Raw genomic sequence first — 53,876 nt, forward strand, 5'->3', positions numbered from 1 at the left:
GCACACCGAACCAGCCCACGTACAGGCGGTTGTTGGTGGAGGTGACCCACTCGCAGAACTGGTTCCACGCAGAAGCGCCTTGGCGCTGCTGAATAGTGGTTGTCATGAGAACGGTTGGAGAGGGGCTCGTCGAACCTGGGCCCGAAGGCTTGGTCGGTGAGCAGTAGGTAGATGCGGGGCGGAATTCCGCTCGCTCATGCAAACGTAACACCCATTCACAGTTGCCGGTGACCGCGGGCCCGCCTTGGGACCACAGCAGGCCTGATGGCACCGATCAGCCCTGCTGATCACGGCCAGGGTCTGGGCAAGGGGCTGCAACAAGCAACGCCTCAAGGGCAGCCACCGCCGTGGCGAGGCCGTTCTCGGCAGCCAGCTGATCGCGCAGCTGCTCTGCCCTGAGGCGGTAGCTGGGGATCTCGGCCATGGTTCGCAGGCACTCCGCCAGGGCTGGGGCCTTGAGCGTGCTGTGGTGATGGGTGCCCGGACTGACCCCGAGCTGCTCCAGAGTTCGGCCCCAGGCCGGCTGGTCGGCGAAGAACGCCACCACCGTGGAGGGAATCCCGCTGCGCAGGGTTGCGGCCGTGGTGCCCGCTCCGCCGTGATGCACGGCGCCCCGCAGGCGGGGAAACAGCCAGTCGTGGGGGCACTCCTCCAGCACATACACCGTGGAGGGAAGGTCGCCAGAGGGCACCACCCGGCCCCAGCCAGGCGAGAGAATCAGACGCTGTCCTGCGAGGCGGGCGGCCTCGACGAGCACCGCGGCCAGCCCCACGGGATCGCGAGGAATCATGCTGCCGAAACCAGCATAAAAAGGAGACGGGCCGGCTTCGAGAAAGCGCTGCAGATCCGGCGGCGGGCTGTAGCTCTCCGCTGGCGACCTGGGGTTGAAGCAATAGCCCGTGACCAGGGCATGGTCGGGCCAATCCGCCGGCCGCTCCAGCACGTGGCGGCTGAACAGATGGAGAATCGGCGGCGTGGTCAACAGGGGCGGGGGATCGCGGCGCGCTGCGGCACCGCTCCAGGGCAACCGCGGCAGACCCAACTGCTGGCTGCGGAAGGCCTGGATGAGCCGGGATTCCTGGCGCCACTTGAGCAGGCGGAAGGCCAGGTAGCTGAGGCGGTTTAAACGGCGCTGCACCCTGCCGGGGGCCGGCTGGCCAGCAGGGAACTTCAGGAAGGGGAAGGCCGCGGTGGCCACCACCGGGATCGGGCTGAGCACGGCAAAACGACAGCCCTCCGCTTCTGCCAGGTGATAGGCCCACAACGCCAGGGGCGGCACCAGCAGCAGATCACAGCCCCGGATGGCCTCGCGGGCCGTGGTAAGCCACTGCAACAGCAGGGCATCGGTCACCAGCCGCACTGGCTTGCCCTGCAGGAGCTCCAATCCGGTGGGGGAGCCCAACAAATCGCGGAAATCACCGGGCAGGGGATCAAACGCAATCGCGGCATTCCTGGCCGCGTCTGCGAAATTGGGGCTGCCGATCAGCTTCACGGTATGGCCCCGGCGCTGGAGCTCCAGCAGCAAGGCCAGGTAGGGCTCCAGATCGCCGCGCGACCCCACACTGATCAGCTGGATCAAAGCCATGGGCGCGGCGTCAAGGTCTTGGTGCCAGGCGCGACCCTAGGGGCCAGCGTCAGCCGCAAGGGGCGGCGTAGGGGCCGAACACCGCGGCGCACGCGGCACCGCAGCGCGCTCCCAGGGCAATGGCGTCCGCAGGGGGCCAACCCGCCGCCAAGCCCGCCGTCACTCCGGCCGCAAAGCTGTCGCCGCAGCCATAGCTGTCCAGCGGCGGTGCGGCCAGGGGAACGGCGGCAAAACGACCACCGGGCTGGCTCCACCCCCCGGCCGCCCCCTCGGTGGCGATCCGCAGCAGGGGTGGGTGACGCAGGGCGCCATCCGGCACCTCTTCAGCTGGATCAAGGGCGCTACCGATCAGGGCATCACAGGTCACGCCGCTGGCCTCGAGCACGGGCAGGCGCAGCCGCGGCGTTGCCGTGAGCACCCGCGCCCGCCGGCAACGGACCAGGGCCTCCGCATCAGCGGCGGTCACAAACACGCCATCGCAACGGGCCAGGTCATCCCAGGGCAAGGGATCCCCGGCGGCCGGCGCCAAGCGCTCGCCGATCACGGTGATCGTGCGCTCGCCAGCGGCATCCACCACGCTCACCCCCCGGCGGGTGGGGGCATCCCGCCACACCACCTGCAGATCGAGACCGAGGGCGCTCAGCCGCTCGGCGGCCTGCTGGCCAATGCGGTCCGAGCCCAGGGCTGTGTAGAGCCGCACGGGGCGGCCGGTGAGACGGGCCAGCTGCACCGCCGCTACGGCGGCCGCACCGGCCGGTTCCTCCCGGAAGGCGCTGGCGTGGCTGATGGTGCCAGCGGCTGGGAGCTGCTCGAGCGCCAGAAAACTCACCCACTCCACATGGCCGACAACGGCCAGCTCCAGGGCGGTGAAGGCCGGGTGGGGATCCAGGGCGGCAGCCATCGCAGCAGTCCAACGGCCCCAGCATGGAACCGGAGCCCAGACGAGACTCAAACCCCCAGCGACGCCACCACCATGCCTGCAGCGGACGCACCAGCCATGCCACCGGGCTGGACCTCGATGCTGCTGCCGGTGCGGGCCGGTCGCTGTCGCCTCTGGGCTGGGCACCAACGCCCTGCCAGCCCAGCGGATGGCCTGCCCCTGGTGGTGTGCCACGGCGGCCCCGGGGTTCCCAGCGACTATTTATTCCCCCTCAGCGCGCGACTGCCACGCCCGGTGCTGTTCTTCGACCAACTGGGCTGTGGGCGCAGTGACCGGCCCAGCCCCGAGGTTGAGGAGTACTCCATCGCCACCTCGGTGCGCGACCTGGTGGAGGTGGTGGAGGCCTTGGTGGCCAAGGGGCTGATCCCGATGCGGCAGGGCCTTCCGGCCTATCACCTCTACGGCCAGTCCTTCGGCGGCATCCTGGCCTTTGAGGCCGTCAGCTCCAACGCTGGCCTGCCGCTGCCCCGCTCGCTCACCCTCTCCAATGTGCCGAGCTCGGTGCCGGTGTTGCTGGAGGAGGTGGCAGCCCTGCTGGCCCAGCTCGATGGCGACGCCGCCCGCTTTGAGGCAGCCCACGGCTGCAGGGCGACGCCACGCCCCCCGGAGCTGGTGGCGGCCTACGCCCCAGGGCACCCCGGCAGCCATTGGCGCGGTGTGGACGTGATTGCGGATTGGTGCGCCACGGAAGCGAACCTGGACTCCCTCACCCTGCCGGTGTTGCGGCTGGCGGCCGAACACGACTTCGTCACCCCCCGCGCGATGGAGGGTTGGCAGCAGCTGGCCCAGCAACGGCTGGAGGTGATCCCCGGGGCGGCTCACCATGCCCTGCTGGAGAGGCCCGAGCTGTACGGGGCCTGCCTGGAGCGCTTCCTGCAGGAGCACGACAGCACTCAGTGAGGCTCAGGGCTTGGCGGCGGAATCGGCCTGGATCGGGTGACAGATCCCGATCACGCCCAGCACTTGACCGTCCTGACCGAGCCAGGGTGTTTTCAGCGTCTCGACATACACCCGCTTCCCATCGGGGTAAACCAGCCATTCCTTGTTTCGGGTGGCTTTGCCCCCGGCCAGCATGGCTTTGTCATAGGCCTGGAAGGATTTGGCCATCTCTTCCGGGAAGAGATCCAGGTCGGTTTTGCCGATCAGTTGGGCGAGCGGCTTGCCCAGCAGGGCCGCCCAGGCGGTGTTGCCGCCGCGGTACACGCCCTGCGTGTCTTTGAAAAAGATGATGTCTGGGATGGAATTCAGCGCCGTGGTGACGGTGTCAACCGGGCCCATGGGCTGAGCGACGGCGGGCAACCCGGAGGTGGTGCTGGCCAGGGCTGCGGCGGCGACCGCAAGGAGGGTGCGTTTCATGGGATGGATCCTGGCAGTGCTGGGGGCTTCGGCCCCCAATCAAAACCAAGGTTCAGCCATAGGACACGAGCTCCTGGGAATCCAGCGCCACCACATCGGCAATGGCGGGGTAATGGAACAGGCCCCGGCTGTTGAGCACCTCCAGCAGGCTCTGCAGGCAGCCCTGGCCACTGGCCGTGGGCAACACAAACGAACAGATGGTCCTCAGGCTGAGGTGGGCATCGCTGGGGCAGGTGGAGAAGGCCACATGTTCCGCCAGACCCACATCAAAGAGGTCATCGCCAACGAACAGGGTTTGGTCGGGGCCGATGCCGGTATCGCGGAAAATCTGCTCGGCGGCCTTCCGTTTGCAGAGTTCGCCACTGGCCAGGCGCGAACTGTAAAAAGGAATCTTGCGGTGTTCGGCCATGCGCGCATTGACCACCCGATCACCCGAAAGGAACACCACCTGGATCCCGCTGGCCTTGAGTTCCTTGATGGCTGAGAAATCGCGGTCACAGAATTCCTTCCCCATCACGGAGCCATCGATGCCGTAGAGCTTTTTGCCGTTGGTGAGGACCCCATCGATGTCGAGGATCGCAAGACGAATCGGTTGGCTGCCCATGCGTGGTCGGAACGGGGGTGGCAGTTCAGTAGACCAGGCTTTTGGTCTCTGGGCTGCTGATCATGTTGGGGTCACCAACCCTGCCTAGCGTTGGGGCCCGGTCGGGAACGCACGATGGCAGCTTTCATCGACAGCCCTGCTGAGCAGGGAGGCGCCGAACGCCGGGTGCTGGCCCGGCTGGAGCCGGCAGCCGAGCTGTTCGTCCTGGCAGCGCGGGCCGATGGCTTCAGCGCCCGCGCCGAGGTGATCGATTTCAACAGCACGGGCCTGCGCCTGCTGTTCCGTCCGGCCATCGATCTCAACCCGGGCATGACGATCGGCATCTGCCCCGCCAGCGGCGCAGACTCCCCTCCCGGCCCTGGCGATGCCGCCGAGGTGAGGTGGTGCCATCACAAGTATCACTTCACGGTGGCGGGGGTGCGGGCCTGCGGAGCGCCCTTCGCCCTGGATCTGAAACCAGCTCTCCCGGCTCACCAGGGGCGCTGAAGCAGCCATCCGCTCCACCACCCAGAGCCTCAGGCAATCCCGGCGTCCTGGCCGCCCAGACGTTGCCGCAGGGTGTGGATCAGTGCCGGCACGCTTGTGGCCGGTTCGTACCCCACGCTGCCGCCCTGCTCGGCCGGTGTGAGCGGTTCAATGGCGGCAAGCTGCCGCTCGAGCACCTCCAGGCCGGCATCGGAGGGATCGCTCCCCGCCTGCTGCCGCAGGCGAATCCGCTCACGGAGCAGCTCCAGAGGAGCCGTGCAGGCCACGGTCACCACGGGCACGCCCCACTGGCGGGCCAGAGCATGAAAGGGACGGCGGTCGGCCCGTCTGAGGCCCGTGGCGTCGATCAGCACGGGGAAACCACCGGCCGCAGCGGCCGTGGCCAAGGCCGGCAGACGGACCTGGAACAGCTGATCTGACACCTCGCGGCTGTAGGGATCGCCGCTGAGCCGGAACGTCGCCGGCTCCCCCCAGAGGCCAAACAACCGCTTGCGCTCCACATCAGCGCGCAGGCGGATCGCGCCCAGCGCCTCAGCCAGCTGGGCACTCAGCCACGACTTGCCACTGCCGGAAACCCCGTGCATCAGGATCAGCCCAGGCGAGCGGCGATCACTCCAGCTGGCAGCCAGGGACAGGTAGCGATCCCGCTCTTGGCGGTCCCCCTCCTGCTGGCTTTGGCGGGCACGCAGCTCGGCCACCTTGGCGCGAACCAGGGCGCGGTAGACGCTGTACCAGCGCCAGGTGCACAGACCTTCAAAGTCACCGTTGGTCTCCAGCCAGCGGTTGAGCAGCCTGATGGCCAGGGGGCCACAGCCCGCGCCGACCAGATCCATCACCAGAAAGGCGAGCTCACTGATCCCATCAATCCAGCGGAGGGATGGGTTGAACTCCAGGCAATCGAAGACGCGGATCCGGCCGTTCTCCAGCAGCATGTTGCCGAGGTGGAGGTCGCCATGGCCCTCCCGGATCCGGCCCTGCTCGAGGCGTTGACGGAAGGTGGGCTCCAGTTGCTGAAAGGTCTGATCCACCCAACGGCACAGCGCATCCACCGGCTGGGCGATGTCCGGCGCCTCACGCAGAACGGCGAGGTTGTGGTCGAGCGGACTGCGAACAGCGGTGGGGGTGCCGAACGCACCGCCGGCAGGGGCCACGGCCGCCCCACGCTGGAACCCGGAGAGCTCATCGGCCAGGGCATCGATCATCGCTGGCGTCAGGCCGCCGCGCTGCACCACCGCGCTGAGCAGCTGGTCCTGGTCGAACTGACGCATGCGCAGCGCCACATCAATCCCAGGGCCAGCACCGCAGAAGGAGGCCTGCGACGGCGGGCCATGCACGGGCTGGAGATCGAGATACAGCTCGGGGAAGAGGCGCCGGTTCAGGCGCAGCTCCTCCTCGCTGTCCTGCTGGCGTAGGGCCTGGGTGGAGAAATCGAGGAAGCCGAAGTTGACGGGCTTCTTGATCTTGTAGGCGTAGGGGCCGGTGAGAATGACCCAGGCGCTGTGGGTTTGCAGCACCTGAATCATCCCGGTGGGATGGGGGTAGGCCTGCGGCCGCAAGAGGGCCGCGATCATCGGATCGAGGCCGTTCGGCTCCGGGCTGATCGACTGCGGGCTCGTGGTGTCCATGCCTGGCCTCGGCCTACGGGGCTGAGAATCGGATGACACCCCCGCAGAGGCTGATCTTCAGCGGGTGGATTGCTGCACCAATGCGCGGAACAGCTCGTTCAATCACCCAGCACGCGATCAGCCGCCAATCGTTACCCCTCGTGGCCAAGCCTGCCCGCTTCAACGCGCCGGCTTGTTGGGCAAGCCACCATTGCAGTAGTTCGCCGCGATGGCCGTTCGGTCATCACCCTGGATGCTAGGGCTGTTGCGCTGCAACCAAGCCAACCCAGCGTCGTAGCAGGCGTTCCACCGGGTGGCCTGGCCGGCAATGGGTCCCAGGGACCAGGCGATGGACACGGAGCTGGCGGTGGCCAGCAAGGCCAACACCGGGAACAGGTGGGCATTGATCATCTCCCGGACGCTGAGCTTGCGACCGTCGTGATCAGCCATGGGAGAGCCTGAGGAAAGCCTGTTCATTCTGGGCTTGCTTGGCCCGATTGGTCACGCTGGCAGCTGTAGTGCTCCACATTGCCGCGCAACTGGGCGAAATCTGGGTGCTCTGGATCGCGTGCCTGCCACCACCAGCGGCCATCGGAGTAACTGGGCACGCCGGCGTTGTTGGTGCGCGGAAGTTGCAGGTTCCATTGGCGCCACCGCAACACCAGGAACGCACCAGGCACGGTGTCGGCGGTGCTGTTGGGGATGTCCGCCGCATCCACCGCCCCGTTGAAGGCGATGGCTTCCAGCGGGTCGCCCTCACAGAGAAAACGCTGCCCCGCACTGCTGCTGGCGTCAGCGCAGGGTGCCTTCAGCAGCAGCACCAGGCCCAAGGCCACCACAACCAGCGCTCTGAGCACGTTCCCTTCTCCTGGCGCAGGCCGCCACAAGGCACTCTGGCAGTGGGGCGTCTGTCTGATCCCCCTGACAGCGGCCCCCACAACCCGCCGGCCTCGACAACGTTGCAGCGGAGCGCACTGCAGCAACCCTGAGCGCCCCCAGGATTTCCATGACAACCGAACACCCAGGCCCCAGGTCGCTCGCCCAGGACACAGACCTGGTCGCAGGCGAGCAGCCATCGATGCAACCCGAGCAGGACTACCGGCTGTTGCAGGCCACCTACCGCCAATCCGCGGAATACGCCGCCATGGTGCAGCGCTATCCACTGCTGCGCAGCTGGATCACCGCTTGTGAGTCTGCTGAGCTGGTGGGCGATCCAGCGGCGCGTGGTGGCGCCGAGGAAGCGGCCTAGGGCACCTGGGGGAACCCTTTGCCTTGGCTTGGTCGAGGCCTGCCAACGCCCATCACCACCAACCCGAATTAATCCTCAAATAGCGCTCTAGCGAGCCGGGCGAACCCCAATAACTGGGGCAAAAGCTAAGTGGCTATGCCCCAGAAACCTAAAACGGCGGGATCAACCTTATTTCCCAGCGAAAGGCAGGGAGGAGTGATGCAACACAATGCGAATTTGTCCGTCCGGCTCCAAGACGAATGCCCAGGTTTTGTCAACCGTGGTCACCTTACCGCTGGCGTCGGTGAGATCAACATTACCCATCGTGATGGCTAAATTGCCATGCAACTGAATCACCTCATTGCGGATCGCGCATTTCTGCCATGGCTTGATGGCGAAGCCCTTGTCATTGGGATAGCTTGAATTTCCACCGACAAAATAGGCCAGTGCACCTGCCTTAGTAGCCCTGAAGGTCTGTGGATTTTGAGTCAGCGTGGGCTTGAAGGCCACAGCCCCATACTGGTAGCCATAGGCTTGATCAAGAACCTTATTGGCCGTCATCTCAGCGGCCGCAAAACCCCCTTTCTTATAAGCCTGACTGATCGCCAACAAGCCATTACACCAGCCTTGTTGAGTGTTCAATACTTGCTGCTCCGTGATATTTGTATTCATCCGCACTGGCAAGCTATCAGCCATGGCGACGCCTGGGGACGCAACGAGTAAAGGCACGACTAGGGCGCTACAGGCCGTGGCCAGACGATGGTTCATGGAGCCGCGCTGAGTTGAAGAACGGCTGACTGTAGTCAGCTTGGCGGCCGATTGGGTTGACATAACAACTCGCTGTCAACGAAAGAAGGCCTATTACCTCATAAAGCCATGGTCTCCGGTGGCACTTCCCAACCTGCGGAGTTGTCATGTCCAAATGCCATCCATGAACTCTGATGGGCGTCTCATCCCTTAAAGCAACTAGCTGTTGCGCGACACCTCAGCACTGCGGCTCGGTCAGCCGTCTTGGGGCTATGGCCGTGCTGGAGCCCGCCAAGGTGTTGCTGCAGGCCCATCCCAGCCAGCCTGGGGCCGTCGATGGCCAGAACGCCCTGGCCTCGCTAGCTGTGCAGCAGAGCCACCCCGTTCTCCATGACCCACCCGGCACAGACGACCTTCCTGGCCGCCCTGCATGCAGACCGGACCGTGCAACAGGCCCTCACCCAGCCTGGGGTGCTCGATCTTGCCGTGCGGATTGCGCAAGCCGCAGGGTATGAGGTGTGCCGAGGGGATCTGATGGCCCCACCCCCAGGGCAAGCCCTCCAAAGCCTGGAGGAAAGGCCCGCGGCTGAAGGGCAGGAGATCGATTTCGATGGCGACGGCGTGCCCGATGCCGTCATGGAAGGGGGGCGTTGGATTTTGCTCGATTCGGAGGATTGAGGTTCTGTGCTTTCCCTGAGGGGGCCCTATCAGGGCTCCCCACGAGCCAGGCCGGCCGCTCAGGGCTTGGGCACGTTGGGGCAGGGGTTGGGGCCAAACATGCCGCTCAGCTTCTGGGTGCCCATCGCATAGATCTGCTGGGCCTGGGCAGGATTGCCCTGGGCGCCCTGGAGCTTGCCAGCGAACTCCTGGCAGGCCTGGGCCTGCTGGGGATTGGCGGGCTTGGCAGCCGCCGCAGGTGCAGGTGCCGTCACGGGACTGACGGCCGCCGCAGGAGCAGGAGCAGGTGCCGCGGCGACGGGGGCGGGGATGTCGCCGCAGGGGTTTTCACCGAAGGTTTCGACCAGCTTCAGCACGCCCTGCTGGTACACCAGTTGGGCTTGCTGGGGGTTGCTGCTGGCGGCCTGGAGCTTGCCGGCGAAGTCCTGGCAGGCCTTGCGTTCCTGGGCGCGGCGCAGGATCGGGCCGGCCTGGGCCTCGAGCGGGGCCAGGGGGGCGAACCCAGCGGCCAGGAGCAGCAGAACAGGAAGGGTGCGGAGGGTGATCATCGCCAGGGGTGGGCTGCCAGGCCTTGAGGCTGCCACAGTTCGCGGATGCATGCCCATGAGAATTCGCCATGCCAGCCCCAACCGTTCTCGTGACCGGAGCCTCCAGCGGCATTGGGGCGGCGACAGCGCGCCTGTTGCTGGAACGGGGCTGGCGCGTGTTGGCGGCGGCGCGCCGGCTGGAGGCGATGGAGCCGCTGGCTGCCCTAGGCGCCGAGGTGATGGCACTGGATGTCAGTGATGAGCAGTCGCGCCGCCAGCTGGCTGATCAGGTGAGCGCCAAGGTGGGTGCCCTCGACGCCCTGGTCAACAATGCCGGCTACGGGGACGTCGGACCGGTTGAGACGTTGCCCCTGGAGCGAGCCCGGGCGATGTTCGACGTCAACGTGTTTGGGCTGATGGGGCTCACCCAGCAGTTGCTCCCGGCCATGCGGGAGCGGGGTAGCGGTCGCATCGTCAACATCTCCTCGATTGCCGGTCGCTGGGTGTCACCTGGGGCTGGCTGGTACGGGGCCAGCAAGTTTGCGCTGGAAGCCCTCAGCGATGCCTTGCGACTCGAGCTCAAGGCCTTTGGTGTGCGCGTGGTGGTGGTGGAGCCGGGTGTGATCGCCACCGACTTTCCCCACGTGGCTTCCGCCTCGATGGAGCAATCGTTCTCGTGCCGCACCTACAGCACGATGATGCGAGCCGTCTCCAAAAGCTGGGAGTCGGTCTTCCGCAGTGCCTCACCACCGCTGGAGGTGGCACGCACCATCGAACGGGCCCTCACCGCCCCCAATCCCCAGGCCCGCTACCGCAGCGGCCACCAATCGGCTTCCGTGATCGCCAGCCAGCTCCTGCCCACGCGGGTTTGGGACACGCTCGTTCGCATGCAGATGACCTGAGCTTTGACGGCCTGGTCCGGTGAACAGGTCGGGCAGAGCACGCAGCTTGGCGTCAGCGGTGATCAGCGGAATCGCCGTGCAGAAACCGATCGCTACGCGACAGGAGGGCAATCTCCGGGGTGATCGGCAGGGCGTTCCGGGAGGGGCGATTGCTGGATGGTGCTCTCTGAGCCGCAAGGCCTGCTGCGGATCGCCATCGCCGATCTGGAGACTGCACCGGCCTCCAGCGATCCGGCGGCCGCCAGGTCACTGGGCGTCCCAGGGTGCCTGCCTGGCGAACAAATCACAGAGCCCCTCGTTGGTCTGTTCGGGACGGTCCAGCAGATCGATCAGGGCCTGGGCCTGGGAGCCCGAGACCATGAACAGGCGCTGATCAAGGAGCGTTTGCTCGGCAGCGAGACAGGCACTGTCGAGGATGAAGTCGGTGAGCGACTTGTGGGTCGCCTCGGCGGCACGGCGCAGCACGGCTTCCTGTTCCGGCGTGGCGCGCAGGCCGAGCCGGGCTGAGCGCGCAGGAGGCGAAGCACCGATGGCAGCCATGGCCGACCGTCTCCCACTTGAAGTACTGGAAAGTGTTAGTACAAACGACGCACGTGAGGGTGTCCCGTCAGGCTTGGCTGTGGGCATGACGGAGGGCATGGCAGAAGGGCTTATCCCCTACAAGTGCCACCCGCCGTCACACCCCGCCGGATCCTGCGCATCGCGTGGCGGGCAAGGTTCACCTTCAACGGCATCACCCGCTGCTAGCGGGGCAGCTACGCCCTGGTGGGCGGCGTAGCCCAGGGCTTCTGCGCGGCAGTGGAGCTGCTCACCGCTGAAACGCCCTCAGGAAACCGAGGCACAAGCTGGATCTCCACATCGCAGCCGAGCACATCGGCATAGCGGCGAAGCGTGGAGAGTGCAGGCAGGTGCTTGCGAGATCCCTCGAGCCGACTGATGGCGCTGCGCGTGGTGCCCATCCGCAGGGCCACCTCCTCCTGGGTGAGACCGGCCCGCTTGCGGGCCCCAAGGAGCTGCTTGAGCAGACGGAATTCCACAGCAGCCTCCTGCCGCGCTTCGCTGTAGCCCGGCACCGGATCAAGCCTGGCGCGTTCGGCATCGCGATCGCGGATGAGCGGTTGATAGGGGATGTCAGCCATGGCGTTTGACGTTCCTGAGGCGTTCCCGAGCGATGAGGAGTTCGCGCGTGGGTGTTTTCTGGGTCTTCTTCACGAAGGCATGGAGCACGGTGATCACCCGACCAGAGCAGAAGCAGTAGAAGGCCCGAGCAATGCCGGAGCGGGCCCTTGGCCTGATCTCGAACAGGCCGCCACCCATGGCCTTGGAGTGTGGAGCCCCGAGCTGGGGTCCGTGGTCTTCCAGCAGGTCGAGCAGCTCGTCGCAGCGCGCCAGCAGATCCACGGGCCAGGACTCGATGTCTTCGCGAACCCGAGGGCTGTAGTACTCAACCCGAAACAACCGTTCCATGTTAGCGCGCGTGCTAACACCTCGTGGTGCTTGCACCTTCGGAGTGAAGCGGCGGATCGGCTTGGTCTGGCGGTTGCGAGAGCGGCATGACAGCAAGGCGTCTCCTCTACAAGTGCCACCCCCGTCTCACCCCGCCAGCATCCCCCCATGCCCCCGCCCCCCTCCGCCACCTACCAGCGCCTGCGCAGGTCGTGGCCCGCCGGATCCTGGGGGAAGACGTGACCCAGATCGACGTCTACCGGAGCGCGTGAAACGAAAGGTGGGCAAGGTGCTCACCGGCAACGGCATCACCCGCTGCGAGCGGGGCACTGACGCCCTGGTGGGCGGCGACGAGCTGGGCGACGCCGAGCGCGACCAGCTGCTGGAGCTCTGCCGCCAGCGCCTCGATGCCTTCCGCGAGCAGCGTGGCGAGGAGGTGTTTGCCCACCGCAGCCTCATCCGCGCCAGGGGCCGCTGCAAGTGCTGCGGCGCTCACAAGCAACAGAGGGCCCCTGAAGTGGATCAGATCGTGCCAAACACCACGGCGGTTCCGACGACCTCAGCAACCTGCAGGCCCTCTGCTTCGACTTCAACGCCGGCAAGCGCGACACCGATTCCACCGACTTCCGTGGTCTGGGGGCCAGCTACGCCCGGCGCGAGGCGGGCTGTGTGTTCTGCACGCTGGCGGGCAGCGGCCGGGTGCGGCTGGAGAACGAGCTGGCGCTGTGCATCGCCGATGCCAATCCGGTGACGCCGGGCCACAGCCTGGTGATCCCGCGGCGTCATGTGGCCGATAGGCTGGCGCTGCTCCAGCCGGAGTGGAACGGTGTGGTGGAGCAGCTGAAGCATCGGCGAGAGCAGCTCAGCGCCAAGGACGCCCCGATAAGCGGCTGGAATGTGGGACTGAACTCAGGTGAGGCGGCGGTGCAGACGGTGTTTCATGCGCACTGGCATCTGATTCCCCGGCGGGTGGGGGATTGCGCGGAGCCGCGGGGTGGGGTGCGGGGGGGGGGGGATCAGTGAGAAACAAAGGTATAGAAGGCTACCTCTAACGCCGCCCTTGAGTGGCAGGCAAAGAGTATATGGAACCAGAAGTGAATCATGGTGGCCTGTCCACACCAGGGGCTTGTTCAAAGGTGACGCATCTCCACAGGCAGCATTTGCTGACCTACACAGCCTCAATCGACGAATCGCTCTCTTTTGCAGTCTTCAGCTGAGGAGGCCCCATTCCACCAACTGACATAAGATTTGACGGCCTCGCTGTAAGAACGTATTGCTTGCCTCCGCCAAGACCCTTGATGCTTGAAGAGTAAGAATAGGGCGGCATCATCTTTCCTGACGGCGTGGGAGTCGAGTCGCTTAAATCAAACTGTTGAACCTGCCAATGGTTACCGGCACCATCTGTTTGCTAAATTCCTCTGAGTGAGACGTCACCTTTCATTTACCAAAGTTTTGTCCCTAATGCATCACCATGCCGTGGCCGACCGCCAAAGACTGGCCGGTAAGAGCGCTTGTAGGATAGGAGGCGAAGAACACAGCTGCTTCTGCCACTTCCTCCACTGTGGTGAAGCAGTTGTCAACGGTGTCAGCTAGAAATAACCTTTTTATGACCTCATCCTCTGAGATACCGAGGGCTTTGGCCTGCTCGGGAATTTGTTTCTCCAATAATTGGGTGCGGATAAAGCCAGGCTCGATGATGTTGCAGCGGATGCCGTGGTCAACGCCCTCCCGTGCTGTGGCCTGACAGAGGCCCACCAAGCCGTGCTTGGCCGTGATATAGGGGGCCTTGAGCTTGGCGGATGTGATGCTGTACAAGGAACCAATGTAGATTATATTCCCCCCTTTTCGGTATTCTCCATACTGCGCAGTGCGGCTCGCGTAGTTAAAAATGCCCCGTCAAGGTGAACGGCCATCATACGTTGCCAATCCGCCAGCGCCGGGTTACGCAGCGCCTCAATGTGTTGCACTCCAGCATTGCTCACCAGGAGGTCAACGCTTCCCCACTGCTGGTCACATTGGGCAAAGGCTTGATCCACCTGCGCCTCATCACTGACATCCATAGCGACCGCCATGGCCGATCCGCCTGCCTTGCAGATCTGAGTAGCTGCGGCCTGGCCTGCATCAAGATGGCGGTTGGCAATGCAAACCCGGGCGCCGTCGCGCGCAAATGCTTGGGCTATGCCGAAACCCAGACCCTGGTCTCCACCGGTGATCAGAGCCACCCGCTGTTGCAGCCGCATGCTGTTGCCTGAGAATTAAGTTTTCATTATGCCAGCCCTCTTGCCACCGATCACTGCTGTCGTGATTGTCCACGAGTTCAGTCCGTTGCTGGCATGGCGTTGATGGACCATCTCAATCGTTACAGGGGCAGTGGTACTGGAGCGATGGCCTCGCTGCGCAAGGCAGTGTTGAACTTGCTGCGCCTGGCTCGATTTCAGTCGATTCGATCCGGCATGAAAGCGGTGATGCACGACATCAAGACGCTGTTGGCGATGGCAAGTCGGCAGCCAACATCATGCACGACCTGAAACTTTTAACCAGGCATTCTAACGCTCAGCATCAGCTGCGGAGAGAAGCGCCGACAGCTGGATGCTGTTGTTAGCCCGCAATCTCACAGGGCGGCTCTTGCTCCCTTGCGATCACTGTGTCGTACAAACCGTAGTGCGTGAGACCCAAGTGGCTGTCTATTCCGGTGTAGCGGAGCGACGCGTCTTCGTACCTTCGGAACGCGAATACTGCTTGGTTCATCTGTTCAGTATTGAACACTCTGAGACGAACGAGTAGATGGAAGTCTTTGACTGTCAGGCCAGTAACTGCGAGGAACAGGTCTGGCTCGAGCTTGGTGATCACGTCTTGTAGCGTGTTTTCACGGAAGTCGGTTAGATACATGAAAGCGGGAATCCGCGTCGCAAACTTGATTAGCTTCTCCTGCACGAGCTTGCGCTTGGACTTGTATTCCTTTTCCTCTTCAGTGAGCTGCTTCTTTTGTTTATCGGTCAACTCCTTGTCCTTGGCCTTATTCTTGAGTTCTTTGACCTTCTCGCTCTTGTTGATGATGGTCTCAATGATGTTGTCACCAAGTGTGCGCCAGCCCTCGATGCGCTCGACGGCCTCCATCGCCTCTGGGTTGTTCAAGATGCGGCGCAAGGTGTCATTGTCTACGTTTACCAGAAGCGCACTTTCCCACTTGCGGGCCAGCAGAGTTGCAGACGTGCCCGCCATAGCGATGTCAAGAATGCCGCCCGCGTCTATCTGCGTCATGTTCGCTCCGTCATAGGCCAGCACCGGCAGGAACGAAATCAGCTCCTTCACCGCGTTCTCGGGATTCGGCTCATTCGGCGACAGGCCAATGCCGTATTCGGAGAGCTGGCGCAGTGCGCGAGTGGGTGCGAAGTCGAACACGAAACAGACGGGTTTAAGAATCTCCTCTTCGTTCGGGTTGTCGCCGTTGGGATTCTTGATGGACCACGGCGACTGGACGCGGAAGGCGGATTGGAAGTAGGTCTCAGGTGACTTGAGATTGCGCAGCATCAGAATGGACGTCCACTGCGGCACGGTGACACCTGTTGTTAGCTTCCCGCAGGTGAGGGTGATGGTCTTTGTTTCGAACCCGCTCCCGATGGCTCTTCGCACGGGGGGCAGGGCCTCCAAACCTATGCCCGCAGAAGCACCAGCGGCGATGACCACCTTGTAGTCGCACCAGAATATGTTCTGCCGCTCAGCTAGCAGATTCGCCATCGCGTGGCAGGCGGCCACGTTGGGAAGAAACCAAAACGAATGCTGGAGGTAAGGCAGCAAGCGAACATCCGAATACGGAAACGGTGGACGTGTGCCCGTCTTTAGGTGCTCGACCGCCTTGGGCGCGTACCCCCCGCGGACGATATCCAGCCATCTCTGGACATCGTTTTTGTGCTTGAAACGCGCCTCGACACCCATGCCCGTCGCATCGAAGAACGCATTGAGGTCAAACTCGTCGAACTCCCCAGTACTTGCGACCGCCAACAGTTCATCTGGCATCTGGTAGGTCAGCAGGCGCATCTGTGGTAGCGCACCGTAGGGGTTCCACTGTCCGGGGCTCTTGAGGGCGAACTCCTCCTTGGCGCGTTGCTCATCGGTGTACGTCCAGTTGAATATCTGCTCTTCGATGAATTCGCCCGTGGCAAGCGCCCTGAAAGGGGTGCCGGACAGGTAGAGGTAGGCCTTGGTTGTGATAGGGAGGAACTCTGTTTCCTTCTCCGAGAGGACGGAAAGGTCTTCGTTCACCGCTTCCAGCCCGACTGCGTACTCCAGCTTGGCCTCCTTTTTGGAAACGACAGTTTCCTCTCCCTCGAATAGCTCCTTGGCAGTCTCTCGCCATGCTCCAAAGTGGTACTCGTCGAAGACCACGAGGTCCCACTTCACCTTGTGGAGCCATTCATTCTTGGGCTTGATGTTCCCCGCCGCATCGCGGCCGAGCAAGTCCTGAAAGGATCCGAAATACACCACCGGGTCCCAAGTGCTGATCTTTCTGGGATCGCCATCGGAGTTTCGGGACAGGTATTGCCAACCGTCGAAGTCAATGTGATTTTCGAGGTCAGTTTGCCACGCATCCTCGACGGCGGGCTTAAAGGTCACAACGAGGACACGTTTTCCTCCGAGCTTCTTGGCGAGCTGATAGGTGGTAAACGTCTTGCCGAAGCGCATCTTTGCGTTCCATAAGAAGCGCGGGACGGCGTGTATATCTTCCTTCCATATCGAATGGAAGTAGTCGTGCGTCTTCTCCACAGCCTCGACCTGCTCCCGACGCATGGCGAACGTCTCGTGATGCGTGCCTTTGAACCGTTGGCCGGTGCGCAGCTCGGTCAGTACGGTCTTCACATCGTTGACTGAGCAGCGCACCCACTCCAGTTCCGCGCTATCGAAGCCCTTCTTGATAAGTGCTGCGCGCACCTCGTGGTCAGTGAATGTTGTTCCGTCGTCGCGCTCGGCGGACTCATCCAGCACGATGGTGTAGTTCTTGATGTTGGCTGTCTTGAGCTGTTCGGCGACGCGCTGCTTCACTTCGCGCGTTGTCTGGCCGATCTTGAGCAAGCCCGCGTGCGCCTTGTCGTCAATCGCATAAGCGTAGATACGCGGACGCGCCTCTGGCTTTGGCGCCAGGATTTCTTCGATGGTTTTACTCATCGCCGTTCTCCCCATGACCACCTGCCTCGTCGCTGAGCCGTTCAGCAATCAGAGACTCAATGAACGTAATTTGCCTCAGTGTGATTCCATACCGCTCAAACAAATCCTTATCGGTCCACACCCGATTCATCGGCAGTTGCGGGACGAAACGGTAAGAGTCACGGGTAATGTTCTGGGTGATCTTTCGCAATGAGACGAGGAATCGAACGAATCGTGTTCGCATATACGCAGCGAGATTTTTCGCTTCGACCTCGGAATTACAAACGCCAATCACGAGATATGTTTCAGTGCAAGCGGAACCCGGAGCTGCGACAACTGGTTCACCGAGAATCGTTACGTCATCTCTTCCGCTAGTGCCATGAGCTTTGACCAAAAGAACTTTCCACTGATCAATCCAATCAATGTTACTGGTGATTGCGGAGCGTTCCATGAACGATGTCTGCTGATTACCATAAACCAGAACAGGCTCTTTAAGACCTTGTTTCGTCGGCTTACCGCGTTGGTTTGTTAACCCGAACGGCTTCCTAGCTGATACTCGATCGGCAACGCTTGGTTCACTCTCGTTTTGAATTCTGAATCCAGTCACTTTGTCGAGTATACGCACCGCTTCGTTGCGCCGAATCAGAACATCGTAAGCATTGAGACTTCGCACTGCGGGTTCGCCGATGACATCATTTCCAATCATTGTCACGACTTCACAGCCACCTTCGTGATCTCTCCCCCAAAGCCAGTAGGAAACACCTCCACGAATTTTTACCCCTGGGAACACATCGTAAAGCTGTGGAAAATCGACGAGCTTAACGAATCGGCCATCTCGAAGCATTCGATCTCTAAAATCATCCAATCCTTTGCCGCCTGAGAACCACCGCGACGGGGTAATCATCGAGACATAACGCGGCTCAAGTGAAAGTGCCGCTTCTACAAACTTATTGTAAATTGGCGTGGCTGATGCCCCGCCACCTCCACCGCCATCGCCAAGTTGATACGGTGGATTTCCAATGATGACATCGAATTGCATATTGCCTCCGAAGATCTCGGCAAGCCGAGTCTTGATGTTGGTGGTGTGAATGAACGCGTAGGCGTGAGTTTCTAGGCCTGCCGCCCGATCGTAAACGGATTTGACCGCGCCGCAAAACTTGCACTTGTCGCTCTCCCAAGTGTGTCTGAGGCGCTGGAACCAGATGTTCCCATCGTCGCTGGCAAAGCCGTTGGCAATCGAGTGTTCGCCTTGTGCATGCTTGGAGCAATAGACGCTGCGCCGCGCGAGCAAGCTGGTGATTTGCGTGATGCCAATGCCAAACACCTGCTGGGTGAGGATGTGGTTCACGCGCTTCTCCAGATTCGGAATCTCCGTTTCTAGTCCCTGAGTAAGGCGGCTGGTGATTTCGCGCAGGAACACGCCGGATTTCGTGCAGGGGTCAAGGAACCTCGCCGTTTTGTCGGCCCAGATATTTGCACCTTTGTGGTTTGCCGCCCACGCCTCGGCCAGCGTGTCGAGCATGCGGTTGGCTAACTCCGGCGGCGTGAACACCTCATCGTTGGAGAGGTTCGCGATGCACGTCAGCACATCCGGGTTGCGTCCGCGCAGGGAGAAGTTTGCTTGTTCAATCATACGGTGGCCTCCGGTGCAAGGTCAGCCAGTTCACCCACGGTCATCGGCGGATAGATCTTAGCCGGTGTGAATATCTCGTGCTTGCCGAGTTGCGCAAAGAGTGAGTCTTCGGCGCTGAATGACGAAGAAAGCGCCAGGGTCTCTAGCCGGAAGTCACGCCGTTGGAACTTGCCCTTACCCAGGTAGCCCCACTCGGCAAAGGTGATTGCCCTGCCATCGTAGGTGCGCATCTTCAGCGCATCGCCGTGGACAAGGTTTTGCGACAGCACGTAGGAAGCAGCCTGATAGAGATCCTCCGACTCTCCGACCTTGAGGTAGTCGGCGAGGATGTCCAGCATGTTCGCGCGGCACTCGGCGATGTTGTCCTCCAAGAGCTCAATGCCGTAGGTGCACATCACAGCAAGGAGTGCGTAGTGCCGCCTCTCAAAGGCGGACTTCCCGAACTTGAGCTCGACGGCAGCGAGCTTCCGCTGCAGGATGCGGACAAGGAAGTTCCCGCTCCCGCACGCCGGCTCCAGGAAGCGGGCGTCAATGCGCTCCGTCTCGCCCTTTACAAGGTCAAGCATCGCCTCGACCAACCACTTCGGGGTGAAGACCTCCCCGTGGTCGGCGACGCGTTGCTTGGACTTGATGTTGTTCATGCTCTGGTTCACTTGCGGTGATGCTTCCTCTCAGTCACTGTGCTGCTAACGCTGGCCATCACCTGCCCGCAGAGGGCTGGAGCTGAAGCACACTAGTAGGTGCAGGGATTCTGGGGTGGCGGGTAAGGTGCATGGCCGTGTTATAGGCCTCATGCCATAAAGAGGATAAGTTACATCCGCGAAAGAAGTTCCTGCTTCTTGGCAGTGAACTCCGCTTCTGACAAGATTCCGCTGTCGCGCAGTTCTGAGAGCTTTTTGATTTGATCTAGAATATCGCTGCCCCCTTGGGAAGTGGTCGCTGGAGCCTCGATCTGAAGAGGCGCGGATGTGGAAGACATCTTTTCGCGCACTAACGCGACGAGGCGATCTGGATCACCCTGACTTATCCACTTCATCTCAGATTCGTTACCAGACATCTTGATAACAATCCTCTTGCCCATAAAACCCTTTGATACCTCAATTGCAGTTATCTTTTCCAGTGGGAATGTTTCCAGGTTGAATCCAGAGAGTCGCTTGCCGAACTGAATGACTCGCTTCGAGGTGGCTACCAAGACTCCGTTCTTAACAGTCTTACTGCCTAATGATTTTGTATCATATGCACCGTAGCAAGAAACAAGAACGTCTTCTCCTTGATCCAAATGAGACTTAAGGGCCTCCAGATTTGCTTGGTAGCCTGCCATGAGCGCACTCCTAGATAATGCCTGCCTGTTTAGGGTAACCAAAGTATGCCGGTCGCAGCAAGAAAGCCCTTGATGCGTCTAACTCTTTATTGGAAGGTTCCGTGAACCAGGGCTATTGCCCCCGGACTTTCCATGAACCGTGCCGGGGTGCTATCCGGTTGGCAGGGCGAATCCAGTGCTGGCAAGGATTCGAGGCTTTGTCTGCCTATCCCTAGCTCAGGTTCACGGGTCCGTGAACCACCTGTTCAATTTGCTACAAAAGGTCTGCAGGGCTCCGCACGCCGAGGGGGCCACGGTTGAGCACATGGGTATAGATCATGGTGGTGCTCACATCCTTATGGCCTAGGAGCTCCTGGATTGTGCGGATGTCCTGCCCCCGTTCCAGCAGGTGAGTCGCAAAGGAGTGACGGAAGGTGTGGCAACTGGCGGCCTTGCTCAGCCCTGCTTCCATCACGGCACGCTTCACAGCCTTCTGCACCACGCTTGGATCCAGATGATGACGGCCTTGGGCGCCAGTTTCCCTGTCGCGCCAGCGATTCAGCTGCGGAAACACCCATTGCCAGCCCCATTCCTGGCTGGCGCTTGGGTATTTGCGGGCCAGTGCGTAGGGCATCGCCACACTCCCCCACCCAGCAGCCAGATCGCTCTGGTGCAGATTTCGCACTCTCAGCAGATGCTCCTGCAGTGCCGGCGCCAGGCTCTGGGGCAGCAGGGTCAGTCGGTCTTTGCCTCCCTTTCCATCGCGCACGGTAAGTTCCCGCCGCGTGAAATCCAGATCCTTGACCCGTAGCCGCAGGGCCTCCAACCGCTTCGCGGAAGCCGTTGGCTACAGGCGCAGGCCACTGCCATAGAGGAGCCCCACCACCAGCGCTGGCTCGCCCTCCAGCCGCTGCCGCACAGCGAGCACCTCTGCCTCGCTGAGCACTACCGGCAGCCGCTGCCGCGTGCGGGCCCGCACCACCCCATCGGTCTCAAGCTCCCGCTCCAGCAGATCCCGGTAGAGGAACAGCAACGCTGCCAGGGCCTGGTTTTGCGTGGAGGCGCTCACTTGCTCGTCTACAGCCAGGTGACTGAGAAACGCATTCACCTCGGCGCTGCCCATCTCCCGTGGGTGGCGCATGCGATGAAAGCGGAGAAATCTCCGCAGCCACTGTTCGTAGGTCTTCACCGTGCGGCGGGCGTAGTGGCGGGTTTGAAGCAGTTCGCGATAGCGCTGGATCAGCCCTGGGGGCTTGGCCTCTGCAGACATGGCGCATCTCTGGCTTATCCAATACAGAGTTCCCAGCCCAGGCCAGCGCAGCAGAGCGAGCTCCGGGCGTTCGTATCAGGCTTTGTGACTGCTACACCTGAATCAGCGCCCTGCTTCGCACCCGTACCATGGCCCCGCAGGAGCTACCTCCCGGCCTCTACGACTACCCCCTCAGTGAAGCGATCCATGAGGCCCTCGCCTGCACGCCAGAAAGCCTGCACCAGCTCCAACCGCTTGACCCCGCCGATGCCCCCAGTTCGTCTTAGTTCTGAGCACAAGGCCTGATGGAGCTCACCGCTGTGCTCAGCCCCGCTCAGGGGCGCTGTCAGTCGAAGGGATACTCGTAAACAAGGGTGAGGCCAAGGCGCTCAGCGGTGGCCCGGTCGCGGGCGATGTTGGCCTCACACTGCAGCCGGTAGGCCTCCTGCGCTTTGGTTTCACCCACTACTGGCGGACCCGATTCGCTCAGCGCGCGGGTGTGAATGCGGCGCTGCTCCTCCATCGAGATCCGCGCGTGGTCGTCTGGCATCGGTTCACTCCAGCTCCCCTGCAGCCACCTTGGCGCGGATGCGGCGCAGCAGCACGCGGGCGCCTTCTGATTCGTCGCTCGGGCCACCGGCGCTGTGCCGTTCCACGCGGGCCGCGAAGAACAGGGCGCAGCGCAGTTCGGTGAGGGTGGTGGCGCTGTTGTCGTTGTAGAGGGCCGCGCAGTGTTCAAAGCTCCCCGCCACGTCGTAGCCATTCATGGTGTGGGCGAACATTTCCCATTTCCGCAGATCGCCATCGGGATCGGGAATGCGCGCGAGCTGCAGTTGACGGTTGGTCAGTTCCTTCATCGATTCAGTCCTCTTGGGTGTTGTTGGTGCCATCCCACACATTCAGGCTGCTGCGCAGCACGTCGTGGCGCAGCCGTTTGCGGCTGAGGTTGCGGTCGCTGGCGAGCAACTGGCGTTGTTCGGCCAGGCGCTGGCGCTCGTGGCTGATGCTGCTGCTCTGGGGCATGGCCGCCAGTTCAAGATCGATCGACTCCAGGCTGGCGAAGGCGGCGCCCTCGTCACCACGATCGAGGGCCGCAATGACGCTGCGGCGGTCGCGGCTGGCCTGCAGCAGGGCCAGCTGTTCGGCTGCCTCCAGATCCACGTCCAGCTCCCGAAGTTCAGCAGCGCTCAGCACCGGCAAGATCAACTGCCGGCGCAGCTCCTGGCGCCGCTCGACGCCCGGGCTGTCCCACGCCAGGCGGATGCCGGTGATCGGTTGGTTGGGCGTCCAGGCGGGGAGCTGCAGGCGCAGGCCCACCTGCAGGGTCTGGCCCTGACGCAGGTTGGGCAGCTGCAGATTGCCGGCGCTGGTGACGGTGAGGTCGTTGATCACGTCAACCAACTCGGCGCCGTGCTGGGGGCGGATACCGATGCTGACCCGGCGTCCACTCGTAGTCGCCAGGCCCTGCAGCTCGCTGGCGTAGAGGTCGGCCAGTTGGTCGGGGCTTTCGATCTGGGCCAGGGTGCCATCACCAGCGGCGGCGATGGCGCCCATCAGGTCTTCATCGAAGCCAGCACCCAGGCCAAAGGCGCTGGTGCTGATGCCGCGCTGGTTGAGGCCGGCCACCTTCTCGGCAATGGCGGATGCGTCCGATAGGCCTTCGTTGGCCTGGCCATCGGAGAGCAGCAGCACCCGGTTGAGAGCCGCACCATCGAGGTGTTCCGCCACCTGCAGGGCGCCGGCCAGCCAGCCATCAAACAGGGCAGTGGTGCCGCCGGCCTCGATCGTGTTGATCGCCTGCAGGAATGGCAACGCGGAGTCAACCCGCCTAGAGGGAACAACAACCCGCACCTCGTCATCGAAGGTGACGATGGCGAGCCGGTCGCGGCTGGTGAGTTCAGCGGCCAGGCTGCGCGCTGCCTTGCGGGCATGGCTGATCTTCTCGCCGGCCATGGAGCCGGAGCGATCGATCACCAGCGCCAGGTTCAGCGGCGGCCGCTGCGGCGTTTGCAGCTCAGCCGGCGGCTGGGGTGGCTCGATGCTGATCAGCAGATCGAGCGTGGTGGGCGCATCGCCCGCAACAGCGGGCCGCAGCGGACGGATGGTGATCGTGGGTTGCATGGTGTCTAGGGGGTAGGGATTCAGGAGAGGTCGTCGAGGTGGTCGCGGAGGCGATCGAGCAGGCGCTGCAGCCAGGCCTCACGGCGACTGCCAGGTGGTGGCAGAGAGGCGCTGTCGCTCAGATGCAGCTCCACGCCGGGGGCCAGGGCGAGGCGATGCCAGCGGCTGGAGCTGCGGCCACCGCTGCGCGGCGACAGGCGCCGGCTGGGCTCCTCGAACGGGGCCGACTGGCAGATCGGAGCACCCAGCACCTCCAGCAGATCCAGATCCGGAGGGCTTTGGAGGGGTGGCGCGCTTTGCAGCTCCTGGAGGTAGTCGAGGGCGGCATTGGTGGCCGGCGGCTCCTCCAGCTGGGCGAGCTGGCGCTCCAGCTCGCTGTTGCCGGCGGCCAGCAGCGGAGCAATGGCCGTGAGGCTCAGGCCGCGCCTGGCCAGGGTGCGCACCAGCAGCAGCTGCAGCAGCTGACGCTGCCCGTAGACCGCGCGGCGGCCGTCCTTGCCCGGGCGATCAATCAGCCCCTCGGTGGCATACAGACGCACGGTGCGCGGTGTGACCTCCTCACCAAGGCGCTCGCCGGCAAGGGCCAGCAGCTCCTCCAGCCCGTAGACCGGAGAAGGAACAGGAGCAGCAGCGGGGAGGTCAGCCATCCCGCAAACGTATACGGTTGCAGTGCAGCTGTCAACATGTTGGCGAGTTGCTGCTGCCCAGGCCATGCTGAGCAAGCTGTCTAGATCTGCTCTGTAGACCCTGTCCCGTCTGCTGCTGCTGGGAATCGGCGTGGCGCTGGGCGTGGCGCTCTGGCCCCTGGTGCTGCCGCTGCTGGCCCTGCTGGTGCTGGCTGCAGTGCTCTCCAGGGCTGGCGCTAAGGGGCAACCACGCCCCCCAGCCCCCCAGGCACCGGCCGTCAGCCCGCATCCCATTGGCCCTGTGCTGGATCCTCAGGTGCGGGCCCAGGCACTGGCGCAGGTGGAGCGGATCAACACCGAGGTGCAGCGCGAGCGGCTGGAGCGCGCGTTTGACCAGCGCTGATTACGTTGAAGCCCCAGCTGGGAACCGATGCCCATCACCCCCCGCTATGGCGACGCGCTGGCCTGGGCCGATGCACTGCATCGCGACCAGCGGCGAAAGGGCAAGGCCGTGCCCTACATCTCCCACCTGATCGCGGTCAGTGGCCTGGTGTGGGAAGACGGCGGCACGGAGGATCAGGCGATTGCCGGCCTGCTGCACGACGCCATCGAAGACGCCGGCCAGAGCCACAGCTCCATTGCCGAACGCTTTGGCGTGGTGGTGGCCGACATCGTGCGCGACTGCACCGACACCAGCGAAGAGACCCCGGCAGGCGAGAAGGAGCCCTGGCTGCTGCGCAAGACCCGTTACCTCGAAGCCCTGGCGCACAAGCCCGAGACCTCCCTGCTGGTAACAGCGGCCGACAAGGCCCACAACGCCCGCGACATGGTGCTGGATGCCCGCCGCGATCCGGCGATGTGGAACAAATTCAATGCCGGGCTGGAGGGCTCAGCCTGGTACCTGCTGCGCATGCACCAGCAGCTCAGCCATCGCCTGCCCCAGAGCCGCTCCACCGAACTGCTGGGGGAAGCGGTGCGCGAAATCCTGGCCAGTGCACCCTTCCAACAACTTGTGCCCGAGGGCATGGCTGCGGCCGTGTGGGCAGCCAGCTACGCCGAGCGGCAGGTGGGTGGCAGCACAAGCTGAGTTGCACGCAGGGGCTAGTGCGGGGCTCGCGCATCGGCGCCAGCACGGTGGCGATCGTGGATCGGCACCACCGTTATGGGGTTGCCCCATCCACCAGCCCCTGCACCATCACCAAGGCATCCACATAGCCCAACTGGCTGTGGCGAAACGCCCCCGGCAGGGTGCCCACCACCGCAAAGCCATTACGCAGCCAGCAGCGGATGCCGGCGGTGTTGGTGCTCACCACCAAGTTGAACTGCATCGCCCGAAACCCCAGCCGCCGGGCCTCCTGCAGCGAGTGCTGGCAGAGACGGCTGCCGATGCCCTGGCCGCGGCAGTGCTCCGCCACCACCGTGCCGGCATTGGCCACATGGGCCCCCAGGGCCAGGGAGTTGGGTCTGAGGTAGTAGGTGCCCACCACGGCCCCCGCCCCTTCCACGGCCACCATCACCGCCTGGCTCTGCTCCACCCACGCCGCCAGGGCTTCTGACTCGCTGATCCCTGGGTCGTGGGGAAAGGTTTCACCGGCGCGGAACACCGGCTCCAGCAACGCCCACACCGCGGGCCAGTCGGCCGGCTCGTAGGGGCGGATCTGCAGGGGGGATGACACGTGGACCAACGCTCCGGGCTTTGCTTCTCTGCGGGCGCTCAACTGGAAAGCGCCGCCACCCCTGCCAGCAGGGCACCGAGGCCCGCCGCCGCACCGATCACCTGGAGCACGCTCCAGCGCAGCCGCAGCTGGGCAAACAACGCGGCCGCCACCACCAGTGCCGCCCAGGGATTGAAGGCGCCGGCGGGCCAGAGCACCGGGCCGGCGAAGAACAGCGCCAGGCTGGCGATCACCCCAACCACCACCGCCGTGATGGCGCTCAGTGGCGCGCCGAAACGCAGATCCCCGCGGCTCGCCTCCACCAGGGGTGCCCCGGCCAGGATGAAGCCGAAAGACGGCAGGAAGGTGAACCACACCGTGACGGCCACCGCCGCAAGGGCCAGGGGCCAGGGGCTCAAGCCAGCGGCGAGCGACTGGTTCCAGCCGCCCATGAAGCCCACGAACGCCACCACCATGATCAACGGCCCCGGGGTGGTCTCCCCCAGGGCCAGGCCGTCGAGCATCTGCGGAGCCGAGAGCCAGCCAAAGTGCTCCACCGCGCCCTGGGCCACGTAGGGCAGCACGGCATAGGCCCCGCCAAAGCTGAGCAGCGCCACCCGCGTGAAGAAGCGGGCCATCAACGCCAGGGTGCCGCCCCAACCGCCGGCGATCGCCAGGGCGGCGAGGGGCAGCAGCAGGGCCAGGGCCCAGATCAACAGGGTGAGGGCCAGGCGGCGGCGGCAGAAGCGGGCGTGCTCGGGAGTGTCGGTGTGGTCGTCGTGGAGCGCATCCGGCCGATCCCCATCTGGGTTGGCCGCCGCGGATCCATGGGCATCACCACGGCGCAACAGGGCCGGTCGCCAGCGGGCGACCAGCAGGCCGATCACGCCCGCCGCAATCACCACGAGCGGATAGGGCAGATCCAGCAGGGCCAGGGCCAGGAAACCGGCAATAGCCAGGCCCACCAGCAGCGGCGTGTGCAAGGTGCGGCGGCCGATGCGCCAGGCGGCCATCAGCACGATGGCCAGCACCGCCGGTTTGAGCACGGCGAACACCGAGGCCAGCAGCGGCAGCTGCCCCCAGAGCGCGTAGACGCTGGCCAGGGCCGTGAGCACGAATACCGAGGGGATCACGAACAGTCCACCGGCGATCAGCCCGCCGGGCACGCCGTGCATCAGCCAGCCCAGATAGGTGGCCAGCTGCATGGCCTCGGGCCCCGGCAGCAGCATGCAGTAGTTGAGGGCGTGCAGGTAGCGCCGTTCCGAGAGCCAGCGGCGCCGATCCACCAGCTCGCGATGCAGCAGGGCGATCTGCCCGGCCGGCCCCCCGAAGCTCACCCAGCCCAACTGAAACCAGAAGCGGGAGGCCTCAGCGAGGCTCACGGCGCGGGGCGTGGCAGACGAAACCGTTGGCGTCATGGATTGGTTTGGCAGAGCAGCTCACCGTTGCTCCACAGCATCGAGCATCCGGGGGCGATGGCCTGCCAATGCTCATCGGTGGTGAGTGGCTCGGTGCTGAGGATCGTCACCACATCCTTGGCGGTGGTGACCCTGGAGAAATCCACCTGGACCGGCGGATCCACCAGGGTGGCGGTGCGAAAGGGGGCCCGGCGCGTGAGCCAGTGCAGGCCAGTGGTGGCGGTGGCGAACAGCCACTGGCCGTTGCTGATCAGGGCGTTGAACGTGCCGCGCTGGGCCAAGTCTGTGGCGCAGCGGTGCAGCAGAGCGGCCAGCGCTTCCGGGTCCGTGGCGTCCACGCCGGCTGCATCGAGCTGATCGAGGATCCAGCAGAAGGCCGCTTCGCTGTCGGTGTCGCCGAAAGGCCGGTAGGGATCGCCATGGGGAATGGCTCCGGCGAGATTGCCGTTGTGGGCAAACACCCAGGTCTGTCCCTGCCAGCTGCGCGCAAAGGGATGGCAGTTCTCCAGCGCCACCTGCCCCTGGGTGGCCTTGCGGATGTGGGCGATCGACACCAGCGCCCGGGGAGAGCGGTCCGCCAGCTGATCCGCCAACAGCGAGAAGGCGGCCGGGGCGTCCTCCCGGATCAGGTTGAGCCCCGAGCCATCAGGGGTGAAGCTGGCCAACCCCCAGCCATCGGCATGCTCCCCACTCGCACCACCGCGGCGACTGAGGCCGCGGAAGGAGAAGGCCATGTCGGTGGGGGTGTTGGCGTTGAGGGCCAGCAGTTCACACATCGGCTTCAGCGCGACTTGGCAAAGAGGCGATCCCAGAGGCCGCCGTTGTCGAAGAAGGTCTTGTTCACGGCCTCCCAGCCACCGAAATCTTTCACGGAGAAGAACTGCTTCACCGGCGCAAAGCGGCTTTTCACCTGCGCCCACACCGTGGGATTGGTGGGCCGGAAGCCCTCCTCGGCGAAGACCTGCTGGGCCTCCTCGGAAAACAGATAGGCCGCCAGGGCCTCAGCGGCCTTACGGGTGCCCTTGCGATCCACCACCTGGTCGACCACGGCGACGGGCCCCTCGATGCGGATGTTGAGCTCCGGCACCACAAACGGCGCCTTGAGATCACCGGTGCGGGTGGCCAGGATCGCTTCGTTCTCGTAGTTCAGCAGCACGTCACCCTGGTCGCGCTTGAGGAACACATCCGAGGCCTCACGGGCGTCCTTGGGGAGGTTCTCGACGTTCCGGTAGACGCTCGTCACATAAGCCTCCGCCGCCTGCTGGCTGCCGCCGGTCTGGCTGATCGATCCCCAGAGGCCGAGGAAGTTCCAGCGGGCGCCACCGGAAGTCTTGGGATTGGCCGTCACCACCGTGACCCCGGGCTTGACCAGATCGTTCCAGCTGCGGATTCCCTTGGGATTGCCAGGCCGGGTCAGGAAGGCCACAGCGGAGTTGGTGATGATGCTGCCGCTGGGCAGCTCCTGCTCCCAGCCGGGCTGGATCAAACCGGCCTGCTGCAGCTTCAGCACATCAGCCGAAAGCGCCAGGGTGGCCACATCGGCCTCCAGCCCGTCGATGATCGCCCGCGTCTGCGTGCCCGATCCGCCATAGCTGGTGCGGATCTTGAGGTCCTGGCCCGTTTTGGCTTTCCAGTCGGCCGCGAACCGGGGCAGGATCCGGTCGTAGGCGCCTTTGGTGACGGCGTAGCTGACGACGAGCAATTCCTGCTGCTTGCTGGCCTCGCCAGTGGCAGATGGGGCCTTGGACGATTCGCAGGCCACCAGCAACAACGAGCCTCCAAGCGCAAGCAGCAAGGGGGCAACCAGAGGACGGGGGAGGACGGACCGAAAAATTGTCACCTAAGCCGATCGACAACTGTTAAATAATGATACCACGGTTACCCGGTCGACTTAACGACTGACTGGTGATCAAGCAAAAGCCCCGGCGACGAGCCGGGGCTTGATCGGGGCACTGCGCCAGCTGGCTCAGCGGCTCTTGGCGAAGATCTGATCCCAGATGCCGCCCTTGCCGAAGAACTTGCGATCCACGCCGGGCCAGCCGCCGAAATCGCCCACCTTGAAGAAGCTCACGTTCTGGAATTTGCCCTTCGCGTAGGCCTTGCCCTCCGGGGTGGTGGGGCGAAAGCCGTTGTCGGCAAAAACCTTCTGTGCGGCTGGCGAATAGAGGAAGCGCACGAAGGCTTCCGCCACCTTGCGGGTGCCGCGACGGTCCACCACCTTGTCCACGACGGTCACGGGTTGCTCGGTCAGCACGTTGGGGCTGAACAGCTTGTAGGGCGTGGTCCACTCCCCCTTGCGCCTGGCCAGGATCGCCTCGGTTTCCCAGTTCAACAGCACATCGCCCTGGCGACGCTTGACGAAGGCATCAGTGGCTTCACGGGCATCTTTGGGCAGCACATCAGCGTTCTTGTAGACGCCCGTGATGAAGCTGCGCGCCTGGGCCTCGCTGCCACCCGTGCGGGTGATGGCCCCCCAGAGGGCCAGGAAGTTCCAGCGGGCGCCACCGGAGGTTTTGGGGTTGGCCAACACCACATCCACGTTTTTGTTGTCGAGATCCTTCCAGCTGCTGATCTTCTTGGGGTTACCAGGCCGCACAAACACCGCCACGGTTGAGTTGATCGGCGTGGAGTTGCAAGGGTTCTCCCGCTCCCAACCGGACTGAATCAGGCCGGCCTGCTGAATCTTGTTGACATCAGCGGCCATGGCCAGACTGACCACATCCGCCTCCAGCCCGTCGATCACCGCGCGCGTCTGGGAACCTGAGCCGCCGTAGCTGCCCTGGAAGGTGACCGTCTGGCCGGTCCTCTTCTTCCAGTCGGCCGCGAAGAGCTTGAAGATCTGGTCGTAGGCGGTTTTGGTGACCGCATAGGAAACCACCGTCAGGCTCTGGGGCTTGGCCGGCTGCTGGGCCCGCACGATCGGCGCGCCCAGCGTTGCGGCGGCGGTTGCAGCCAGGGGCAGGGCGGATAGCGCGGCGAGCACCACGGACCGACGGGGCACTGGGCGGAACAGAGAGGTAGTTACCACGGTTCTTCGATCGGGAACCACAGGAAAGTAACCGCCGCCCTCAGCTCTGCGGTGTGCCTCAAGCCACACCCCTGGACGCCAATTTCCTATCCACTTACCGTTCTTTCCCTGTCAGAATGCCCGCAGCCTTGCGGGAGAAACGGTGGCATTCAGCGCCAAAACGGAATACGGCCTGGTCGCCCTCCTCGATCTCGCCACGGCCTATCCCAGCGGCGCATTGGTTCAAACCGGCGAAATCTGCCGGCGGCACGCAATTCCGGAGCGGTATCTGGAGCAGATGCTCACGGCCTTACGCAAAGGGGGCTTTCTGAAGAGCATCCGCGGTCCCCGCGGAGGCTTTCAGCTTTTCCGCTCTCCTGAGCAGATCACCGTGGCCGACGTCGAAGCCTGCCTGGAGGGGGAGACGAGCGAAGAGCGCAAGGGCGATCGGCAGGACGCCGAGTTCCAGGCCCTTGGCGTCCTCAGCCGCCGCCTTGAGGAAGCCCGTTGCACGATTCTCCGGCAGACCACGCTGGCCCACCTGCTTCAAGAACGAGACCGCCTGCGGCAGCCTTCACCCATGTTCTACATCTGAGACGCAGGCGCCTCAAAGCGTGTGCCCGAAAATACCGGTACCCCTATCGGGAATAGCGCATACTGTCGTTCAGTTGCTCGCCCGTCATGGCCTGTTCTCTGCGAATGCCTCGTTTGCTCCTCTCCGCCCCGATCGATGACCCGCCACGCAACCAGCCGACGCCATGACCATTGCTCTTGTGAAACGCCCCTTGCGCCTGACGCTGCACCCCCAGGACGTTCTCCCCGAGGGGATGAGCTGGAGGCTGCATGAGGGCTACGTGCGCTCTTCCACCTGGGATCCGGAAGGCGAGGCCATCACCCTCGGGCTCTGGGGACCTGGCGATGTCATCAGTTCTGAAGAGCCGATGCTGCAGCCCCTGGAGCTGCAATGCCTCACCACAGTCCTGGTGGAGCACGTTGAGCTGAGCTCGGATGAGCAGGACTGGCATCTGCGCCGCGAGCGTCAGATGCTGGCCGAGCTGCATGCCATCCAACGGATCCGCTCCGGCGAACGGCGGATGCTGGCCCTGCTCCATTGGATCGGCCGCACCTTCGGGCAGGTCAACAGTCATGGCTGCCGACTGTCGCTCAGCGAACTCAACCTCACCCATCGCAACCTGGCGGATCTCTGCGGTCTGACCCGGGTCACGGTGACCAAGATCTTGAGTCGCTTTCGTCAGGAGGGACAACTCGTCGTCGTTGGCGAGAACGATCTCCTGCTACCGAAGCTGCCATGACGCTCCAGACCCCTCCCTGGTGCCTGCACTGGAGCAGCGATGGAGAGCTCATGGATCCAGATCGGCAGGATCTGCTGACGCAGATGCTGCGAGGCCAGGACTCCGCGGGTTCACAGCCGACCCTGATCCCTGCTCAGATCACAAAGTCCGGCACAAAGGTGCGCGATTCACGGCTGGTGACGTGCAGGGCATCGCCGGCCTGAAGGTCGTGGTAATCCATGCGCTCCCGGGGAAGTTGGGCCACCACCTCTTCCCCGCCTTCGAGGATGAGTTCAGCTTGGATGTCGCGGCCTAGGTGCGTGAGACGCCGTAACACCGCTGGCACGCTGCCCTCCTGGGGCTCGCGGTGCAACTCCAGGTCATGGGGCCTGATGAACACCTCCCCCCGCTGGTTCCGATGGGGAGCCAGGTGGATATGGGACGGCAACACGTTCACCGCCCCGACGAAACGCATGACAAAGGGGCTGGCCGGTTGGTCGTAGATCTCGGCGGGGGTACCGATCTGCTCAACGCGCCCCTGGTTCATCACCACGATCTTGTCGGCCACTTCCATGGCCTCCTCCTGGTCGTGGGTGACGATCACGGTGGTGACGTGCATCTCGTCGTGGAGATTGCGCAGCCAGGCCCGCAATTCCTTGCGCACTTTGGCGTCGAGAGCGCTGAAGGGCTCATCGAGCAGCAGCACCCGGGGCTGAACGGCCAGGGCCCTTGCCAGGGCCACGCGCTGACGCTGGCCACCGGAGAGCTGGGAGGGGTAGCGGTTGCCAAACCCCTGGAGCTGCACCAACTCCAGCAGTTCATCCACCCGCCGCCGGATCGCCTCGTGCTTCCAGCCCCGCAGCTCCAGGCCGAAGCCCACGTTCTGACGCACGCTGCGGTGCTTGAACAGGGCGAAGTGCTGAAAGACAAAGCCCACCTGACGCTCCTGCACCGATCGGGTGGTGGCCTCCTCGCCGGTAATCCAGACCCGGCCGGCATCGGCCTCCTCCAGGCCGGCGATCAGCCGCAGCAAGGTGCTCTTGCCGGAGCCCGAGGGCCCAAGCAGCGCCACCAACGAGCCGGACTCGACATCGAGGCTGACGTTGTCGACCGCCCGAAAGGAGCCGAACTCCTTGCAGACGCCGGAGACCCGGATGCCCATGACCACCACACCAGCAGCAACGACAACACCCTAACCCATACTCCTTTTCCCTACCGGCATACCGTTGAATAAACCGCGACTGGGTGATACGGTCCGATCAGTTCGCGGCACGGCAGCCATGGCGCAAGCAGTCCCGCCCCGCCAACGGGGGCTCTCCTGGTCGTGGCGCATCACCTGGCTCTACCTCACCCTGGTGCTGTTCGTACCTCTGGGAGCCCTGGCCCTCAAGGCCTCTGCCGTGGGACCGGTCCAGTTCTGGGAGTTGGCCACCACCCCGGAGGCCCTGGCCACCTACCGCATCAGCTTCGGGCTCTCGATGCTGGCGGCCCTGGTGAATGGTCTGTTCGGGGTGGTCGTCGCGTGGGCACTGGTGCGCTGCCAGTTCCCTGGGCGCCGACTGCTGGACTCCCTGATCGACCTGCCCTTCGCCCTGCCCACCGCTGTGGCCGGGTTGGCGCTGGCTGCGATCTACAGCACCAATGGTTGGCTCGGGGCGCCGCTTCAGGCGCTGTTCGGACTGAAGGTGTCGTTCACCTGGCTGGGGGTAGCCATCGCCATGGTGTTCATCTCCCTGCCCTTTGTGGTGCGCAGCGTCGAGCCGGTGTTAGAGGCCCTGGAGCGCGACCAGGAGGAAGCCGCCTGGTGCCTAGGGGCGAGCCCGGTTCAGACCCTGACCAAGGTGGTGTTGCCCCAACTGATGCCCGCGATCCTTTCAGGCATGGCCCAGGGCTACAGCCGCGCTGTGGGCGAATACGGCTCCGTGGTGATGATCTCCTCCAACGTGCCCTTCAAAGACCTGATCACCCCAACCCTGATCATCCAGAAGCTGGAGGAATACGACTTCGCCTCCGCCACGGTGATCGGCATGGTGATGCTGCTGTTCTCCCTGCTGAGCCTGTTGGTGATCAACGGCCTGCAGGTGTGGGGTCGCCACTGGGAAGCCAATCCAGCCCAAAGCATCTAAGCGAAACGCGCTCGTGGTTCCACGTCCCCTTCCCTGACCTGCCATGCCTCCACGCCTTCAATCGCTGCGTCAACGCTTTCCTCAGCCCTCGGCTGCGCTGATCATCCCGGTGATTGCGTGCCTGTATGTGGGGGTGATCATCCTGCTGCCGGCCCTGGAGGTGGTGGCCGGCGCCTTCGCCAAGGGGGTCGGCCCCCTGATGGAGAACCTGGGCTCGGAAGAGCTGCGTTCGGCGGTGTTGCTCACCCTGCGCTGCACGCTGATCGCCGTTCCCGCCAACACAATCTTTGGACTGGCAGCGGCAACCGCCATCGCCCGGCGTCAGTTCCCGGGCAAGGCCCTGTTGCTCAGCGTGATCGATCTGCCCTTTTCGATCTCACCGGTGGTGGTGGGGCTGATGCTGGTGCTGCTGTACAGCCCCACCAACGGATTGCTGGGCGGCATCGTGAGCAGCCTGGGCTGGAAGATCATCTTCTCCTGGCCGGGCATGGCCCTCGCCACGATCATCGTCACCTTCCCCTTCATGGCCCGGGAAGTGATTCCCCTACTGGAGGAGGAGGGCTGGGATCAGGAGGAGGCCGCCCGCACGCTCGGTGCCAGCAATTGGCAGGTGTTCTGGAAGGTCACCCTGCCCTCGGTGCGCTGGGCCGTGGTGTACGGCCTGATCCTCACCACCGCACGGGCTCTGGGTGAATTCGGCGCCGTGGCCGTGGTGAGCGGCAACATCGCCGGCCAAACCCAAACGCTGCCCCTGTTTGTGGAGGATGCCTACAAGCAGTACGACACCGAACTGGCCTACGGCGCGGCATTGGTGCTCGGTGGCGTGGGCCTGGTGTCGCTGCTGCTGAAACTGGTGGTGGAGCAGCTGTTGGGTGGAGTGAAGGAGAACAGGCCAATCAACTGAGACGAGCAGCAGGGGGGGGACGGCTGCCAACCCCTAGGGCGATGGGCTGCGGAGCCAAGGCCCCCGCCTCCACCAGCGGGCCCGCACATGGGGAAAGCCGAACGCCAGCACTGCTGCCGAGGCGGTGATGCCGAGGACGTAATGGCCGTCGACATTGGGGATCAGCAATGGCAGCAGGCCCGCCGCGAGCAGGGGCGGCAGCGCCAGTCGCAGCCGCTGCATCAGCAGCAGGTTGAGCCCCAGGCTCACCGCCATCGCCACGGCGATGTGGGGCTTCAGCAGCTCGGTGACGAGCAGCCCCACCCCAGCGGCGATGCCGCAGGCCAGCGGCAGTTGCCAGGCCCGCCCCAGCCAGGGGCAGTGATCTGGCTCGGCGAAGCGCTCATGGGAGATCACGATCAGCGGCGGGAGCAGCAGCATCCGCCACCCCGTGAGCTGCACCAGCCCCACCATCAGGAGCAGGTAGATCCACCAGGGCCTCTGCCAGCCCGGGGGGGCGGCACCCTCCGCGGCAACCTGGGCCCCTGCTTCAGCCGACGCTCCCTGCCAGCGACGCACAACGGCCAGCAGGGCAGTCAGACCAATCAGCCCGAGGGCAATCTGCCCGGGGTAGGCCCAGCTGTGGATGCCCAGGATCACCGGCAGGGCAGCAGCCGAAAGCGCCGGCACCAGGCTGCTGCGCAGCAGGCTGAGCAACAGCCGGGTCGCCAGCACCGCCAACAGCAGCGCCAGGCTTTCGATGGGCACGTGGTTGTGGATCCACAGCCCGCACACCGCCGCCGCTGTGGGCACCCCGATCAGCTGCCAGGGCGATGCGGCCCAGCGGCTGTTGGGCCGGCTCAGCACAATCACGGCCAGGGGGCCCAGCTCCGGAAAGAGCAAAAAGCCCCAGCCCGGCAGGGTTGACAGGCCTCCAAGCAGGCTGCAATAGCCGACGGCCAGCATCCGGCCGCGCCAGACCTGGGCCGATTCAGCCGCCGTGGCCTGGGGAGAAGTGCTGGATGGGGGCAGCGGCGTGGAAGCAGCCACCGCCAATTCTGGATCCCGGCGACGGGCATGGCCAGCCCGGGCGCCCAACCCCTGGCCTCAGGCAGCTGCCGAGCGGCGCTGTTGCGTCGCGACGAACGCAGCCCCACCAGCCGCCACCACCAGACCACCGCTGACGGCCAGGAACACCAGGGTCTGCAGCAGCAGGAGACCAATCCCAATGGCCGATCCGGTCGCGATCTGCACCCTGGACTTGATCAGCAGGGTGAGCAGCAACAGCACCGTGGCTTTCAGGGCAAGCACCTTGGCCGCGCCGAACGGGCAGAAGGGATTCAGAAGCACGGGCTGACCTTGGAGGCTCTCCATGCTGGCAGGCTGGGGCGATGCCGTGGACGCCCTACGCCGATTTGATCTTCACCGCGGTGAGCACCACCAGCCTGTTGCTGGTGGTGTGGCTGGTGCTGCGGCCCAGGCCCTGAGCGCAGGGAGCCCATCACGACGGCAGCAGCCGGCGCGCGCCCAGCACGGTGAACACCGACACCGCCGCCGTGGCGCCAAGGTCTCCGCCGATGCCGGCCAGGCGGGGCTCAAAGCTCAGGCTGAACAGGGCAAACAGCAGGCCCATGGCGATCAGCATGGCCTGGGGGTGCCGGCCCAAGCGCTCGTGCGCCGTCATCCCCACAAAGCTGCTGCCCAGCCACACCACGGCGAGCGGTTGGGGCGTGATGCCGAGCGGGGCGGCCAGCAGCGGCAGCAGCAGCCCCACCAGAAGTGATGGCAAGGCGGAGCCCTGAATGGGCCCCAGGGCGCAGCGCTCACTGAGCCAGTGCGTCAGCAACGGGGAGGCCACCGCCGCGATCACCACCCCCAGCCGTTCCGCTGCCGAGTAGGCATGCAGCGGTGCGCCTGCCCCCAGGGCTCCGAAGGTCCAGGCCAGGCCACAGATGCCGAAGACGCTCAGGAAGGCGGTGGTGCCGAGTTTGCCGCCGATGCCGCCCCAGCTGTTGCTCAGCAGGGTGAGCACGGCGCCGGCCAGGGCACCGGCCAGCACCAACCAGCCGGGATGGTGCAAGACAAGCTTCGACGTCATCCCCGCAAAGGCTCCGCAATAGAGCGGTGCTGCAAGGGACATCGCGCCGCTCCGTCGCTCCAGCAGGGCCCCCAGGCAACCCACCAGGGCCGTGGCCGAAACCATGGTCATGAGCTCTGCCCGGCTGAGGGCCTGCACGGCAGTGGCGCCCAACGCCCCCAGCACGATTGGCAGGACTGCGGGCCAACGGTGCGGGCCGTGGTCGGCATGCTGCCGAAAACCAACCACCGTCAGAACCCCGAGCAGGATGAAGGCCACCACCTCTGGTCCTGATGCCCCTATCACAAAGGCATCGAGGTAGAAGATGGCGAGCACAGCCGCCATCAGGAGTGCCAGGGGACGGGGCATCGGACTGGGTTGAAGACCATTCATCCTGGACAGGCTGGTCAGGGTAAAGCCGACGATTGGGCGGATCGATCCCAGATCCTCAGCATTACATGGTTGGCATCGCCGGAAACAAAGACGGACTGACGACCGGTATCGCGATCATAGAGATGACGTCTCACTGCACCACTATTGGCGCCGTAGATGTGAATGCTGATCGAGGTGCGACCACGCCAAGCATTAGGAACAGCGGTGAATACCACCCGCTGAGAGCGTTCCCCCCTCAGCCATGATGCGCGCCCCATCGTCATCCTCCTGGTCAATCAACGGCATCCATGCCTGAAGGAAGTGGCGCAATCTGGGCGCGTTCCGCATCGCCCGTTCTCCTCCTTCCTGCGGATGTGACGGGACGCTCAAGATATGCAGGCTGGGGATGGGCCGCCAAGGCACTGGCCTTGGGGATGGGATGAGGCAGAGAGGTTCTGCTGCCCTGATGCCCTATGCCGCAGCTTTTTTGTAGTTCCGCAGCAACGACGAATTCACGATCACCGAGAGCGAACTGAGCGCCATCGCCGCACCGGCAATCATCGGGTTGAGCCAGCCGAGGGCGGCGATTGGCACGCCCAGGCTGTTGTAGATGAACGCCCAGAACAGGTTCTGGCGAATCTTGCGCATCGTGGCTCGGGAGAGGCCAATGGCCGTCACCACATCGCGCAGGTCGTTGCCCAGCAGCAGCAGGTCGCCAGCCTCCTTGGCCACGTCGGAGCCGGTGCCGATGGCGATGCCGATGTCGGCGGTGGCCAGGGCCGGGGCATCGTTCACGCCATCGCCCACCATCGCCACCACCTGGCCGGCCTGCTGCAAGGCCCGGATGGTGCTGGCCTTGTCGGCAGGGCGCACCTCGGCGATCACCTCGGTGATGCCCACCTGGGCGGCGATGGCCTGGGCCGTGGTGCGGTTGTCGCCGCTGAGCATCACCACCCGGATCCGGCGACGCTGCAGCAGCTCAACGGCCCGCCGGGCTTCGGGCCGCACCGTGTCGGCTACCGCCAGCAGGCCGAGCACCTCGCCGCCCTGGCCGATCAGTGTCACCGTGTTGCCGGCGGCTTCCAGCTGCTGCAGGGGGCGCTGCACGGCATCGCTGAGCTGCGGCACAAACCGGCCCGCCAGGCTGCGATTGCCCAGCCACAGGCTCTGGCCAGCCACAACGGCCTGCACCCCCTCGCCCACCTGGGCCTCGAACTGGGTGGCGGGCAGCAACTCCAGCCCCTGCTCCGCCGCGGCGTTCAGCACAGCTGCCGCCAGGGGATGCTCGGAGCCGTGCTCCAACGAAGCGGCCCGCTGCAACAGCTGCTCCGGGGTGGCGGAGCCCAGGGGCACAACCTGGGTGACGGTCGGCCTGCCGCGGGTGAGGGTGCCGGTCTTGTCGAACACCACGGTGGTGAGCCGCTCCACGCGTTCGAGCACCTCGCCGCTGCGGATCAGGATGCCCAGCTCGGCGCCCTTGCCGACGCCCACCATCAGCGCCGCCGGGGTGGCAATGCCCAGGGCACAGGGACAGGAAATCACCAGCACGGCGATGAAGGCCAGCAGCCCCTGGCTGAAGCTGCCGGCCAAGGTCCACAGCGCCAAGGCCGCAACGGCCACACCCACCACCGCTGGCACGAACCAAGCCGTCACCTGATCGGCCAGCCGCTGCACCGGGGCCGAGCTGGCTTGAGCTTGCTCCACGATGCGGATGATCTGGGCCAGGGCGGTGTCGGCACCCACCCGGGTGGCCGTGAAGCGCAGCACACCGGCTCCGTTGAGCGTGCCGCCGATCAGCTCGGAGCCCACCTGTTTGGCCACCGGTAGGGATTCACCGGTGATCAGCGCCTCATCCACCGCCGATTGCCCCTCCAGCACAACCCCATCGGCCGGCACCGTTTCGCCGGGTCGCACCAGCAGCAACTCGCCTTGCAGCACCGTCTCGGCCGGCACGACCATCTCCTGGCCTTCACGGATCACCGTGGCCTGGGCAGGTTGGAGATCCAGCAGCCGGCGCACGGCTGCGGAGGAGCGCTGCTTGATGATCTCTTCCATGTATTTGCCCATCAACACGAAGGCGATCACCACCGCCGACACCTCGAAGTAGACGCCCCGCTCATCGATGCCAACCGGCAGGAGTTGGGGTGCAAACACGACAACCACGCTGTAGAGGTAGGCCACCGAGGTGCCCAGCGCGATCAACACATCCATGTTCAGGGCCCGGCGCCTCAGGGCTGCCCAAGCACCGGTGTAAAAGCCCCAGCCGCCGATCAGCTGCACAGGGGTGGCGAGCAGAAACAGCCACACCCCCCAGGTGAGCCAGGGCAACTGGGGCACGGGCGCCCAGCTCAGCAGGCTGACCCCAGCGGCCAGGGCGATGAAGGCCGCAGCCCGCAGGATCGCCAGAGCCAGAACTCCCGTGAGGGCAATCCCGACGCGGCGGCGCATCCGGCGCATCTCGTGTTCGGGCGCCAGGAAGGTCTGGCGGCAGCCCTGGCTGCAGAAGTAGTAGGTGCGGCTGCCCCGCTGGGCCGAGAGCGCGGTGGCCGTGGGCACCACCATGCCGCAGATCGGATCCTTGGCCATGGGGCCTGATGGCGCCGCTGCAGCGTGCATGGCAATGGGGTCGCTGATCGTCACTCTGCTGAGCCCAACACGAGATGGCTGTAGGTAGAAGCCCCACTCCTGCCCGGCAGGGCCCCGCAAGAGGCTGACGCCCGTACTAATTCGGTCGAAGGCGCGCCTGGCGGAGCACGGCCGAAGGGCGCTCACCAAAGAGGCGCGTGAAATCACGGGTAAAGGAAGCGGCATTCACAAAACCCAGACCCAGGGCCACCGAACCAACGGAATCACCGTGCGCGGGATGCTGGAGACGCTCACGGGCTTTCTGCATCCGGCAGCGCTTCACCCATTGCACCTGGGCTGCAGCCCAGGTGGGCGCGAAAAGCCAACTGAAGACTGCGGCGCGAATAACCCGACTGCCGTTCCAGATCACTCAGCGCCAAGGGTTGATCGGCATGGGCTTCAATCCAGGTGGCAAGAGTTTTCACCCAAGCGGAGCCAGTCTCCCCCAAGGAAAACCGGCTTGAACAGTCATCGCCTGCATGCAGCCCTGGGATCAGCAGCAACACCCAAAGGCGCAAAATCTGATCATCAATCCGGGAGTGGTGCAGAACATCAGCCCCTGCAGAAATCAAAAGATCAAGATTTTGATACGTCGAGTAGAGAACCTTGGCAAGGCGTTGATTGCGAACTCCCTGCACTGGGATCAACTGTGGTGACGAGAGCATCGCCTTGATCATCACGCTGCTTTCATGGACACCTGCCATCGACAGTGCGGTTTGCAGAAGGGCATCGGGATCAACAAATGTCACCACACCAGCCGTCACCGTGTTCTCAATCTGCAGCGGACCGGGAGGCACATACAACAGGGATTCGTGGGTCCAACTGTCCAACCAATGGCGCTCCACACGCCAACGCGTCAGGCCCCGATAGGGCATCACCAGATGGGCGAGCCCAGAGCCCGTGCTTTCGAGTTGAATCGCACTTCCGTGGGTGCTCAGAATCCGCATGCAGCCGAGGGGGAGCATGGCCATGCGATTGACGAATTGGCCCTGACGCGCCCTGGGCTCACAGACATGGCTCGGCGTCCACGCGTTGAGTTGGTCAGCCCAGGATTGCGGGCAATCAAACGCGTGACTCAGGCCTGGCTGGCCCAGCAGGGGCATGCGCACAGGCAAACCGCCATGCATCAGGGCACAGGAGTGGGTGTCGGCAGCTTGTAGGCGCCGCTGAGCACCGAAGGACCCGGCCGATAAATGCGCATAATCAGATTCCAACCCGGCGCCACATCCAGCCGATTGGGTCGCTGACCGCAGGCCTGCTCAGAGCCAAACGCCACCGTAAAGGTGCCATTGGGGTTGAGCACCACGTTGCTGGAATTGACCACAGCATTGGCATGCTTCATGTAGCCATCCTCGCCGTAGAGGGTGATCGACCAGAAGGCCTTGTTCTCCGGCACCGTATAGGTGGCGATGTGGCAAAGGCGGGGATTAAACGCACCGGCAGTGCTCAGATAGGTGGCATCGGTCTCCGGATTCAGGCCCCAAGCGGCGGCCGCCGCCAGATGGCGCGTGCGTTCATTCACCGTTCCGCGGGGCCCCATCATTCCCTTGTAACTGGAATAGGCCTTGGCTTCCCGCTCATAGCGTTGGGTGAGGGCTTGGAGGGAAACCTGATCCCAACGCTGCGGCGGCAGGGGGTCGGCACTGGCCGCCTTCACCACCACCGAATCCTGGAGGCGATTCACCTCAGCAATCTCCGCGGGATCCTTGGGATTGAACAGCTGGGTGCGCACCACCACCGCCAGATACTTGGTGTCCTTCGGCAGGGAATAGGTGCCGGGCTCATAGAGCACGGCCGGTGCGTAGTGATCATTGTCAACCAGCAGCACCGACATGAAGCGCCCCTTGGGGTGCGGCGGGATCGTGACCGTGGCGCCCTTGGAGGTATCCACAATCGAGGCGGAATACAGCGTGTCGAGATTCATGCGCACCACCGTCTGCTGATCCAGCGGTGTGGGCTTGCGGATCACAAACCAGCGGTTCACCCCGCCAGCCTGGCGGGCGATGTTGTGGAAGGTGCGATCGGTCTCCGCACGGATGTAGGTCTGGGGCGTCACCACCTCGCCACGTGGCGATGGAGCCTGGGCTTGGGCTGGCTGGGCCGGAAGGGGCTCGGGCTGGAGCGAGGGCGGCTTCCACTGCCCCTGGAGTGCCGCCGCTTTCGGCCCGTACAGGCGCAGGAACAAAGCAAAGGGCCCATCAGGTGCGGGCAGCCAGTTCGACTCCAGGGCCTTGGAGGGGGCCTGGTGTTGCACCAGCAGGCTGAGGCCGCCATCGGGATCCCGTTTCAGCCCCGGCAGCATCGGCGAATTGATCAGGTAGCGGTTCAGCGGATTGGCATACAGCAAACTCTCTGGCAAGCGATACAGCGTCAGCGACCAGAACGAATTCACCGGTGGTAGCCCCCCCGGTGCAAAGCGCAGGCGGTAGGCATGGCGGCGGCCATCGAGCTTGCTGCCATCCGCATCCACGAAATAGGCCGGATAGAGGGCCTCCTCGCGGCTGTTGCCATAAATGCCCAGCACGGCGCCGGTCATCCGGTTGAGGCTGTTGTTGTCCAGAAACTCACGCGTGCCGAACAGATCACCGGAGGTCACCTCCCCCTTGTCGATGCGCACCTTGAGCGCGGCGAAATCCCTCCAGGCGTCGGCCATGCCCGCTTCCAGTGCGGCGCGACTCTGGGGGGAGAGCTTGCTGGGGTCAAAGGGCTGGCCTGGTGCGATGCCAATGCGAGCGAACGACTCGCGCAGCTTCTGGTCTGCTGGATGGGTGGGGGCATAGGGCAGCAGAGCATTCATCACCGCGAAAAAACGCAGTGAAGTTTTCTGCTCCTCAGGGGTGAGTGGCTTCTCCAGTCGAAGGGCCGGCACCGTGGGCGGGGCGGGACGACCGAGGAACGCCGAAAGGGGTTGCACCTTGTATTGGGCCTGGATCGCCTGCACCGCCTTGAGGTCTGCGGCGTTGAACAGCTGCGTGCGATAGAGGGCCAAGGCCAGATCCGTTTCGGAGCGAATCACCTTCGTGATTCCCGGGGGCGTGCTGCCCTTCCAGTTGGGGCCCGCAATCAGGAAGGAGCCACCGGCGTTACCGGTGGTCCGGCTACCGAGATAGGCGAAGTTGTGGGTGTAGAGGTCGATCAGCTGAATGCTCCAGTAGCGCTTCTGCTCGATCGGGGGCACCGTGAACACGATTGGTTCCTGGCGCAAATCCAGGCCCACAAACGAATAGGGCGTGTCGGAGTTGGGGGTCTGCACGGCCCTGTCGGCCGGTGTGTAGACGCGCGGAACGTTGAGGAGCTGGTTGTAGGGCGCCTTGTAGTCGGGATTGGTGGGATCGACGAAATAGGCGTATTGGATGCGGTAGTTGTCCACCATCGGGAAGCCATACACGTAGGCATCCCGAGCGATCTGGCGAATTTCAGCAGGCGATAGGGCCTGCTGGGAGATCACCGCCGATTCAGCTAACGCAGGCGCGGCCGGCATCACCCCGGAGACGGCCAACAGAACAGGCAGACCGGCGCGCCACATCGGAAATCAGGTGGATGGGTCTTCCGATTGTGACCATGGCGACAGAGCGAGGCCATCCGACCATGCCAAATGCGCAGCGAAGCCGGGGGTGGGTGCGCAATTGGCAAAACACTCGAGCCACCACCACGGGTCTGAGGGCCCCTGTCCAGCTCATCGGAGCTGAGATGGCTGCCCCCCGCAGCAACACCCTGGGCGACTGTCACTGTGGCTGACGGCCGTTAAGCGGAGAAGGGTAGGGAAGGGGCCGAAGCTACGGATGCAAAATAGTTGGGCATGGGATGCGTTAAATCCGGCCCGATCTGGATGCCCGTCAACACCATGATTATTCGTGCCTTGCTCGTCTATTTCACGTATTGCGGAAATGACTTCAAAGTTGAATTCCCGACAGGCAGTGGCCAGATGATGAATCTCTATGAGGTTGCCGAGCAACTCGCGCACCGATTGGTGTCGATCTTCACGCGCAATGCAGAGGGCCTCAGGCCGGTCTTCGGCAGTCAGCAGACCTTTCAGCACGACCCCCATTGGAAGGATCATCTGCTGTTCTATGAATATTTCCACGGTGACAACGGCGCTGGCATTGGCGCCAGCCACCAGACCGGCTGGAGTGGCCTGGTGGCGAATCTGATCCACTTTTTCGCCGCCAACACCCAGGAGAGTCGTCTGGCCCAGGGCGCGACGGGGAACATGCCCCAAGCACACACCAGCGTGCGCTGAGTCCGATGCTTTCAGCCCGTTGAGCCCTCACCCCACCCGAGCCCTGGCGGTGCCCTTCCTTGGGATTCTGGCCAGCCTGCAACTGATCGACCCGAGCGTGGCCAACAACGCCCTGGTGAAGGCCGGCCAATCCCTGGCGATGCAGGGCCCCACGTTGGCCCTGGCAGCCAGCATCTCCACCCTGGCTCAGGCGGCCACCGTTCTCTTGATGGGCTTTCTCGGAGATCGCCTGGAGCGCCGGCAGGTGTTGATGGGCGCCTTGCTCTTGGCCATCGCCGGGGATGGCATCGCCCTGGCGGCACCCCATGCGGGCTTGTTTCTCTTGGGTCGTGCCCTGGCCGGCATCGCCGTGGGCGGTGTGCTCGTGCTGTCGTTTGCAGCCGTGGGCGCCGTGAGCCGTGCCGACCAGCTCGGCAAGGCGTTGGGCGTGTGGCACCTCTGGACCATTGCTGGCTTTATCGCCGGCTCACTCCTGGGCGGCCTGTTGGCCAACAGCAGCTGGCGCCTGGGTCTGGGCCTGGTGCCCTTACTGGCGCTGCTGTGTCTGGCGTTGCTGCCGCTGCTGGTGCCGCCGATGCCCGCCGACACCAAGCTCAGGCCCGATTGGCCAGGGTTGATCAGCATCGCGGCAGCGATGGTGCTCTTTCTCAGCGGTGTCTGTCACGCCATCCAGGGGCTCAGCTCGCCGCAGTTTCTGGTGCCCAGCCTGTCTGGGGTGGTGCTGTTCGGCGTGCATCTGCTGATCGAGCGTCACCGTCAGGAGCCGATCTTCCCGGTTGCGCTCTACCGGCGTGGTTGCTTCGCGGCGGCGATCGTGAGCGGCATCGCCGGCAACGTCGCCTGGGCCGTGGTGCAGTTGCAAACGAGCAATTTCTGGCAGCTGGTTCAGCACTTCAGCACCGCGCAAGTAGCCATGGCCCAGCTCCCCCTGCTCGTCAGTTCTGCCGTGGCCGCTGTGCCGGCCGGCTGGCTGATGCGTCCCGGTCGCCGCACCACCCAGCTGATGGCTGGTGGCATCCTGGTGCTCGTGCTCGGCCTGCTGTGGTTTGCCGCCATCCGCGCCGACAGCGCCTACAGCGCCCTGGTGATGCCGATGGTGCTGGTGGGCAGTGGCCTGGCCTTCATGATCGTGCCCCAGGCGACGTTGTTCGTCCAGGAAGCTCCGCCGGGCTCGCTCGGCCCCGTTACGGCCTTTCGCACCACCACCGGTCAGTTTGGCTTCGCCTTGGGTTTCGCCGCCAGCGCCGCGATGGTGAATGGCTTTGGTGCCGCCAACCTGCATCAACAGGTGCTGAAGCTGGGCGGCACAACCGTTTGGAGTTCGGAACTCGAAGCCAAGGTGCGGGCGGCCCTGGGCAGCGGCAGGCTGAGCCACGCCACAGGATTGCCGGCGCAGGCCATCCAGCTGATGAGCGACACCTACGCCAGTGGCCTGGCGGGCACCATGCTTGTTGCAGCCTTGCTGGTGGGATTGCTCGGCGCCATCAGCCTGCTGCTGCTGGTGATTGGCCACCGGCAAGAGGGTGTGGAACAGGGGACGCGGGCCTAGGTCGCCGCAACTCGCTCCAAACAGCCGTGAAAGCTTTGGTGAGAACTGCCTGAGACCTTGCCCAATTTTGCTGACAGCAACGGCTTGGGTGATTCAGGTTGGGGGTTCGTGAGACGTCCATCGCGATGACACCCTCGTCCCTGGGACCCGAGCGCACCCGCTCTGTTGTGGCCTACAAGCTGGCCGGTTTGCTTCGCGCTGCCGAGGCCGATCAAGGTCGTCATGGAGCCGAGGCCTGGCGGCGCAAGTTGGAGCCCCTGGTTGCCGCTCTGGCGGCAACCCGCCCGGGTTGATCCAGCCGATAGCCGCCGTGGAGGCGATAGTTGAAGTCGTTGAACGCCACCCAGGTTTGTTGAGGACATGGCATGCCCCAACTGCGGAAGTTGGTCGGTGAAGGCGGATCGCAGCCTGGCCGGGAGGCTGGTGTGCGGGCGTTGCGCTCAGCCACTGGGGGGTGCTCAGGCGCCTAGGCGGAGGCGCACCCGATCGCACCGGCAAAGGGTCTCCTTGGGGATCGGGCTGGTGATGTTGGTGGCGTTCTCGGCGCTGCTGGCGTTCTGGGATCTGCAGCGGGCCCGGTTCGCTGCACCGCCCGGTGGGCTGGCGCCGCAAGCGCAGCCCAAAAGTCCGGGATTCTTCTAATCCGTGCCCTGCGCCTGAACCGCGATACACCCTTGCATCGGATCGATGTTGCGGAAGGGGCAGGGGAAAAGGGATCCCCCGATCAGTTCTCCCCGCTGCCGCCCTCTCCCGTTCTCTCCCCCTGAGGTCCGGAGCCCATCGCGGCGCCAAGGGCACGGCACGACGCGATTGGATCAACCCCCGGAGCAAGACCCAAGGCCTTGCGCAACGCATCGAGCTGAGCCACGGACTGGAGATCGATCGTGCTGGCCACCTGCTCGCAGGCCAGCTTTTTCAGGGCCTGGGGATCTGGACGACCACACCCGGCGAGCAATCCCAGAGCGATGCAAACTCCAACGGTCGCAACTCGGATCATCGGCATCGAGACGAAAGCCTGGTCAAGGTAGGGACAACGGTCCACTGGTGCTGGTTGAGCGGGTGCCCACATCCCCTGTCAGAGGCCAACTTTCACCTTGACTGGTGCCTGGGGATCCATATCCACCTGGATCGGTTTGGTCTCATCCACCTGAACCTGGATCGGCTGGGCATTGCGAACCTGCACCTCCAGTGGCGCTCTGTTGGTCACGCTCAGATTGATCGGAGCATGCTCGACCACTTTCACTGCCAGGCTGCGGCTGGGTTCAATCTGAACCGGCCTTGGCATGTTCAGCTCCCCCTTCACCTTGCCGCCGAGTTGCAGCGGCTCCGTAAAGCTGTGCTCCAACTTCACTTGGATTGGGTGTTGGCTGAGGCGCACCAAGCCGGCCAGTGCCATACCGCCGAGCGCTAGGGCGGTGACCGGCCAGCGCAGCTTCAACCAGTGGGGAGTCATGCAGCAGGGAAGATCAACCCCCATTCAATGGCGCAGACCGAGAAATGCCTACGCCGAGGGCATCTCTGCTCCGGGTTCATGGCCTTGGCTCATGGCTCCCACAAAGGAGGCATGGTCGGCCTCGGCCAGATCCGCATGGTGCACGGCCTGCTGCAAAAGACCCTGGGCAAAGTGCTTCGGGTCATCGATGTGGGCGGCCATGGCACGGCGGTCGCCGCCTCTGGCGTGGGCCTTGGCCAGGGTCCAGCCGCAGAGCCAGCCGTAATCCTTGAGGCCATCGCCATCCAACTGGGCCACATCCACCGAGGCCTTCCAATCGCGGAAATGGCGGATATAGATGTGATCACCTGCGGGGTTGGTGGTCCAACCCAGAAAGGCATCACTGGCGGTTTGCAGCAACCGCTGCCCCTCCACCACCCGCTGCCCTTGATGCTTCGGTGCAGGCAGATTCACAAAGGGAGCCAGCACGGAGGGTTCGGCCTGCTTGCCCTGCAGCACCAGGATGTCGTCTGGATGCGGGCCCACGAACAGGGTGATGCCACAGCGGGTGCCAATGGAGCCCACGCCCACCGCCTTGAGGGCGGAATCGGTGAACTGATACTGCCCCAGCAGGTGCTGCATGGCGGAAGAGATCGAGCCCATGTAGCTGCGCAGCATGGTCAGCGACCAGTCCTGCCAGTCCATGCCGGCCAGCCAGGTTGGCTCGAGCTCGTCAAAGCGCCAGATCAGCGGCGGCTGATGGCGAAAACGCAGCGCACCCCTGCCATCGGCTTCACAGAGTTTGCGCACCGCCTGGCGACTGTCCCTGTGCAGGGCGACCTCTGTCACCTGGCTCAGGTGGGTGCGGAAGTTGGCGCTGGCGCGTTCGTCGATCAACCGTTCCAGCGGCAGCCGTGCCACCCACATCGGCATCAGGGCCATGGCGGCAAACTCCGCCATCGCCTCGCCATAGGCACGCACCGTGCGGCGGCAGATCCGGCTCTGCTGCTTCTCGCTCAGCCCCAGGCTGCGGGCTGCCAACACAAAACTGGCGGCCAACCGCAGCACATCCCACTCGAAGGGCCCGGGATGGGTTTCATCGAAGTCGTTGATGCCGAACAGCAGTTGCCGCTCAGGGGAGCCATAGAAGCCAAAGTTGAGCAGATGGGCATCGCCGCAAAGCTGCACCATCAAGCCCGAGTGGGGCTCGCGGCCAAGGTCGGCCGCCATCACGATGGCGGCGCCGCGGAAAAAGGCAAACGGGCTCTCGGCCATGCGCCGCTGGCGTTCAGGCAACAGCCAGGGCAGGCGGTTGGCCTCCTGTTGTCTCAGCAGCTCCAGCGGATCCAGGCGTGGACCTGAGTTCATCGCTGGGCTCTCCGCGCCAGGCCTGCCGTCAGATTGGCAATGGCACACCGACCAGGCAATGAAGACCCTGCGCACTTGCGGGCATCCACGGCGGCGGCCTGGCTGGGGGGGGGGAGGCGTGAGCCGTTTCCCTTGCCCGACTGCCCAGCTGCGCTGCTATGGGTTGGGCTCGTCGCCGCAGCCACTGCAATGCGCCAGGTTCTCGAGCAGCTTGAACTCCGCACCAGCGGCCAGGGCTTTACCCGGCTGAACGAATCGCTCAACACGTGGATTGCTGACGCCGCCATCCAGTTGGGCGTGCTGCACCTCACCTGCCTGCACACCAGCGCCAGCCTCACCATCAACGAAAACGCCGACCCACGGGTGCTGAAGGACCTGGCGATGTGGATGGATGCAGTCGTTCCTCAGGATGGCCTCGGCCCCCTCGATGGGCAGGGCCAGCGCACGCGTTACCTCCACGACGATGAGGGCGACGACGACATGCCGGCCCACATCCGTACCGCACTGACGGCGCAGACCATGACCCTGAGCGTCAAAAGCGGTCGCCTGCTCCTGGGGACATGGCAGGGGATTTACCTGTGGGAACACCGAGCCATGCCGCAACGCCGGCGGATTGCCTGCCATTTGGTTGGGGAGTAGCCCAGTTGGTCTTTAGTGAAGGGCGGAGGTGCAGGGACTGACTGGGTGGCGACTCCTCTGGAGCCACGAACGCTGCGCCAGCTCCTCAGCTGCCAATCTTGCGATCCAACCACTGGGTGAGCACATAGACCCCGATGAACATCGGCAGATAGGCGATCCACATGTTCGGGAGGTCAAGCTCTGCGTTGTTGATCAACACCAACCCGCCATAGCTGACCGCGCCATAGATCAAGGCCCTGCGCAGTGGTCCGGTGATCTTGTTCAAGTGGAGTGGGCAAGGTGCCTTAACTCAGGCTAGGCATGCCAGCAGGGCATCGATACCAGCCTGGGCCACGATCAGATCCTGCTCGGCGGTGCCGGAGCCGACGCCGATAGCCCCCACCAGGCAGCCACTCACCATGATCGGTAGCCCGCCGCGGAGGTTGGTGAAGCGGCCCTGGGTGGCCGCGACCAGTCCTGCCGCCAGCGGCTCGGCCAATTCGCCGCTGGGCTTGGCGGATGAGGCGGCCGTGACGGCCTTCTGGGTGGCGGACCACTGGCTGAGCACCTTGGCGCCATCCATGCGCAGGAAGGCGAGCAGATGGCCGCCGCGATCGACGATGGCGATGCACTGGGGAACGCCGATCTCCTGGGCTTTGGCCGTGGCTGCCTGCAGCACGATCAGCGCCCCTTCGCTGCTCAGTTCGAGACGGTTCTGCAGAACGGCCATGGCCGATGGACCCATCGGGGATAACTCCCATGATCCCGTTGCTGTCAGGCTCCGCCAAGGCGGCCGGCCAGCGCTTGCGCAATTGATGCTGCCGCAGGATCATGGCTGTGGCCCCCTTTCTTGGATGCTGCTGATCCATGGGGATGGCCTCTGTTCCAGCCTCACCGCCGGGTGGTTGCCGTGGCTGACGTGCTGCTGGCCCTCGGGCTGATTGCCTTGCTGGGCAGCCTGCTGCGCTATTGGCTCCCCGACTTCGATGTGGAAGCTGCCCGCCGCAGCATCGGCGTGCTGGTGCTGAATGTGTTCCTGCCGGCCCTGGTGTTTCGGGTGATCTGCAGCGTGCCGAGTGGCCCGGAAATGGTGCAGATCCCTCTGGTCATGGGGATCGCTGTGGTCTGCTGCCTGGGGCTGGCCCTCCTGCTCTTTCGACCCCTGGCGATGCCTGCTGAGGAGAAGGGGGCGCTGGTTCTGGCCAGTGCCTTTGGCAATGTCACCTATCTGGGGCTGCCGGTGCTGCAGGGTCTGTTCCCAGGGCTTGCGCTGCAGGTGGCCAAGGTGGCGATCCTCAGCGAGGTGACCACCACGCCCCTCAATCTCAGCGTGGGGGTGGCGCTGGGCGAGAGCTTCAGGGGCACGGTGAGTCGCGGCGTCTGGCGTCAGGCCCTGCGCGCGGTGGTCACGATGCCGGCGCTCTGGGCCATCGTGCTGGCCCTTGTCTGGACCGGTAGCGGCATACCAGTGCCGGGGTTTCTGATGGAGGCCACCCGGATACTTGGCAACACGGTGACCGGGTTGATGATGTTGTCGCTGGGGATGGGCCTGCGTTATCGCAGCCTGCACCGGCCTTGGCCGTTGCTGCTGGCCAGCACCATCAAATTGCTGGTTTCGCCGCTGGTGGTGCTGGCCGCCGCCCGCTGGATCGGCCTGGAGCAGCCCTACCTTCAGGCCGTGGTGCTGGAGGGTGCGATGCCCACCCAGCTGCTCACCTTCGTGATCGCCGATCGGGTGGGCCTGGATGTGGAGCGCTTGGCGCTTTGCATTCTGCTCAACACCGCAGCTTCATTCGTGACGATTCCCCTGCTGCAAGGCTGGTTGTTGAGCTGAAGGCCACCAGCTCACAGCGAGCGGTCACAGCTGACATCGGTCCAGCCCTGGCAGCGTCTGGTGAGCACGGGGATGCAGTTCACCCCGGCGTAGTGCCTGAACCAATGCGAGGGCATGCAGACCTGGCGGCTGCGGGTTGTCACGAGCACCTCGCTGACGAGGTAGGGCCACGCCTCGATCGGGGCTTCAAGTCGGGCGGCCAGGGCCGCAGGCCGGGGCAAGGGCACACCCATGCGTCACTCCAAATGCGTACACCTGGTCGAGCACGGTTGGAGCGGGTTGACTGCCGCAGCCCTCGGGGCTGGATACGGTTCGGGGAGAGAAGAGGTGTCGATGCTCCGCGAACTCGTGCTGGCGATCGGCATCCCCCTGCTGGTGCTGCTGCTGGCGGGGCTGGCCCTGAAGCAGTGGGGTGATCGGCTGCCGACGTGGCTGCAGCGGTTGGCCGAGCGCCCGTCCTGGCTGTGGAACGCAGGCATCGGGGTGATCATTGGCCTGTCGCTGTTGCGCTGGCTGTTGCAGCGCTGAAGCTCACAGGCCGCTACCAGGCATGGAGTGCTCGGAATGCCTTGATCCAGATGTCAGCGTTGACCTTGGCCAAGTCTGCTTGGGGCTTCCTCAGCACGCGATCTGCTTTGCATCCAACAAGACAGGGGAGCTGCTGATGCAGGGTGAGACCGAAACTCATGGTCACGCCCAGAGGGCCAGCTGAGCCTCAGCCGCTAGCAGGAAGTGAAAGAGAAGACTGTGGCCGCGGCTGATCAGCCGCAGACGATGCGCATGACGCGGCCGTCCAAAACGGTCAGGGTCGCGCGATCTTCGCGGTAGTCCGTGGTCATGGGCGCATTGGGGCCGCCCGCACGGAGCGCGCGGATTCCCGGCATGGCTCGCAGCACCGCCTCGACCTCCGGGTGGGGCTTGCCGATCAGTGCGGGGAAGGCGGCCTCTTGTGCGGCGCAGGCGCCGCGTTGCATGGGCTCCGCAAAGGCTGCGAAGGGAATGAGCGACAGCAGGGTGAGCGTGGCGCAAGTCCTCATGGGTGCATCATGCCCGCCAAGTCCGGCGGGGCCTGATTGGGGGGTCAGAGCACCGATAACACCGAACATGCGCAGACATCGCCCATGCCCAGCGCTCCACTGGGAAGCTGTCAGCAGTGCCGACTGAGCGGCTCGCTGGCAAGAACCGCCAGAAACTGCTTTGTGTGTGGCTCAGGGGGAGGGGTGAGCGGTTTCGGGGATTGCAAGAGGATCGGGCAGCCCCTGGCTGATCGCAAGAGCGCGCTTGTAGATGGCGCTTGAGGTCTCGCCGGCAGCCTCCATGGCAATGCGCATGTTCTGCCAATAGTGCAATGTTTGGTCTTGCGTCATGAGAGCTACGGCGGTCTCAGGCGCAAACGGTCTGTCTGCCGCGCCGCCGGCCCAGCGGTTCGATCCATTCGTTCAACACCACCTGGTGCTGGACAAGACGACCTGGCAGGCGGCAGCCAAGGTTGATCTGCCCTTCGTCGACCAAGCGACCCAACCGAATAGCCAGGGCTTCCTCGTGCCGAACAAAAGCCCCCTGCTGGGAGGCAACCCAAGAGATCTCGCGTTCCGTGATCACGCCGCTGGAGAGGGACTCCAGAAAGACTTCCCCGACAGTCATGGGAGCCATGTAACGAGTTCGTTACATGCTGTCGCGTCCATGGCCTGTCTGTGGCCCGACCGGGCCAGCGACTGGTTGACCACCGCGTAGCTCAGGGGCGAAGGGCGAGCTGGGCACTGCAGCAGCAATCAGCCCAGCATCCGGATCCAGACCCACCACCACAGCAGGGCCTGGTCAACCTGACCGACCTCAGGGCATCAGGGTGGTGACGCGCATGGGTTGATCCAAGGGCATGGTTTTGATCTGCCCGCCCGCCAGGGGCAGCTGGTCAAACCTCAGGCTCCGCAGGTCTGGGTTGTCGTAGGTCTGGATGTAATACACGAGGTTCTTCATGTCGGCGGCGACTGTCCACTCGGTGATTTCGTAGCCCGCCGATGTGTCAGCGCCGCCGTAGGCGCTGCCCACCGGCAGATTGATGCTGCCGGGCGGAAGATCGAACTGCCCCAAGATGCGAAAGGCAGTGCCCACCTGCTGCTGCGTAGTCAGGTTGGTGGGCGCATAGCGGGCAAAGGTGAAGGCCTGCACGAAGCGTGAGGAGGAGAGGAAATCTCCCGGCAACCCGTAGAAGCCTTCGCCGGAGCTGGCGGGAGGTAAGGGCATCCGTCCCGCCTTGAGGGTGGGTGCTGGGTTGTTGCTCATGTTGGCGGCGTCACCCACACTCGCCAGGTGGAAGGCCAGGGGGGGATTGTTGGTGTAGACGCCCGTGGGATTTTCCTTTAGTTCCAGGGCGCCATCGATGTATTCCACCGAGAGGGAGCGGCCCTGGTTGTCATGCAGGGTCATGTGAACGCCCACGGTGCCGCCGAAGGACGCCAACGGTGCTCCATTCACCAGCACCTTCGGGAGCCCGGCCTTCACCTCATCCAGCGTGCCGAACTGACTGAGCACGTAGGTGAGCATCTGCCAGCTCACGATCGAGTTGCGCGCCTGAGCGGCAGACACGTTCTGGTACTTGGCCCAGCCCGGGAAATTCAGCATGCCGCCGGAGAGTCCCTTTTCATTCATGCCGTCGACCACCATGTCGAGGCCGAGAACATTCAGGCCCGCCACGGCATAGCGGGTGGTCCACGGCTTGCCGCTTCCGGCCTTGCCGTTCGGGCCGACGCCCACCAGCTTCGTGCCGCGCTGGATCAGGATCGCCTTGCTTTTCATCGGCATCCCGAACTCCATAGTGCGCCCATAGACACGCCCATTGTCGTTCCCCTTCAGGGTGAAGCTGGTGCAGGCCTCGCTGGTGCCCGTTTGCAGGGCAGCGAGAGCCAGGGCCATGAGGGCGATTTGGGCGCGCTTGATCACAATGACGGCGGTGGATTGCTTACTGCAGGTTTTTAGAGTCCCTGGACTGGTGTGGGTGAAGGTCGCGGGATTTCTTCGTAACTCCGATGCGCCTGTCTCGATGGAAACCCCAGTTCATCGGCCCCACTTTGTCCGGGCAGCGCGCAGGGGCGGTTCCCCGTATCCGGCCGTACCTGCCAGAACGCGCCAGCAGGCCAAGGATGGATGCGGAAAGAAAGGAGATACCCCCCGCATGCGTGAGGTTGTGTTCCGCGTTCTGGCTGAAC

General features: G+C 64.2%; 63 protein-coding genes and 2 pseudogenes (1 of these 65 running past the window's edge). 21 read left to right on the forward strand and 44 right to left on the reverse strand.

Going from position 1 to position 53,876, the window contains the following annotated elements:
- Positions 1–274 precede the first annotated feature (274 nt).
- Together H6G16_RS00005 and H6G16_RS00010 are read right to left on the reverse strand one after the other, a co-directional pair.
- Complete coding sequence (locus tag H6G16_RS00005; RefSeq protein ID WP_190388284.1) at positions 275–1,585, reverse strand: glycosyltransferase; 1,311 nt, start codon at positions 1,583–1,585, stop codon at positions 275–277.
- A gap of 49 nt (positions 1,586–1,634) precedes the next feature.
- Positions 1,635–2,486, reverse strand: a complete 852-nt coding sequence (locus H6G16_RS00010; protein WP_190388285.1) for a PfkB family carbohydrate kinase — start codon at positions 2,484–2,486, stop codon at positions 1,635–1,637.
- Between the two features lie 72 nt (positions 2,487–2,558).
- Here H6G16_RS00010 and H6G16_RS00015 point away from each other — a divergent pair, with 72 nt between their 5' ends.
- Positions 2,559–3,425 carry an alpha/beta fold hydrolase gene (locus H6G16_RS00015; protein WP_190388286.1) on the forward strand — a complete coding sequence of 289 codons (867 nt, stop codon included), beginning with the start codon at positions 2,559–2,561 and terminating at the stop codon, positions 3,423–3,425.
- Between the two features lie 3 nt (positions 3,426–3,428).
- Here the strand turns inward: H6G16_RS00015 and H6G16_RS00020 are convergent, their stop codons facing one another.
- Together H6G16_RS00020 and H6G16_RS00025 are read right to left on the reverse strand one after the other, a co-directional pair.
- Positions 3,429–3,920, reverse strand: coding sequence for a PAS domain-containing protein (locus H6G16_RS00020; protein ID WP_190388287.1), 492 nt, complete (start codon positions 3,918–3,920; stop codon positions 3,429–3,431).
- A 13-nt stretch (positions 3,921–3,933) separates the two neighbouring features.
- A complete protein-coding gene (locus tag H6G16_RS00025) occupies positions 3,934–4,485 on the reverse strand; it encodes a hypothetical protein (protein WP_190388288.1) in 552 nt (183 codons plus the stop codon).
- 114 nt (positions 4,486–4,599) lie between these two features.
- Between H6G16_RS00025 and H6G16_RS00030 the strand changes: the two genes are divergently transcribed.
- Positions 4,600–4,971: a hypothetical protein gene (locus H6G16_RS00030; RefSeq protein WP_190388289.1), complete on the forward strand. Its 372-nt coding sequence runs from the start codon at positions 4,600–4,602 to the stop codon at positions 4,969–4,971.
- A gap of 29 nt (positions 4,972–5,000) precedes the next feature.
- Here the strand turns inward: H6G16_RS00030 and H6G16_RS00035 are convergent, their stop codons facing one another.
- From H6G16_RS00035 to H6G16_RS00045, 3 genes are all read right to left on the reverse strand, one after another.
- Positions 5,001–6,596 (reverse strand): bifunctional aminoglycoside phosphotransferase/ATP-binding protein, encoded by a 1,596-nt coding sequence (locus tag H6G16_RS00035; RefSeq protein WP_190388290.1) that lies wholly within the window; start codon positions 6,594–6,596, stop codon positions 5,001–5,003.
- A gap of 159 nt (positions 6,597–6,755) precedes the next feature.
- On the reverse strand, positions 6,756–7,025 hold the full coding sequence (locus H6G16_RS00040; protein WP_190388291.1) for a hypothetical protein: 270 nt from the start codon (positions 7,023–7,025) through the stop codon (positions 6,756–6,758).
- Positions 7,026–7,048: 23 nt separating this feature from the next.
- Complete coding sequence (locus tag H6G16_RS00045) at positions 7,049–7,432, reverse strand: hypothetical protein (protein WP_190388292.1); 384 nt, start codon at positions 7,430–7,432, stop codon at positions 7,049–7,051.
- A 221-nt stretch (positions 7,433–7,653) separates the two neighbouring features.
- Between H6G16_RS00045 and H6G16_RS00050 the strand changes: the two genes are divergently transcribed.
- The gene (locus H6G16_RS00050) at positions 7,654–7,824 is read left to right on the forward strand and encodes a hypothetical protein (RefSeq protein ID WP_190388293.1); all 171 of its coding nucleotides are present in this window, start codon (positions 7,654–7,656) and stop codon (positions 7,822–7,824) included.
- A 168-nt stretch (positions 7,825–7,992) separates the two neighbouring features.
- On the opposite strand, the gene H6G16_RS00055 is transcribed toward H6G16_RS00050, so the two are convergent.
- Positions 7,993–8,499, reverse strand: a complete 507-nt coding sequence (locus H6G16_RS00055) for a phosphoribosyl-AMP cyclohydrolase (RefSeq protein ID WP_242036053.1) — start codon at positions 8,497–8,499, stop codon at positions 7,993–7,995.
- 441 nt (positions 8,500–8,940) lie between these two features.
- On the opposite strand from H6G16_RS00055, the gene H6G16_RS00060 reads away from it, so the two are divergent.
- Positions 8,941–9,228 carry a hypothetical protein gene (locus H6G16_RS00060; protein WP_190388295.1) on the forward strand — a complete coding sequence of 96 codons (288 nt, stop codon included), beginning with the start codon at positions 8,941–8,943 and terminating at the stop codon, positions 9,226–9,228.
- Between the two features lie 59 nt (positions 9,229–9,287).
- Here the strand turns inward: H6G16_RS00060 and H6G16_RS00065 are convergent, their stop codons facing one another.
- Positions 9,288–9,776 carry a hypothetical protein gene (locus H6G16_RS00065; protein WP_190388296.1) on the reverse strand — a complete coding sequence of 163 codons (489 nt, stop codon included), beginning with the start codon at positions 9,774–9,776 and terminating at the stop codon, positions 9,288–9,290.
- A gap of 89 nt (positions 9,777–9,865) precedes the next feature.
- On the opposite strand from H6G16_RS00065, the gene H6G16_RS00070 reads away from it, so the two are divergent.
- The gene (locus H6G16_RS00070; protein WP_347238733.1) at positions 9,866–10,657 is read left to right on the forward strand and encodes an SDR family NAD(P)-dependent oxidoreductase; all 792 of its coding nucleotides are present in this window, start codon (positions 9,866–9,868) and stop codon (positions 10,655–10,657) included.
- 246 nt (positions 10,658–10,903) lie between these two features.
- Here H6G16_RS00070 and H6G16_RS00075 read toward each other — a convergent pair whose 3' ends face one another.
- The 4 genes from H6G16_RS00075 to H6G16_RS00090 all read right to left on the reverse strand — a co-directional run bounded on the left by H6G16_RS00075 (position 10,904) and on the right by H6G16_RS00090 (position 12,551).
- Positions 10,904–11,197, reverse strand: a complete 294-nt coding sequence (locus H6G16_RS00075) for a DUF1778 domain-containing protein (protein WP_190388298.1) — start codon at positions 11,195–11,197, stop codon at positions 10,904–10,906.
- Between the two features lie 215 nt (positions 11,198–11,412).
- Positions 11,413–11,796 carry a helix-turn-helix transcriptional regulator gene (locus H6G16_RS00080; protein ID WP_190388299.1) on the reverse strand — a complete coding sequence of 128 codons (384 nt, stop codon included), beginning with the start codon at positions 11,794–11,796 and terminating at the stop codon, positions 11,413–11,415.
- On the reverse strand, positions 11,789–12,124 hold the full coding sequence (locus tag H6G16_RS00085) for a type II toxin-antitoxin system RelE/ParE family toxin (protein WP_190388300.1): 336 nt from the start codon (positions 12,122–12,124) through the stop codon (positions 11,789–11,791). Before H6G16_RS00085 ends, H6G16_RS00080 begins: the two co-directional genes overlap by 8 nt.
- 235 nt (positions 12,125–12,359) lie before the next feature.
- A complete protein-coding gene (locus tag H6G16_RS00090) occupies positions 12,360–12,551 on the reverse strand; it encodes a hypothetical protein (RefSeq protein WP_190388301.1) in 192 nt (63 codons plus the stop codon).
- Positions 12,552–12,772: 221 nt separating this feature from the next.
- Between H6G16_RS00090 and H6G16_RS00095 the strand changes: the two genes are divergently transcribed.
- A complete protein-coding gene (locus tag H6G16_RS00095; RefSeq protein ID WP_190388302.1) occupies positions 12,773–13,126 on the forward strand; it encodes an HIT family protein in 354 nt (117 codons plus the stop codon).
- Between the two features lie 435 nt (positions 13,127–13,561).
- On the opposite strand, the gene H6G16_RS12875 is transcribed toward H6G16_RS00095, so the two are convergent.
- Together H6G16_RS12875 and H6G16_RS12880 are read right to left on the reverse strand one after the other, a co-directional pair.
- The gene (locus H6G16_RS12875; RefSeq protein ID WP_347238744.1) at positions 13,562–13,993 is read right to left on the reverse strand and encodes an SDR family oxidoreductase; all 432 of its coding nucleotides are present in this window, start codon (positions 13,991–13,993) and stop codon (positions 13,562–13,564) included.
- Entirely contained in the window at positions 13,933–14,343 is a 411-nt protein-coding gene (locus H6G16_RS12880) for an SDR family NAD(P)-dependent oxidoreductase (protein ID WP_199289027.1), read from the reverse strand. Before H6G16_RS12880 ends, H6G16_RS12875 begins: the two co-directional genes overlap by 61 nt.
- 144 nt (positions 14,344–14,487) lie before the next feature.
- Between H6G16_RS12880 and H6G16_RS00105 the strand changes: the two genes are divergently transcribed.
- On the forward strand, positions 14,488–14,631 hold the full coding sequence (locus H6G16_RS00105) for a hypothetical protein (RefSeq protein WP_190388303.1): 144 nt from the start codon (positions 14,488–14,490) through the stop codon (positions 14,629–14,631).
- 70 nt (positions 14,632–14,701) lie between these two features.
- On the opposite strand, the gene H6G16_RS00110 is transcribed toward H6G16_RS00105, so the two are convergent.
- From H6G16_RS00110 to H6G16_RS13170, 5 genes and pseudogenes are all read right to left on the reverse strand, one after another.
- A complete protein-coding gene (locus H6G16_RS00110; RefSeq protein WP_242036054.1) occupies positions 14,702–17,314 on the reverse strand; it encodes a restriction endonuclease in 2,613 nt (870 codons plus the stop codon).
- Complete coding sequence (locus H6G16_RS00115) at positions 17,259–18,878, reverse strand: Eco57I restriction-modification methylase domain-containing protein (RefSeq protein WP_190388304.1); 1,620 nt, start codon at positions 18,876–18,878, stop codon at positions 17,259–17,261. Before H6G16_RS00115 ends, H6G16_RS00110 begins: the two co-directional genes overlap by 56 nt.
- Positions 18,875–19,519 carry a DNA methyltransferase gene (locus H6G16_RS00120; protein WP_190388305.1) on the reverse strand — a complete coding sequence of 215 codons (645 nt, stop codon included), beginning with the start codon at positions 19,517–19,519 and terminating at the stop codon, positions 18,875–18,877. Before H6G16_RS00120 ends, H6G16_RS00115 begins: the two co-directional genes overlap by 4 nt.
- Positions 19,520–19,689: 170 nt before the next feature.
- Positions 19,690–20,199, reverse strand: a complete 510-nt coding sequence (locus H6G16_RS00125; RefSeq protein WP_190388306.1) for a PH domain-containing protein — start codon at positions 20,197–20,199, stop codon at positions 19,690–19,692.
- 253 nt (positions 20,200–20,452) lie between these two features.
- Positions 20,453–21,448 (reverse strand): annotated as a pseudogene (locus tag H6G16_RS13170) (integron integrase).
- A 128-nt stretch (positions 21,449–21,576) separates the two neighbouring features.
- Here H6G16_RS13170 and H6G16_RS00135 point away from each other — a divergent pair.
- On the forward strand, positions 21,577–21,714 hold the full coding sequence (locus tag H6G16_RS00135; RefSeq protein WP_190388307.1) for a hypothetical protein: 138 nt from the start codon (positions 21,577–21,579) through the stop codon (positions 21,712–21,714).
- A 59-nt stretch (positions 21,715–21,773) separates the two neighbouring features.
- Here the strand turns inward: H6G16_RS00135 and H6G16_RS00140 are convergent, their stop codons facing one another.
- The 4 genes from H6G16_RS00140 to H6G16_RS00155 are packed head-to-tail and all read right to left on the reverse strand — an operon-like array spanning position 21,774 to position 24,195.
- Positions 21,774–21,977: a hypothetical protein gene (locus tag H6G16_RS00140; RefSeq protein WP_190388308.1), complete on the reverse strand. Its 204-nt coding sequence runs from the start codon at positions 21,975–21,977 to the stop codon at positions 21,774–21,776.
- A gap of 4 nt (positions 21,978–21,981) precedes the next feature.
- Positions 21,982–22,284: a hypothetical protein gene (locus H6G16_RS00145; protein WP_242036057.1), complete on the reverse strand. Its 303-nt coding sequence runs from the start codon at positions 22,282–22,284 to the stop codon at positions 21,982–21,984.
- Positions 22,285–22,288: 4 nt separating this feature from the next.
- Positions 22,289–23,548: a VWA domain-containing protein gene (locus H6G16_RS00150; protein WP_190388310.1), complete on the reverse strand. Its 1,260-nt coding sequence runs from the start codon at positions 23,546–23,548 to the stop codon at positions 22,289–22,291.
- Positions 23,549–23,568: 20 nt separating this feature from the next.
- Positions 23,569–24,195, reverse strand: a complete 627-nt coding sequence (locus H6G16_RS00155; protein WP_190388311.1) for a MerR family transcriptional regulator — start codon at positions 24,193–24,195, stop codon at positions 23,569–23,571.
- Positions 24,196–24,325: 130 nt separating this feature from the next.
- Between H6G16_RS00155 and H6G16_RS00160 the strand changes: the two genes are divergently transcribed.
- Positions 24,326–24,577, forward strand: coding sequence for a hypothetical protein (locus H6G16_RS00160; protein WP_190388312.1), 252 nt, complete (start codon positions 24,326–24,328; stop codon positions 24,575–24,577).
- Between the two features lie 27 nt (positions 24,578–24,604).
- The gene (locus H6G16_RS00165; protein ID WP_190388313.1) at positions 24,605–25,261 is read left to right on the forward strand and encodes an HD domain-containing protein; all 657 of its coding nucleotides are present in this window, start codon (positions 24,605–24,607) and stop codon (positions 25,259–25,261) included.
- Positions 25,262–25,334: 73 nt separating this feature from the next.
- Here H6G16_RS00165 and H6G16_RS00170 read toward each other — a convergent pair whose 3' ends face one another.
- From H6G16_RS00170 to H6G16_RS00190, 5 genes are all read right to left on the reverse strand, one after another.
- A complete protein-coding gene (locus H6G16_RS00170) occupies positions 25,335–25,850 on the reverse strand; it encodes a GNAT family N-acetyltransferase (RefSeq protein WP_190388314.1) in 516 nt (171 codons plus the stop codon).
- Between the two features lie 38 nt (positions 25,851–25,888).
- Positions 25,889–27,247: a chromate efflux transporter gene (gene chrA / locus H6G16_RS00175; RefSeq protein WP_190388315.1), complete on the reverse strand. Its 1,359-nt coding sequence runs from the start codon at positions 27,245–27,247 to the stop codon at positions 25,889–25,891.
- A complete protein-coding gene (locus tag H6G16_RS00180; protein WP_190388316.1) occupies positions 27,244–28,023 on the reverse strand; it encodes a class II glutamine amidotransferase in 780 nt (259 codons plus the stop codon). The genes chrA and H6G16_RS00180 overlap by 4 nt, the downstream gene beginning before the upstream one ends.
- A 5-nt stretch (positions 28,024–28,028) precedes the next feature.
- Positions 28,029–29,042, reverse strand: a complete 1,014-nt coding sequence (locus tag H6G16_RS00185) for a sulfate ABC transporter substrate-binding protein (protein ID WP_242036058.1) — start codon at positions 29,040–29,042, stop codon at positions 28,029–28,031.
- A gap of 171 nt (positions 29,043–29,213) precedes the next feature.
- Positions 29,214–30,230 carry a sulfate ABC transporter substrate-binding protein gene (locus H6G16_RS00190; RefSeq protein ID WP_347238734.1) on the reverse strand — a complete coding sequence of 339 codons (1,017 nt, stop codon included), beginning with the start codon at positions 30,228–30,230 and terminating at the stop codon, positions 29,214–29,216.
- Between the two features lie 187 nt (positions 30,231–30,417).
- Here H6G16_RS00190 and H6G16_RS00195 point away from each other — a divergent pair, with 187 nt between their 5' ends.
- Positions 30,418–30,849: an Rrf2 family transcriptional regulator gene (locus tag H6G16_RS00195; protein WP_190388318.1), complete on the forward strand. Its 432-nt coding sequence runs from the start codon at positions 30,418–30,420 to the stop codon at positions 30,847–30,849.
- 163 nt (positions 30,850–31,012) lie between these two features.
- A complete protein-coding gene (locus tag H6G16_RS00200; protein ID WP_190388319.1) occupies positions 31,013–31,567 on the forward strand; it encodes a Crp/Fnr family transcriptional regulator in 555 nt (184 codons plus the stop codon).
- 133 nt (positions 31,568–31,700) lie between these two features.
- On the opposite strand, the gene H6G16_RS00205 is transcribed toward H6G16_RS00200, so the two are convergent.
- Positions 31,701–32,708 (reverse strand): sulfate ABC transporter ATP-binding protein, encoded by a 1,008-nt coding sequence (locus H6G16_RS00205; protein WP_190388320.1) that lies wholly within the window; start codon positions 32,706–32,708, stop codon positions 31,701–31,703.
- 118 nt (positions 32,709–32,826) lie between these two features.
- Here H6G16_RS00205 and cysT point away from each other — a divergent pair, with 118 nt between their 5' ends.
- Positions 32,827–33,672: a sulfate ABC transporter permease subunit CysT gene (cysT, locus tag H6G16_RS00210; RefSeq protein WP_190388321.1), complete on the forward strand. Its 846-nt coding sequence runs from the start codon at positions 32,827–32,829 to the stop codon at positions 33,670–33,672.
- 43 nt (positions 33,673–33,715) lie between these two features.
- Positions 33,716–34,576, forward strand: coding sequence for a sulfate ABC transporter permease subunit (locus tag H6G16_RS00215; RefSeq protein WP_190388322.1), 861 nt, complete (start codon positions 33,716–33,718; stop codon positions 34,574–34,576).
- A gap of 33 nt (positions 34,577–34,609) precedes the next feature.
- On the opposite strand, the gene H6G16_RS00220 is transcribed toward H6G16_RS00215, so the two are convergent.
- The 6 genes from H6G16_RS00220 to H6G16_RS00250 all read right to left on the reverse strand — a co-directional run bounded on the left by H6G16_RS00220 (position 34,610) and on the right by H6G16_RS00250 (position 43,155).
- Complete coding sequence (locus tag H6G16_RS00220) at positions 34,610–35,653, reverse strand: HPP family protein (RefSeq protein ID WP_190388323.1); 1,044 nt, start codon at positions 35,651–35,653, stop codon at positions 34,610–34,612.
- A 9-nt stretch (positions 35,654–35,662) separates the two neighbouring features.
- Positions 35,663–35,905 carry a hypothetical protein gene (locus H6G16_RS00225; protein ID WP_347238735.1) on the reverse strand — a complete coding sequence of 81 codons (243 nt, stop codon included), beginning with the start codon at positions 35,903–35,905 and terminating at the stop codon, positions 35,663–35,665.
- Positions 35,906–36,056: 151 nt separating this feature from the next.
- On the reverse strand, positions 36,057–37,001 hold the full coding sequence (locus H6G16_RS00230; RefSeq protein ID WP_190388325.1) for a hypothetical protein: 945 nt from the start codon (positions 36,999–37,001) through the stop codon (positions 36,057–36,059).
- A gap of 474 nt (positions 37,002–37,475) precedes the next feature.
- Complete coding sequence (locus tag H6G16_RS00235; RefSeq protein ID WP_199289028.1) at positions 37,476–39,590, reverse strand: heavy metal translocating P-type ATPase; 2,115 nt, start codon at positions 39,588–39,590, stop codon at positions 37,476–37,478.
- 290 nt (positions 39,591–39,880) lie between these two features.
- Entirely contained in the window at positions 39,881–40,732 is an 852-nt protein-coding gene (locus H6G16_RS00245) for a hypothetical protein (protein ID WP_190388328.1), read from the reverse strand.
- Positions 40,733–40,755: 23 nt separating this feature from the next.
- Positions 40,756–43,155 carry a DUF1254 domain-containing protein gene (locus H6G16_RS00250; protein WP_190388329.1) on the reverse strand — a complete coding sequence of 800 codons (2,400 nt, stop codon included), beginning with the start codon at positions 43,153–43,155 and terminating at the stop codon, positions 40,756–40,758.
- Positions 43,156–43,458: 303 nt separating this feature from the next.
- On the opposite strand from H6G16_RS00250, the gene H6G16_RS00255 reads away from it, so the two are divergent.
- The 3 genes from H6G16_RS00255 to H6G16_RS00265 all read left to right on the forward strand — a co-directional run bounded on the left by H6G16_RS00255 (position 43,459) and on the right by H6G16_RS00265 (position 45,711).
- A complete protein-coding gene (locus H6G16_RS00255) occupies positions 43,459–43,869 on the forward strand; it encodes a hypothetical protein (RefSeq protein WP_190388330.1) in 411 nt (136 codons plus the stop codon).
- Positions 43,870–43,888: 19 nt separating this feature from the next.
- On the forward strand, positions 43,889–45,418 hold the full coding sequence (locus H6G16_RS00260) for an MFS transporter (protein WP_190388331.1): 1,530 nt from the start codon (positions 43,889–43,891) through the stop codon (positions 45,416–45,418).
- Between the two features lie 125 nt (positions 45,419–45,543).
- Positions 45,544–45,711, forward strand: a complete 168-nt coding sequence (locus H6G16_RS00265; protein ID WP_190388332.1) for a hypothetical protein — start codon at positions 45,544–45,546, stop codon at positions 45,709–45,711.
- Between the two features lie 782 nt (positions 45,712–46,493).
- Here the strand turns inward: H6G16_RS00265 and H6G16_RS00270 are convergent.
- A complete protein-coding gene (locus H6G16_RS00270) occupies positions 46,494–46,871 on the reverse strand; it encodes a hypothetical protein (RefSeq protein ID WP_190388333.1) in 378 nt (125 codons plus the stop codon).
- 48 nt (positions 46,872–46,919) lie between these two features.
- Entirely contained in the window at positions 46,920–48,218 is a 1,299-nt protein-coding gene (locus tag H6G16_RS00275; RefSeq protein WP_190388334.1) for a DUF2252 domain-containing protein, read from the reverse strand.
- Between the two features lie 189 nt (positions 48,219–48,407).
- Between H6G16_RS00275 and H6G16_RS00280 the strand changes: the two are divergent.
- A pseudogene (locus H6G16_RS00280) lies at positions 48,408–48,854 on the forward strand (secondary thiamine-phosphate synthase enzyme YjbQ); the annotation flags it as partial.
- A gap of 88 nt (positions 48,855–48,942) precedes the next feature.
- Here H6G16_RS00280 and H6G16_RS00285 read toward each other — a convergent pair.
- Both H6G16_RS00285 and H6G16_RS00290 read right to left on the reverse strand, forming a co-directional pair.
- A complete protein-coding gene (locus H6G16_RS00285) occupies positions 48,943–49,122 on the reverse strand; it encodes a hypothetical protein (protein ID WP_190388335.1) in 180 nt (59 codons plus the stop codon).
- Positions 49,123–49,146: 24 nt separating this feature from the next.
- Positions 49,147–49,566, reverse strand: coding sequence for a heme-binding protein (locus H6G16_RS00290; RefSeq protein WP_190388336.1), 420 nt, complete (start codon positions 49,564–49,566; stop codon positions 49,147–49,149).
- Between the two features lie 180 nt (positions 49,567–49,746).
- Between H6G16_RS00290 and H6G16_RS00295 the strand changes: the two genes are divergently transcribed.
- Positions 49,747–50,670 (forward strand): AEC family transporter, encoded by a 924-nt coding sequence (locus tag H6G16_RS00295; RefSeq protein WP_190388337.1) that lies wholly within the window; start codon positions 49,747–49,749, stop codon positions 50,668–50,670.
- 11 nt (positions 50,671–50,681) lie between these two features.
- Here the strand turns inward: H6G16_RS00295 and H6G16_RS00300 are convergent, their stop codons facing one another.
- Positions 50,682–50,903 carry a galactose oxidase gene (locus tag H6G16_RS00300; protein WP_190388338.1) on the reverse strand — a complete coding sequence of 74 codons (222 nt, stop codon included), beginning with the start codon at positions 50,901–50,903 and terminating at the stop codon, positions 50,682–50,684.
- A 100-nt stretch (positions 50,904–51,003) separates the two neighbouring features.
- Here H6G16_RS00300 and H6G16_RS00305 point away from each other — a divergent pair, with 100 nt between their 5' ends.
- A complete protein-coding gene (locus tag H6G16_RS00305; RefSeq protein ID WP_190388339.1) occupies positions 51,004–51,198 on the forward strand; it encodes a hypothetical protein in 195 nt (64 codons plus the stop codon).
- Positions 51,199–51,431: 233 nt separating this feature from the next.
- Here H6G16_RS00305 and H6G16_RS00310 read toward each other — a convergent pair whose 3' ends face one another.
- The 3 genes from H6G16_RS00310 to H6G16_RS00320 all read right to left on the reverse strand — a co-directional run bounded on the left by H6G16_RS00310 (position 51,432) and on the right by H6G16_RS00320 (position 53,583).
- Positions 51,432–51,707, reverse strand: coding sequence for a hypothetical protein (locus H6G16_RS00310; RefSeq protein WP_190388340.1), 276 nt, complete (start codon positions 51,705–51,707; stop codon positions 51,432–51,434).
- A gap of 346 nt (positions 51,708–52,053) precedes the next feature.
- Positions 52,054–52,314 (reverse strand): hypothetical protein, encoded by a 261-nt coding sequence (locus H6G16_RS00315; RefSeq protein WP_190388341.1) that lies wholly within the window; start codon positions 52,312–52,314, stop codon positions 52,054–52,056.
- A gap of 189 nt (positions 52,315–52,503) precedes the next feature.
- Positions 52,504–53,583, reverse strand: a complete 1,080-nt coding sequence (locus tag H6G16_RS00320) for a choloylglycine hydrolase family protein (RefSeq protein ID WP_190388342.1) — start codon at positions 53,581–53,583, stop codon at positions 52,504–52,506.
- A 259-nt stretch (positions 53,584–53,842) separates the two neighbouring features.
- Here H6G16_RS00320 and H6G16_RS00325 point away from each other — a divergent pair, with 259 nt between their 5' ends.
- Positions 53,843–53,876: the 5' portion of a hypothetical protein gene (locus H6G16_RS00325; RefSeq protein WP_190388343.1), read on the forward strand. It continues 224 nt past the right edge of the window; only the first 34 of its 258 coding nucleotides appear in the window; it begins with the start codon at positions 53,843–53,845; its stop codon lies off the right edge, out of view.

Origin of the sequence: Cyanobium sp. FACHB-13342 (genome assembly GCF_014697415.1) — a bacterium.
Classification (GTDB): domain Bacteria; phylum Cyanobacteriota; class Cyanobacteriia; order PCC-6307; family Cyanobiaceae; genus Cyanobium_A.

Coding starts and splice junctions, on each gene's coding strand:
- H6G16_RS00005 (WP_190388284.1), bottom strand. CDS start 1,585: ATGGCTTTGATCCAGCTGATCAGTGTGGGGTCGCGCGGCGATCTGGAG.
- H6G16_RS00140 (WP_190388308.1), bottom strand. CDS start 21,977: ATGCCAGACGACCACGCGCGGATCTCGATGGAGGAGCAGCGCCGCATT.
- H6G16_RS00115 (WP_190388304.1), bottom strand. CDS start 18,878: ATGATTGAACAAGCAAACTTCTCCCTGCGCGGACGCAACCCGGATGTG.
- H6G16_RS00055 (WP_242036053.1), bottom strand. CDS start 8,499: ATGGCTGATAGCTTGCCAGTGCGGATGAATACAAATATCACGGAGCAG.
- H6G16_RS00030 (WP_190388289.1), top strand. CDS start 4,600: ATGGCAGCTTTCATCGACAGCCCTGCTGAGCAGGGAGGCGCCGAACGC.
- H6G16_RS00035 (WP_190388290.1), bottom strand. CDS start 6,596: ATGGACACCACGAGCCCGCAGTCGATCAGCCCGGAGCCGAACGGCCTC.
- H6G16_RS00025 (WP_190388288.1), bottom strand. CDS start 4,485: ATGGGCAGCCAACCGATTCGTCTTGCGATCCTCGACATCGATGGGGTC.
- H6G16_RS00155 (WP_190388311.1), bottom strand. CDS start 24,195: ATGGCTGACCTCCCCGCTGCTGCTCCTGTTCCTTCTCCGGTCTACGGG.
- H6G16_RS00040 (WP_190388291.1), bottom strand. CDS start 7,025: ATGGCTGATCACGACGGTCGCAAGCTCAGCGTCCGGGAGATGATCAAT.
- H6G16_RS00310 (WP_190388340.1), bottom strand. CDS start 51,707: ATGAGGACTTGCGCCACGCTCACCCTGCTGTCGCTCATTCCCTTCGCA.
- H6G16_RS00015 (WP_190388286.1), top strand. CDS start 2,559: ATGCCTGCAGCGGACGCACCAGCCATGCCACCGGGCTGGACCTCGATG.
- H6G16_RS00080 (WP_190388299.1), bottom strand. CDS start 11,796: ATGGCTGACATCCCCTATCAACCGCTCATCCGCGATCGCGATGCCGAA.
- H6G16_RS00300 (WP_190388338.1), bottom strand. CDS start 50,903: ATGGGTGTGCCCTTGCCCCGGCCTGCGGCCCTGGCCGCCCGACTTGAA.
- H6G16_RS00270 (WP_190388333.1), bottom strand. CDS start 46,871: ATGACTCCCCACTGGTTGAAGCTGCGCTGGCCGGTCACCGCCCTAGCG.
- H6G16_RS00235 (WP_199289028.1), bottom strand. CDS start 39,590: ATGGCCAAGGATCCGATCTGCGGCATGGTGGTGCCCACGGCCACCGCG.
- H6G16_RS00305 (WP_190388339.1), top strand. CDS start 51,004: ATGCTCCGCGAACTCGTGCTGGCGATCGGCATCCCCCTGCTGGTGCTG.
- H6G16_RS00145 (WP_242036057.1), bottom strand. CDS start 22,284: ATGAAGGAACTGACCAACCGTCAACTGCAGCTCGCGCGCATTCCCGAT.
- H6G16_RS00150 (WP_190388310.1), bottom strand. CDS start 23,548: ATGCAACCCACGATCACCATCCGTCCGCTGCGGCCCGCTGTTGCGGGC.
- H6G16_RS00065 (WP_190388296.1), bottom strand. CDS start 9,776: ATGATCACCCTCCGCACCCTTCCTGTTCTGCTGCTCCTGGCCGCTGGG.
- H6G16_RS00105 (WP_190388303.1), top strand. CDS start 14,488: ATGGCCTCGCTGCGCAAGGCAGTGTTGAACTTGCTGCGCCTGGCTCGA.
- H6G16_RS00290 (WP_190388336.1), bottom strand. CDS start 49,566: ATGGCCGTTCTGCAGAACCGTCTCGAACTGAGCAGCGAAGGGGCGCTG.
- H6G16_RS00120 (WP_190388305.1), bottom strand. CDS start 19,519: ATGAACAACATCAAGTCCAAGCAACGCGTCGCCGACCACGGGGAGGTC.
- H6G16_RS00085 (WP_190388300.1), bottom strand. CDS start 12,124: ATGGAACGGTTGTTTCGGGTTGAGTACTACAGCCCTCGGGTTCGCGAA.
- H6G16_RS00275 (WP_190388334.1), bottom strand. CDS start 48,218: ATGAACTCAGGTCCACGCCTGGATCCGCTGGAGCTGCTGAGACAACAG.
- H6G16_RS00245 (WP_190388328.1), bottom strand. CDS start 40,732: ATGCCCCTGCTGGGCCAGCCAGGCCTGAGTCACGCGTTTGATTGCCCG.
- H6G16_RS12880 (WP_199289027.1), bottom strand. CDS start 14,343: ATGCGGCTGCAACAGCGGGTGGCTCTGATCACCGGTGGAGACCAGGGT.
- H6G16_RS00205 (WP_190388320.1), bottom strand. CDS start 32,708: ATGGGCATCCGGGTCTCCGGCGTCTGCAAGGAGTTCGGCTCCTTTCGG.
- H6G16_RS00165 (WP_190388313.1), top strand. CDS start 24,605: ATGCCCATCACCCCCCGCTATGGCGACGCGCTGGCCTGGGCCGATGCA.
- H6G16_RS00200 (WP_190388319.1), top strand. CDS start 31,013: ATGACCATTGCTCTTGTGAAACGCCCCTTGCGCCTGACGCTGCACCCC.
- H6G16_RS00215 (WP_190388322.1), top strand. CDS start 33,716: ATGCCTCCACGCCTTCAATCGCTGCGTCAACGCTTTCCTCAGCCCTCG.
- H6G16_RS00320 (WP_190388342.1), bottom strand. CDS start 53,583: ATGGCCCTGGCTCTCGCTGCCCTGCAAACGGGCACCAGCGAGGCCTGC.
- H6G16_RS00135 (WP_190388307.1), top strand. CDS start 21,577: ATGGCCCCGCAGGAGCTACCTCCCGGCCTCTACGACTACCCCCTCAGT.
- H6G16_RS00125 (WP_190388306.1), bottom strand. CDS start 20,199: ATGGCAGGCTACCAAGCAAATCTGGAGGCCCTTAAGTCTCATTTGGAT.
- H6G16_RS00010 (WP_190388285.1), bottom strand. CDS start 2,486: ATGGCTGCCGCCCTGGATCCCCACCCGGCCTTCACCGCCCTGGAGCTG.
- chrA (WP_190388315.1), bottom strand. CDS start 27,247: ATGACGCCAACGGTTTCGTCTGCCACGCCCCGCGCCGTGAGCCTCGCT.
- H6G16_RS00075 (WP_190388298.1), bottom strand. CDS start 11,197: ATGGCTGCCATCGGTGCTTCGCCTCCTGCGCGCTCAGCCCGGCTCGGC.
- H6G16_RS00265 (WP_190388332.1), top strand. CDS start 45,544: ATGACACCCTCGTCCCTGGGACCCGAGCGCACCCGCTCTGTTGTGGCC.
- cysT (WP_190388321.1), top strand. CDS start 32,827: ATGGCGCAAGCAGTCCCGCCCCGCCAACGGGGGCTCTCCTGGTCGTGG.
- H6G16_RS00255 (WP_190388330.1), top strand. CDS start 43,459: ATGCCCGTCAACACCATGATTATTCGTGCCTTGCTCGTCTATTTCACG.
- H6G16_RS00230 (WP_190388325.1), bottom strand. CDS start 37,001: ATGCCCCGTCCCCTGGCACTCCTGATGGCGGCTGTGCTCGCCATCTTC.
- H6G16_RS00250 (WP_190388329.1), bottom strand. CDS start 43,155: ATGTGGCGCGCCGGTCTGCCTGTTCTGTTGGCCGTCTCCGGGGTGATG.
- H6G16_RS00060 (WP_190388295.1), top strand. CDS start 8,941: ATGACCCACCCGGCACAGACGACCTTCCTGGCCGCCCTGCATGCAGAC.
- H6G16_RS00180 (WP_190388316.1), bottom strand. CDS start 28,023: ATGTGTGAACTGCTGGCCCTCAACGCCAACACCCCCACCGACATGGCC.
- H6G16_RS00050 (WP_190388293.1), top strand. CDS start 7,654: ATGCAACCCGAGCAGGACTACCGGCTGTTGCAGGCCACCTACCGCCAA.
- H6G16_RS00315 (WP_190388341.1), bottom strand. CDS start 52,314: ATGACTGTCGGGGAAGTCTTTCTGGAGTCCCTCTCCAGCGGCGTGATC.